Raw genomic sequence first — 56,635 nt, 5'->3', positions numbered from 1 at the left:
TGCCGTCGATGGTCGGGGTGTGCTCGGTGCCAGACAAACCACCGGACTTCTTCAGCGGGCCGTTGTGAATGCCCTGGATGCCGATCTTCGACAGGGTATGCCACAGGGTTTCGTCCCCCAGCGCCTCCAGCACGGTGCCGCCTTCGCGGGTGACAATCGACGCGGGGTAGGCAGTGAACCACACCGACGACAAGGCCGAAGCGTCACGCGGCCGGGTCTGTGCATAAGGCTGCTGCCACAGGCGGCCTTGCCCCGAATAGAGCTTGGCTCGCTGCCGCGCTGCGTGGAGCATGGAATGTTGCACCAGCCAGTTCACATGATCGTTGTTCGCCGCGGTCATAAGCTCGGTACCTGTCGTGGTGAAAAGGGTCGGTGTAAGCATATGAGGGGCGTGGGCGGCATTCGTTGCATCGACTTGACTTCATCCAAATGTGGGAGGGTGCTTGCCCCCGATGGCGGTGGATCAGATAAAAATAGCCTGACTGACACACTGCTATCGGGGGCAAGCCCCCTCCCACATTAGATTTTCATCTGGCCCGCCGCCTTGCGTCGCTTGCCGGTACTGCCTCGGGGTGAACCCGGTTGAAGATTTGAACTGCCGGGTAAACGCGCTGTGATCGGTGTAGCCGCATTGCAGCGCCACCTCGGTAATCGGCAGCTCGGTATGCAACAACCGCCGGGCGTGTTCCAGCCGGACTTTCTGGATCATTTGCCGGGGGGTGAGGTGAAACACGCGCTTGCAGTAGCGCTCCAGTTGCGCCACGGAAATCCCGGCGATGCGGGTCAATTCCCCCAGGGTGACGCGGCGGTTGAAGTGGCTGCGGATGTGTTCGTCCACCGCCGCCAGGCGCTGATAGGCCGGGTGGGTTTCGCTGGCAGACTGCAAGTCCACCGAAATTCCGGCCAGGCCAATGATCGCGCCGAGTTGGTTGTACAGCGGCCACTTGTGGGTCAGGCACCAGCCGGGTTCGCGGGTGCCGTAGAGGTGCAATTCGAGTTGATCTTCCAACACCAGGCCCTGCCTCAGCACACGACGGTCCTGTTCGGTATAGCCGGGGCCCAATTGTGCGGGAAACACTTCGGCGCTGGTCTTGCCCAGCAGCGGTTGCAGGTGCTTGAGGCCGCAGCGTTGCACCAGGGTGCGGTTGGCGAGCACGTAGCGAGCGTCGATGTCCTTGATGAAAATCGCGGCGTTGGGCAGTACATCAAGCATCGGCAGCAACTGCTCTACTCCGCTTAATAGCTGCTCGATGCTGTGGGGTCGGCTGCCTTGGAAAAGGCTCGCGAACGCGCTTTGCAACATGACTTTCTCAGCCCCTTTATTCGTCGACAGCCAGCAGATTGAGGCATGGGGCGAGCGCTGTCGAGCGCGGCAAATTGTGCTGAATTCGTCATCCATCCCTGCGCAAAACATCAATCGTCAGCCTGACTGATGGGTTCAGGATAGCGCCACTGCATGCCTACCCAATAACTCACAAGAAGGCGCCGCTATGTCAGGCCAAGGCAAGTTCAAGAAACAGCTGTCATTGATGGACCTCACCTTTATCGGGTTGGGAGCCATCTTCGGATCGGGTTGGTTGTTCGCCGCCAGTCACGTGTCTGCCATCGCAGGCCCGGCGGGGATTTTTTCCTGGCTGCTGGGCGGTTTCGCCGTGCTGTTGCTGGGCATTGTCTACTGCGAACTGGGCGCCGCCCTGCCCCGCGCTGGCGGCGTGGTGCGCTACCCGGTGTATTCCCATGGCCCGCTGCTGGGCTACCTGATGGGCTTTATCACGCTGATCGCGTTTTCCAGCCTGGTGGCGATTGAAGTGGTCGCCTCGCGTCAATATGCGGCAGCCTGGTTTCCAGAGCTGACCAAGGCCGGCTCCAGCGACCCCACCACCCTGGGCTGGCTGGTGCAATTTGCCTTGCTGTGCCTGTTCTTTGTGCTCAATTACCGCAGCGTGAAGACCTTTGCCATCGCCAATAATCTGGTGAGCGTATTCAAGTTCATCGTGCCGTTGCTGGTGATCGGCGTGCTGTTTACCTTCTTCAAGCCGGAGAACTTCCAGGTGCATGGCTTTGCACCGTTCGGCTTGTCGGGCATCGAGATGGCCGTGTCGGCAGGCGGGGTGATCTTTGCCTACCTGGGCCTGACGCCGATCATTTCGGTGGCCAGCGAAGTGAAAAACCCACAGCGCACCATCCCCATCGCCCTGATCCTCTCGGTACTGTTGTCTACGGCCATCTATGTGCTGCTACAAACGGCGTTCCTCGGCGGCGTGCCTACCGAAATGCTCGCCAATGGCTGGGCCGGCATCAGCAAGGAACTGGCCCTGCCCTATCGCGATATCGCCCTGGCACTGGGCGTGGGCTGGCTGGCCTACCTGGTGGTGGCCGATGCAGTGATCTCCCCCAGCGGCTGCGGCAACATCTACATGAACGCCACCCCGCGCGTGGTGTATGGATGGGCGCAGACCGGCACCTTTTTCAAGATCTTCACGCGCATCGATGAGAAGTCCGGCATCCCGCGCCCGGCGCTGTGGCTGACCTTTGGCCTGTCGGTGTTCTGGACCTTGCCGTTCCCGTCCTGGGAAGCGCTGATCAACGTAGTGTCCGCCGCCCTGATCCTCAGTTATGCCGTGGCCCCGGTGACAGTCGCCGCCCTGCGCCGCAATGCACCCGACATGGCGCGCCCGTTTCGGGTCAAGGGCATGGCGGTGCTGGGCCCGCTGTCATTCATCATCGCTGCGTTGATCGTGTACTGGTCGGGCTGGAACACCGTGTCCTGGCTGCTGGGCCTGCAAATTCTGATGTTTGCGGTGTACCTGCTGTGCGCGCGCTGGGTGCCGACCGCGCACCTGAACCTCAAGCAACAAGTACGCTCCTCGGCCTGGCTGATCGGCTTCTACGCCGTGACCATCCTGCTCTCCAAACTCGGCAGCTTTGGCGGTATCGGGGTGATCAGCCACCCGTTTGACACCCTGGTGGTGGCGGCCTGCGCCCTGGGCATTTACTACTGGGGCGCCGCCACCGGCGTACCCGCCCACTGGGTACGCCTGGAGCAGGAAGAGGACGAAAGCGAAGCCGTCAGCGACGCGCACTACAGCGCCCCACTATCCCCGACTACCCACTGATGGAGCGCCTTATGAAACGGCTGCATGTGATTGACTCACACACCGGCGGTGAACCTACACGCCTGGTCATGAGCGGCTTTCCCGAACTGGTCGGTGCCTCGATCGCCGAGCAACTGGAGCACCTGCGCACCCACCACGATCAATGGCGCCGCGCCTGCCTGCTGGAGCCACGGGGCAACGATGTACTGGTAGGCGCGCTGTACTGTGCGCCAGTCACGCCGGGGGCGACCTGCGGGGTGATCTTCTTCAACAACGCCGGCTACCTCGGCATGTGCGGCCACGGCACCATCGGCCTGGTTGCCTCGCTGCACCACCTGGGGCTGATCCAAGCGGGCGTGCACAGCCTTGACACGCCGGTCGGCCCGGTCGCGGCCACCTTGCACGAAGACGGCAGCGTGACCCTGCGCAATGTGCCCGCTTACCGCTACCGCAAGCAGGTGCCGGTTGAAGTCCCTGGGCATGGCGTGGTGCTGGGCGACATCGCCTGGGGCGGCAACTGGTTCTTCCTGGTGTCGGACCACGGCCATGAGTTGCAGATGGATAACGTGGAGGCCCTGACCGACTACACCTGGGCCATGCTCAAAGCCCTCGAAGCCCAAGGCATCCGTGGCGCAGACGGTGCGCTGATCGACCATATCGAACTGTTCGCCGACGACGCCCACGCCGACAGCCGCAACTTCGTAATGTGCCCCGGCAAAGCCTATGACCGCTCCCCCTGCGGCACCGGCACCAGCGCCAAGCTCGCCTGCCTGGCCGCCGACGCAAAACTGGCCGCCGGAGAACCCTGGGTACAAGCCAGCATCACCGGCAGCCAGTTCCTGGGCCGCTATGAGTGGGACGGCGAACGCGTACGCCCATTCATCACCGGCCGCGCCTACATGACCGCCGACAGCACGTTGCTGATCGACGAACAAGACCCGTTTGCCTGGGGCATCTGAGCCCATTATTCATTCAACTGAAACCGGAGTTAGCACCATGAGCGACAACATCTTCACCGGCTGCATGCCCGCCCTGATGACCCCTTGCACCGCCGAGCGCCAACCGGACTTCGACGCACTGGTGGCCAAGGGCCGCGAGCTGATCGACATCGGCATGAGTGCCGTGGTGTATTGCGGTTCCATGGGCGACTGGCCGCTGCTCACCGAGACCCAGCGCCAGGAAGGCGTGGCGCGCCTGGTGGCTGCGGGTGTGCCGACCATCGTCGGTACGGGGGCGGTGAACAGCCGTGAAGCCGTATCCCACGCAGCCCATGCCGCCAAAGTCGGCGCCCATGGTTTGATGGTGATTCCCCGCGTGCTGTCCCGAGGGGCTTCGGTCACTGCGCAAAAGGCCCACTTTGCAGCAATCCTCAACGCCGCCCCCAACCTGCCGGCGGTGATCTACAACAGCCCCTACTATGGTTTCGCCACCCGCGCCGACCTGTTCTTCGAACTGCGCCGCGAACACCCGAACCTGATCGGCTTCAAGGAGTTCGGCGGCGCAGCCGACCTGCGCTACGCCGCCGAAAACATCACCTCCCAGGATGATGATGTGACCCTGATGGTCGGCGTCGACACCCAGGTGGTACACGGCTTCGTCAACTGCAACGCCACCGGCGCTATCACCGGCATCGGCAATGCACTGCCGCGCGAGGTGCTGCAACTGGTGGCGCTGAGCAAAAAAGCCGCCAAGGGCGATGCCAAGGCGCGTCGCCAGGCCCGCGAGCTGGAAGCTGCGCTGGCGGTGTTGTCATCGTTCGACGAGGGTTGCGATCTGGTGCTGTATTACAAGCATTTGATGGTGCTCAACGGCGACCAGGGTTACGCCCTGCATTTCAACGAAACCGACGAGCTCAGCGCTGCCCAGCGCCGGTATGCCGAGCAGCAGTACGCGCTGTTCCGCCAGTGGTATGCCAACTGGTCGGCCGAACAGAACGTCGTTTGATTTTCTGTAGGAGCGAGCTTGCTGTGGCGAGGGAGCTTGCTCCCGCTGACTGCGCAGCAGTCTCCGGCTTTTATTGGGGGCGCTTCGCACCCCAGCGCAAGCAAGCTTGCTCGCCACATAAGCTCGCTCCTACAACACCTCTTTTGTTTTCCAGGATGTCCCCATGACTCTGACAGGCAAGATGCTGATCGGTCAGCAATCCGTTTGCGGCCATCGCGATGCGATCCGAGCGATCAACCCCGCCACCAACACCCCACTGGAACCCGCCTATGCCGGCGGCGATGAGCAACACGTCGAACAGGCCTGCGCACTGGCTTGGCTCGCGTTCGACGCTTACCGCGAAACCACCTTGGCAGATCGCGCCGCGTTGCTTGAAACCATCGCCAGCCACATCGAAGCCTTGGGCGATGAGTTGATCGAGCGCGCCTGCGCCGAAACCGGGTTGCCTCGCGCACGCATTGAAGGTGAACGCGGCCGTACCTGCGGGCAACTGCGCGCTTTTGCCCGCACCGTGCGCCTGGGCGAATGGCTCGACGTGCGCGTCGATACCGCACAGCCCCAGCGCCAACCCCTGCCCCGTGCCGACCTGCGCCAGCGCCATATCGCCCTGGGTCCGGTAGCCGTGTTCGGTGCCAGCAACTTCCCTCTAGCCTTCTCCGTGGCGGGCGGCGATACCGCATCGGCCCTTGCCGCCGGTTGCCCGGTGATCGTCAAGGCGCATAACGCGCACCCCGGCACCAGCGAGCTGGTGGGGCGCGCCATCGCCCAGGCGGTTAAAGAGTGTGGCTTGTCGGAGGGTGTGTTTTCACTGCTCTACGGCGCGGGTAACGAGGTGGGTATCGCATTGGTGCGCGACCCGCGCATCAAGGCCGTAGGCTTCACGGGGTCGCGCAGTGGCGGTATCGCCCTGTGCCAAGCGGCGCAGGCACGCCCGGAGCCAATCCCGGTGTACGCGGAAATGAGCTCGATCAACCCGGTGTACCTGTTTCCTGCTGCGCTTGAAGCTCGGAGCGAAGCCTTGGCCGAAGGATTCGTCGCGTCGCTGACCCAAGGCGCCGGCCAGTTCTGTACCAACCCTGGCCTGATGATTGCCCTGCAAGGCGCCGCTCTGGACCGTTTTATTCAGTCTGCCAGTGAGCGGCTCTCGCGTTGCCCGTCCCAGACCATGCTCACACCGGGCATCTTCAGCGCTTACGAAACCGGCCTGAAGACCCTGGCCCAGCACGCTCACATCGCCGCCAAGGGCTTGCCAGCGACCGGGCCGAACCAGGGCCAGGCCCATCTGTTCGTGACCCAGGCCGAGGCGTTCCTGAACAATCAACACCTGCAAGCCGAAGTATTCGGCGCCGCCTCGCTGGTGGTGCAGTGCCGTGATGTCGAGCAAATGCGCCGGGTGTCCGAGCACCTGGAAGGTCAACTCACCGCAACCCTGCACATGGATGACCACGACCTGCCACAGGCGCGGGCATTGCTGCCGGTGCTGGAGCGCAAGGCTGGGCGCCTGCTGGTGAACGGCTGGCCGACCGGCGTAGACGTGTGCGACGCCATGGTGCATGGCGGGCCCTTTCCGGCGACTTCGGATGCGCGCAGTACCTCGGTGGGCACGGCGGCGATCCTGCGATTCCTCCGCCCGGTGTGTTACCAGGACGTCCCGGACGCCTTGCTGCCCACCGCGCTGCAGCACGACAACCCGCTGCGGTTGCGGCGCCTGCTCGACGGCCAGCGAGAAGCATAACCATGGCCGATCCCAAGCAAGCAGACATCGTAGTAGTCGGCGCCGGCATTATCGGCGTCGCCTGCGCCTTGCAGCTGGCACGCCAAGGCCGCCATGTCGTCGTGCTCGACCCGCAGGCACCCGGCATGGGTGCCTCCTACGGCAACGCCGGCCACCTGGCGACGGAACAGGTGTTTCCCATCGCCGACCTGTCGATCCTCAAGCGCTTGCCCGCCATGCTCCTGGACCCCATGGGCCCGCTGCGCCTGGACTGGACCTATCTGCCCCGCGCCCTGCCCTGGTTTATCCGCCTGTTGCTCAACCTGCGGCCAGCGCGTTACCAGCGCACCGTGGCAGGCCTTCGCGCGCTGAACGAAGGCAGCCTGGGCGCGTGGCAACGCTTGCTGCAATCGATGGGTCAAACGCAATTGCTGCGTGAAGACGGTTCGCTATTGGTGTTTGAGCGCGCCGAATCCCGCGCAGCGCTGGATGCAGTGCAGCAACGCATGCGGCAGCAAGGCGTCGCCGTGGACTTCTGGAGCGGCGATGCGGTGCGCAAGGCTGCGCCGCAACTGAGCGACGCCATACAAGGCGGTTTGTTCTTTCCCGCTACCGGACATTTTCTGGACCCGTACACGGTGGTTGGCGAACTGGTGAACGCGGCCAAGGCTGAGGGGGTGCAATTTCTTCAGCAGCGCGTTCTGGACGGACGCCTGGAGGGTAGTGGCGTTTCCCTGATGACCGACCAAGGCGTACTGACAGCGCAGCAAGTGCTGATTGCCTGCGGCGCCCACTCGGCCAAACTCACCGCAGCTCTCACCGGCAAACAAGTGCCGCTGGACACCGAACGCGGTTACCACCTGATGCTGCCCCACGAACAACAGCGCCTGCCCTTCGCGGTCACTTCACTGGAGCGCAAATTCATCATGACGCCCATGACCGGTGGCCTGCGCCTGGCCGGCACGGTCGAATTCGCCGGCCTCGACCGCCCGGCCAATATGCAACGGGCCTGGCAGTTGCACCGGTTGAGCAAAGGGTTGTTCCGACACGAACTGAGCGACAGCGAAGCCACGCCCTGGATGGGGTTTCGCCCTTCCCTGCCCGACTCGCTGCCGATCATTGACCGGGTGTGCGACGGCAAAGTGCTGCTTGCATTTGGTCACCAGCACCTGGGGCTGACACAAGCGGCGGTGACGGCCGAGCGGGTTGGGCAGCTTGCTGCGGGTGAGCAGGTGCCAGAACTACAGCCTTATCGGCTGGATCGTTTCTGAACCTTACTGTGGTAGGCGCGAAGTGCTGAATAACGCATCAGCCGTTTCTTGGATTTCATCGCGCATCCATAGCTTGTTCAACCAATCGGCGGGGATAGCCTGGACGCCGTAATACGCCCCCGCCAGTTGCCCAACGATTGCGGCAGTAGTGTCTGCGTCATCCCCAAGGTTGGCGGCGGCCAGTATCGCTTCAGCAAAGTTGGAGGTCTGATCGAAACACCAGAATGCGGCCTCCAGCGAAGCCACCGCATAACCTGAGCCAACGATTTGAGCAGAGGTTTTATCGCGATAGTCGCCAGAGGCGATAGCCTTGACCTTAGGAGCCGACAGCGCGGTGTGGGAAAAACTCAGCACCTGTTTCTTTGGCACGCCGCTCAGGGCATTGCTGATAGCCTCGGCCAGCAGCAGGCAGCACTCGATAGCCTCATGCGCGGCATGCGTAGTTCGCGAGCTTTGCTCGGCAAACAGGTGGATGTCCGCCCTATCTGGAAAGTAAAACAACACGACAGGTGCGAGACGCATCATTGAACCATTGCCGGCCGAATACGGATGCGTTGAGCCCGCAAAAGCGTTGCCACTTTGCTGAAATTGCTCCAGCGCTTCGCGAACCGTCATGCCGATATCAAAGCACTCTCCGGTAGAACTCAAGTAACCCCACTTCCACCAATTCAGATAACGTCCCATCTGGTCCATCGCGTCAAAACCGCCTTTGCGCAACAGGCTTTCGGCCAGACACAGTGCCATGGACGTATCGTCAGTCCATTGGCCAGGCTTGAGGCTAAACGGTCCGCCGCCTAGCATATCCGTCACGGGAGAAAAGCTGCCGCGGGGCATGAATTCAACCGTCGTCCCTACAGCATCGCCACACGCCAGCCCAAGTAGGCTGCCGCGATAACGATCCAAAAGCGTGATATCCATTGCCACTCCTCGTGAAAATCTTGCTACACCCGCCAGGCTACTTGACCAACCGCTTCTCCTTGGAGGGGCGATAGCCGAAATACGCGCTGTAGCATTTGCTGAAATGGCTCGGCGAGACAAACCCGCACGCCACCAGCACATCCACTTGGGATAACTCGGTGTGCTGCAACAGGCGTCGCGCCTCAGTGACGCGCAGTTCCATGTAGTAGCGCTGCGGCGTGGTGCCCAGCTGTTCTTTGAACAGGCGCTCCAGCTGACGGCGGGAACGGCCGGCGTAGACGGCGAGTTGATCGAGTTCCAGGGGTTCTTCGAGGTTGGCGTCCATCAACTTCACCACCTCGCGCAGCGGCGCGCTGACACAGATGTTTTCGGTGGGTTTGATGCGGCGGTAGCGCGACTCTTCGAACGCCAGGATATCTTCGATGCCTTCGACCAAGGCTTTGCCATGCAGGCTCTTGATCCAGTCCAAGGCCATATGGAAAGCCCCCGAGGGGCTGGACGCGGTGAGGCGGTCACGGTCGATCACGTAGGGCTCGCTGGTGACCTGCGCCGCCTTGGACACTTCGGCCAGCGCCGGGCGATGTTCGGGGTGGATGGCACAGCGGTAACCCTGCAGCAGCCCCGCACGCCCGAGGAACCACGAGCCGTTCCACAAACCGGCGAGGCGCACGCCCGCTTCACCCGCACTGCGCAGCCATTGGATAAATGGCTCGCTCGCCTTGAGTTCGGTGCGAAAACCACCGCAGATCACCAACAGGTCCAAGTCCTGCAAGCTCGCCAGCGTCAGGTTCGCATCCGGGCGAATGACCAGGCCCAGGTCGCTGATCACTTCGCCCTCACCCCAGCCGAAGGTGCGCGTAGCGAACAGATCGGGGCGCAACAGGTTGGCGGTCACCAGCGTGTCGAGGGTCTGGGTGAAGGCCGGCAAGGAGAAGTGTTCGAGCAGCAAAAAACCGACACGGGTGACCGACGTCGATTGCTGGGGATTATCACTGAGGTAGCGCAGGTTCTTGCCTTGCATGCCACCGCTGAACTGGCGTCTTTCCATCGAGGGTCGGCCCACGCTTATTGTTGTGCAGTGGGCGCTATCTTAGGGGCAAATGCAGTGCCTGTCTCAGGTGACGCTCGAGGCTGGCAGCGGCCATTGCACTGATCTTGATAAAAACTGTTCGCTTCAAAAGCCACGGCCCAGGCGCTGCGCGGTGATCTGATACGGTTTTTTCTTTTCGATCTGCGCCTGTATTGAAAACCGCTTGAGGCGGACAATAGCCCCATCCCGACACTCCTGTCGTCCCCTTCCCCTCGGAGGCCTTATGACCAAGATGGCAATTTTCCTGTTCGGCTTTTTGGTATTGACCATTGGCATCGGCATGTTGGCGACCATCTCGCCGGTCTAATCCCGCATCGTGGCGAGGGAGCTTGCTCCCGTGACGGCCTGCCAACCGACGGTGATCTACCTGACGCCCCGAGACCTAAATGTGGGAGCTGGCTTGCCTGCGAAGACGGCCTGACGGTCAACTCAGTTGGACCGTGTACATATCCATTCCTGCGGTAGCGCCCACTTAGGGTTCCGCTTTTACAGCGGCTCACTTTTGATTCCGGCCAGCGTGGTTTGACGGGGCGCCTAAGATCAAAAGCAGATCAAGAGCGACTCGCTTCGCATCGTGGTTACCGTCGGCTGCTACGGGTGCTTTGCAAAGCTGTGTAGATACCTATGGTCATCGCAGGCAAGCCAGCTCCCACATTGGATCGCGGCGCGTCAGTTATATCTGTGTCGGCTGCCAGGCCGTCGCGGGAGCAAGCTCCCTCGCCACAGATTTAGCGTCGTGCCGAAGTTATGTAGATACCTATGCTGCGATGACGGCCTGACAATCAACGCGTTACCTACGCCACCTCAGCCCACAAACAGCATCGGATACAGCGACAGCACCAACAGCCCGGCCATGGACCAGTTGAACATCCGCAACCAGCGCGGCTCACGCAGCAAGTTGCGCAAGCCGCTGCCACACCCCACCCATACACACACGCTCGGCAGGTTGACCACCGCAAAAACCAGGGCGATCACCAGCACATTGGTGACATAACCCTCGGCAGGCGTATAGGTAGTGATCGCCCCCAGCGCCATGATCCACGCCTTGGGGTTGACCCACTGGAAGGCCGCCGCACCGAGGAAGGTCATCGGCTTGCCATGTTCATCCGGGTTATCAGACATGCCGCCCGCATTGGCAATCTTCCACGCCAGATACAACAAATACACGGCGCCGACATACCGCAACAGCGTATAGGCCCACGGGAACAGCTTGAACACCTCGCCCAAGCCAAGCCCCACACAGATCACCAACAGCATGAAGCCGATGCTTATCCCCAGTGCATGGGGCATCGAACGGCGAAAGCCGAAATTCACGCCTGAGGCCAGCAACATGGTGTTGTTGGGCCCAGGGGTGATCGAAGAGACAAAAGCGAACAGCACGAAGGCTGATAACAGGCTGGTAGACATGAACATGGCGCGGCATCCAAGCGGTGGTGATGTGCCTGCGACAGTAGTGGGTTATGGCGCGCTGCGCCCCGTACAGCTAGGGATGGATCGAGGCATACACTTGCAAAGCCTTCATCGAGAAGTAGCGCTTACCGAGGCGCATCGGGAACCGGTGTGGGAACCTGCCATGCCGGTTTTTTGCCTTCCTGACTGTCGAAAATACGCCGAGCCTTGCGAAAGTCCTCCACGTTTTCCACCACCCAGGTCCAGATAGGCGACATGCGAATCAAAAGCTCCCTGCCCAGCGGCGTCAGCTCGTACTCGACGCGGGGAGGAATTTCACCGAACTCGCGCCGAACCAACAAACCATCGCGCTCCATGGCACGAAGCGTCTTGGTCAACATGCGCTGAGTCACACCCGTCATCTGTCGTTTTATCTCGGCATGACGCATTGCACCGTACACACCCAGGGCATGCAGGATGCCCAATGCCCAGCGGCTACCGGCATGAGCAAGGACTTCACGCCTGACGCCATCGTCCTCCTCTCTGAGCGACTGGCAGATAACTTCTGCCTGGCTGAGCGTTTCCTGATCGGTCATTTCTACCCCTGGTATCACACGTGTGCCTTCTTATGAGCGCTGCCGAATCGTGCCAGCATGGGCTCATCTTATCGCCAACAGGTCTGCGGAGAAATCATGCCTGAAATGCCCCCACTTCCCCCTCAATCGATCCTCGTTCTAGGTGCCGGCGAACTCGGCCTGCCGGTTTTGCGCAACCTGGCGCGGGAGGCCAAACGCGCGCCCGGTTCCACCATCAGCGTATTACTCAGGGAATCGACCATCAACACTCAAGCGCCCGAGAAAAAGGCAGACATCGATGAGCTGCGCAGCCTGGGCATCCAGATGGTCGCCGCAGATCTGGTGAACGACTCAATCGATCAACTTGCCAAGGTCTTCGCACGCTTCGATACCGTGATCGGCTGCGCGGGCATGATCGCGGGCCGAGAAACCCCGATGAAGCTGGCAACCGCCGCACTCAAATCCGGTGTGAAGCGCTACTTCCCCTGGCAGTTTGGCGTGGATTTCGAAGTGATTGGCCGGGGCAGCCCCCAGGATCTGTTCGATGCCCAACTGGATGTGCGTGAGTTGCTGCGCGCCCAGGACAACACTGAATGGGTCATCATCTCGACAGGCATGTTCACCAGCTTCCTGTTCGAGCCGGTGTTCGAGGTCGTCGACTTCGACAACAACACAGTGAACGCCCTGGGCAGCCTCGAGAACAGCGTGACGCTCACGACACCGGACGACATCGGTACGCTGACAGCGCAAATCGTGTTCTTCGAACCGCGCATGCGCAATCAGATTGTCTATCTCGCCGGCGACACCGTCACGTATGGGCAGGTTGCGAGCATGCTGGAACGCGTTCTGGATCGCCCGTTCAAACGCAACGTGTGGACGGTTGACTATCTCATGCAGGCACTGGAAAAAGACCCCACGCACCACATCAAGAAGTACCGTGCTGTATTCGCACAAGGCAAAGGTGTGGCCTGGCCTAAGGCGGCCACGTTCAACGAGCAACAATCGATTCCTGTCACCACTGCTGAGCAGTGGGCTCGGGAAAACCTTGCAGTCCATTGAAAACGGATGCTGAAGCCAGCCGTAAAGGCTGGCACGGGTGAAGGGACAGTCAGCGGCTCTGAGCTTCACGCTGCTGGCCAGAAACATGTTGTTTTTTTACATGCTTACGCGACTTTAGCTCGTATTGATGGTGAATAAACCAGGCGATCAACAATAACCCAGTGACGCCAAAAACCAAGACCAACAGCTCTAGTGCAGTACCTTCATGTGAAAACATTTTTCGTTCCTCGTCCTGAAGCCGTATGGCCTAAAAAACAGCCACACCGAAATTGTTTGTAATAATTCAAACATTTTCAGGGTAGTCGGCAAATCCGCACGTGACAACCCCTGATCGGCCCAGGACCCTTGATCTAGACATGTCACTCGTCGAAAAAACGCATAAATCACAGGCAATAAAAAACCCCGTAGACGCTGATCTACGGGGTTTGTGTTCGCTTACTTGCTGCCAGAAGCGTCCTGCTCGACCACCATATCCAACACGTAGACCGTCGAAGGCGCATCCGCTGGCGGATTCTTCCATTCGTACTGCTTGACCCGCAGCACAGTGCGCACGCCGTCATGATGCACAAAGCCTTCGATAGGCTGGTACAGCGGATGCCAGGTGTCTTGGGTCGCCAGTTGCAGGCCCGCGTCGTCATAGCGACGCTCGCGCACTTGCAGGCACTGATAATCTGGAATCAAAGGATGGCTGCACTTGACCGTCTTGGCCGCCACTTCCAGAAACTTGACCTCACCCTCGCTACCGTAGCGGGTCTGCGGGGTGGCCTCGCCTTGCAGCTTGAGCACCGAGCCATCCGCTGTCGTCAGTTGCAGCATCGGCGCCACGTTATCGCCGGTGATCACAGCGCGCAGATCACCCTTGAACAGCCGCCCTACCTGGGCATCAAGGTCCATCAGGCTCTTGTCACAGGCCATCAGCGTAGAGGCCAGTGGCTGAACCTTCAGAACCCCGTCCTGATAGTGAAAGCCGCCGAACTGACGATTGCAGCCACCGCTGATGCTCAGGTTCTTGTCACCGAAGGCAACGCGCAACTTGCGCTCGATGCCTTTGTTCATCGCCACAAGAGGCTTGCCCGGCGCGTCCGTTGCCGAGACCAGGTTCCAGTCGTAAGCGGATAAGGTTGGCTGGGCTACAGCGGCTGAGGTAGTTGGCATCGAAGGTGATTCTTCATGGCTTTTGGAAGGGGCGGCACAGCCTTGGATGAGTGCAGCACACACGGCTACAAGAAGAATTTTTTGTTTCATGGGTCACTCTGTCAGCTTTGATGAGTGCGGGCGTCCTGCGCTGGCAGGATAAGCGCGCGGCTAAACCGGCATGAGGAGGTCGCTTGAGGCTCTACTGAGCGTAGACCCAATGCGCGCTTGGCGGACCTCTTCCTTGGCCGATAGCAATCGGACATCATTTGCTTCGATCAGTTTCACGGAATCAGGGCGGTGGCGGTATTGCTGCATTTTAGGCAATAAAAAACCCCGTAGACGTTAATCTACGGGGTTTTCAAGAGTGGAGGCCGAGGTCGGAATCGAACCGGCGTAGGCGGATTTGCAATCCGCTGCATAACCATTTTGCTACTCGGCCTCAAACGATCAATGCCCTGGTTGCTGACATTCACCGCATACAAACTTGAGTGGGCTACGTGAAGCCTGCCTCTACTCTAACTCATTGAATACATTGAAGTTTTTAATGCTTCGTTGCGTTCGATGGGCGCCATTATGTACTCATTTGCCTAGGCCTGCAACCCCTTGATTTCAAAAAATATTCTGCCTTGGCATCAAGGGGTTGCGCCTCTGCCCTACTCCTTCACCCTGTGGATTTGGTAGTGCGGGTCGGCCTTGATCTGGGCCTCGGTGAAGGGCAATGGGCGCAGTTTTTTCTCGGAGAAGGCTTGGGTCTGGTCCTTTGAATAGGCGGACGCCGGGTTGCTGGACTCGGAGAATGCCAGGACGCCGACTGCGTTGGGGCCTTTGTCGTCGAAGCTGACGATTTGCAGGTAGCTGGTGCCGCTGACGACTTCGCGTTTGCCGTCGGCGCGGGGCACGGTTTGCATGGCGTTGTAGATACCGAGTTCTTGCGGGCCGCCGTGGATGGGGGTTTGGCCGGAGACTTGGATATCGCCCCAGCGGGTCTGCCCCAGTTTGCTGACCTCAGCGCTGGAGGCCAGCATGGCTGCGCGCAGGGCCTTGGCGACCGGGGCGCGGTCGATGGCGAGGCCGCTAGGGGTGGTCAGAGGATGGGCCGGGTCGAAGGCCACGCGCCAAGCGTCAGGGATTTGCTGCAGGTGCTGCACCAGGTTGATGAAGTGCACCAGGCCGACGCCGCTGTCGAGGTTGGCGCGCTGGTCCCAGTTTTTCAGGCTGGTGCACAGCGGCTCTAGCGTAGCGGCGTCAGTGCCCAGGTGTTTGGCGCAGAACGTCAGCAGGTCGGGCATGACTTGGCCCGCCAGGTACACCTCGTTGTCCATGACCATGTCTTGCAGATCAGTGACGGTGATCGGCTGCTGCTCGAGGGTTTGCAGGCGCTGAAGCGCGAAGCGCGCACGCGGGCCGAGGCCGATGTTGTCCTGGCTGATCACCGGCGAAAAGCCACTTAACGGCGCCTTGGGGTTGGCCATCCAGGCGGAATCGTTGGAGTGTTGCACGTAGTCGGTGCGTTGCAACTGGGGCAACTGGCCGGCCGGGAAGATACCCGGCTGGGCCGCGCGCGGGTCGATGTCCCACGCGCAGGCGCTGTGGGCGCCGTCGAGCATGATCATTTGCAGGCCGGCCCGTGGGTCGCTGCATTTTGCCAGCTTGGCGGCGCTGACGTTGGGCACTACCGACAGGTTCATGTACAGGCTTTGGCCCTGGTCATCGGCGGCCAGGGTGTTGACCCAGGGGATGCCTTGCAGGGTATGCACTGAGGTTTGCAGCTCCTTGAGGCTGCCGGCGCGGTTCATGGCGTACCACTGTTGCAGCACCCGGTCGTTGCCCAGGTTGGCGTCGCGCAGGCTGAAGGCGTAGTGGTTGTCCCAGTCGAGCTTGCCCGGCCATTGCACCACGGGGCCGAACTGCGAACTGTAGACGGTGTGGGTCACGGCCTTGAGGCTGCCGTCAGCTTGCTTGACCTGTACCGTTACGGCGGTTTTATCCAGGGGGATGGACTTGCCGTCCAGCAGGTAACGGGTGGCGTCCTTGGGGTCGAGGGTCAGGCGGTACAGGGTGAAGTGTTTGGACGTGTCCACGGTGTGGGTCCACGCCACATGCTGGTTGAAACCGATGTTCACCACGGGCAGCCCTGGCAGTGCGGCGCCCATCACATCCAACTGGCCCGGGATGGTCAGGTGCATCTCGTAAAAACGCATGCCGCCCACCCACGGGAAATGCGGGTTGGCCAGCAGCATGCCACGGCCATTGAATGAGCGATCACGGCCCACGGCAACGGCATTGCTGCCTCGATCCAGCGTGAAGCGTTGCTGGTTGGCAGCGGCCATGGCGAAGGCTTTGGCACCGGGCTGCACACTCGCGGTGGCCTGCGGCGGTGCTGCCCCGACCAAGGCTTCGGCAAATTGGCCGATGCCCCCTTCCACCAATAGCCTGCGGGTCAACTTCACCAGGTCTTGCACTACCAAGGGCCGTACCCACGCGGCCTGGCACTGTGCGGGTGCGCCCTTATCCTTGAGATAACGGTTGTAGCCGGCCACGTACCCTTCGATGCGCTGTTGCATTTCGGGCGTCTGGGCTTTCCAGAATGCCGCAACGGCCTCGGGTGTATTCAGCCAGTTGAAGAACACATCGCTGGCAAGGTTGTTGCGCTCTTCCAGGGTCGCCTGGTCCGGCCCGAAAAGCCTGGCCCGCTCGCCATTGACCGTGACTATTTCATTGGCCAGCAGGCACAGGTTGTCCTGGGCATAGGCGTAACCCACACCTACCCCCAGGCCCCGCTCATCAGAGGCGCGAATATGCGGCACGCCATAACTGGTACGCCGTATATCCGCCGACGTTTGCGTCACTTGCTCGCGTGCCGATACGGCCAGGCTCCAGGCGAGTAACAGCCCTGCCGTGCCCACTCTGGACAACCCCTTGGAAATAATCACGCCGACTCCACAGTCAAATTGAACAGCCTCACGAGGGATGGTTACCCCAACGTAAGAACGCACATCGCCCGGCAAAATTTAACCGCACAAGGTTGCCTATCGACGGCGCAGGGGATGTGACAAACCTGATACCGACAAATTTTCTACATCCATCGTTTCATGATTTGCGTCACTCGTTCGTCTTATTACCCAAGAGCACCATCTTTTTCCTGATCAGGCTCTGAAAAGGAGTTTTTGCATGTATAACCCGCAAGTGCCCACGGATGGACATTCAAAGGCCGCAGATACCCACTATGGCAACGACGCACGGGCGTTCGGCAACGCGCCCGAACAGCAGGGCAATCAGCGCATCCGCCATTTGCTCAAGTGTTTCGGTTTGCGCACCAGCCTGATCCGGCTGAAGGTCATCGACGCCCTCCTCACTGCCGCCGACAATCAGCGCACCCTCGGGGTACGCGGCGTGCACAGCCATTTGCTGGAGCTGGGCATACCGTTGTCGTTTCTCAGCGTGCGCGAGGTACTCAAGCGTCTATGCAGCGAGGGCGTGATCACCCTCAACGCTGACAAGAGCTACAGCCTCCATGAAGAGGCTGCCAAAGTACTCGAAGGTCGTGCCTGACTGACGCCCGTCAGAAGTTAGGCTTGACCTTGCGGCGCATGATGCCGTTGATCACGACGACGACCACGGCAATCGCGATGGCCAGGTACTGGAAGGTTTTTTCACTGATCACGCCTGTGTTCTGCAGATAAGACAGGCCGAACATCGCGCCCAGTACAGCCAGGGCAATCAGAAGCGAGTATTTCAAGCGTTGCTTTTGGGTCATGACGAGTTCCTGAACCTGAAGAATGTATCCACTGTGTATCGCCGTGCATGCCAAGCACATACCCAGTCACGGGGATGGCGCGGTTTCGGCAGGGTCTTATGTTACAGGCGATGAAAAGTTTTGGCTTGCCCTCCGCCTGACAGGCCTTGCGAATACCCCTTGGAGTACTGTGAAATGCTGCGACGACTCATCCTGCTGGTTCCACTGATGATCATGCTGAGCCTGGGCGGTTGTTTCTTCTTCCCGCGCGGCGGGGGCTGGCATGATCACCGCTATGAGGGTGGTGGCGGTTACCAGCGCCGCTGATCTGCATCCGGATAACGCTTCGTGCACAACGCGTGCAGCACGCTTGGGGGCTTCACGCGTTACTGCATCGACATTACCTACTCGTCAGGCGGGTTCGGAGCCTCGACGCCGGTTGCAACAACCTAGCCGCCATGCACCCACAGCCGATGCAACCAACGCGCAAACGCATCCAGCGCGAACCCCAGCACCCCGATCACCACTACCATCGCCATCAACTCCGAATACGCGAGCCGATCACGGGTGTCGAGGATGTAATACCCCAGCCCCGCACTGACCCCGAGCATTTCGCAGGGCACCAGCACGATCCACAGGATGCCGATGGCCAGGCGCACGCCGGTCAGCACATGCCCTACCACGCCAGGAATGACCACCCGGCGCAAGGTTTCCCAACGCGTGGCGCTCAAGCTCTTGCTCAACTGTAACCAGCGCGGGTCGAGCTGACGCACGCCCGCTGCGGTGTTGAGCATGATCGGCCAGACAGCGGCAAAGGCCAGCAGGAAATAGATTGGCTGGTCGCCCACGCCCATCAGCATCACCACGATCGGCATCCAGGACAGCGGCGAAATCATCCGCAGAAACTGGAACGCTGGCGTGGTCGCCGCCTCCAGGTTACGCGAACTGCCCACCAGCAGCCCGAGGGGTACGCCTACCAACAACGCGATAAACAGCCCGACGAAAATACGCTTCAGGCTCACGGCGATATGCAGGTACAACTCACCCCGCCCGAGCAATTCCCACAAGCTGCTGGCGGTGGCCGCCAGGGAAAAGCGCGCCGACAGGCCATCGGCCTCGCCGAACACTTTCACGCCCAACCACCACAGCACCAACAAACCCGCCAAGCCACTCAGCCCCAGCCACCAGCCGGGGATTCTGCTGTTGTTCAAACGCCGATCTCCTCGTGCCGCTCATAACCATCCGGCAAACCGAAGGTCTGCATGCCACCCACGGCTTCGATCGCGTTGCGCACGAAGCGGTCGTCCACCAGGTCCTTGGCCACGAAGGCTGGGTCCAGGTCCGTGAGAAACTTTTTGTCGCCTTCGATCAGGGTGTCCTTCAAGCGCCGCACCAGTTCTTCGGTGTAGCTGGGGAACGGGTACGGTTGGAAGTCGATGCGATGCTCGTCCCAGTTGGCGTGCTGGATCGCGCCGTCGGCCACGTAGGAGGCGCGGTCGCTGGCCGCCGGCGCCAGGACTTTGCTCAACACCGGTTCGGCATGGGGCGTGTAACGGTTCGGGCCATCCTTGGACAGCAGCTTCACCGCCTCTTCACGGTTGTTGCGGGTCCACACCTGGGCCTTGACGATGGCGTTCACCACCTTCTGCGACCACTCCGGACGGTTGGCCAGGTCGTGCTCGTGCATGAACACCACGCAGCACGCGTGGTTGCGCCACACGTCACCTGTGAAGCGCTGCACGCGACCGACCTTGAGGTTTTCTGCCAGGGCATTGAACGGTTCGGCGACGATGTAGCCGTCGATGCGTTTGCTGGCCAGGGCCGGAGGCATGTCCGAGGGCGGCAACACGATCAGGTTGACCTCATTGGCGGCAATCGAACTGCCGGTGGCACGAGTGACCGGCGTGAGGCCGTTATCGCGGAACAGTTGCTGCACCACCACGTTATGAATCGAGTACCAGAACGGAATCGCCACCGACTTGCCACCCAGTTGCTTCACGTCGGTAATACCTGGGGATACGGTCAAGCCCGAACCGCCCACATGGTTCCACGCCACGACTTTGGCCGGCACTTTACTGCCGTAGCGCGCCCATACGGTCATTGGCGACAGCAGGTGTATCACGTTGACCTGGCCGGAGATAAACGCCTCGATCACCTGGGCCCAACTGCGCAACAACACTGGCCGCTCGGCCTTGATGCCTTCGGCTTCGAACAGGCCGTTGTTGTGGGCCACCAGCAGTGGCGTGGCGTCAGTGATAGGTAGATAGCCAATACGCACCGGCGCGTCGGGCTCGTTGGCGGCACGCGCCTGCAGGCTGCTCAGCAGAGGCAAGGCGCCGGCGGCACTGAGCACGGCGGAGAGTTTGAGAAAGTCACGGCGCGAGTGGGCCAGGTCATCCAGACACATAAGTAAACTCCTGTTGTTCAAGGGGGTTGGGTTGAGGGCGGCTCGCCTGCCGTAAGGTTTTCAAAATTTCGATACGCAGCGCGCCGATGGCCTCGACCTGTTCTTCCCGAGGGTGCGGCAAATCGATAGCCCACTCGCCCAACGTCCGCGCCGGGCGGTTACCCAGTAGCAGGATGCGGTCCGACAGCAGCAGCGCTTCGTCGATGTCATGGGTGATCAATACCGCCGCCGAGCCCTGCTCACGATTGACTTTGAGCAACAGGTGCTGCATGTCGGCGCGGGTCACTTCGTCCAGGGCGCCGAAGGGTTCGTCGAGCAGCAACACTTGTGGCTGACGCGCCAGGCAGCGAGCCAATGCCGTGCGCTGGGCCATGCCACCGGACAATTGCGCCGGGAACTGCTGGCGCGCAGGTTCCAGCCCTACCGCTGCAATGGCGTGGTCGACACGCCGGCGGCGCTCTTCACCACTCAAGTGCGGTTGGCGGGCGAAATCCAGACCAAAGGCGACGTTCTTTTCCAGGGTCAACCAAGGCAGCAGGCTCGGGTCTTGAAAGGCCACCACCACGCGCGGATGCGGGCCGCTCAATGGCTCGCCCAATACCTGCACACGGCCAGATTGAGGTACCTGCAAGCCAGCCAGCACCCGCAGCAGGCTGGATTTGCCCACGCCGCTGGGGCCCAGGATCGACACCACTTCACCCGGTTGCAAGTGCAAGTCGAAGCCTTGCAACACCGGCCCGCTGCCGTACCCCAGGCAAATGCCCTGGGCCGTCAATACCGCCTGGCTCATAGACTGGCCTGGCGGTGCAGCTCGGTACGCAGTTGCACCAGGCTAGGCGTCACAATCGGCACAAAGGCCGACTCGCGCCAGCGCCGCGCAAAACCGCTGCCGTGGGCGGTAAGGTAGGCCTTTCCGCCACTGGCTTGCAGTTCAAGCTGTACAGCGCTGGCGGCGGTTTCGGCCAAGGCGATACGCAGTTTGAACAGCGGTATGGGCTCGGCGGTAAAGCGCCCGGCCAACAGCCCCTTTTCAAGCTCGTTGACCAGATGATCCAGCGTTGCGCGCAGGGCTTCCAGCTCGTCGCGCAACACGGTACGACTGGCGCCCAAATGGTGGGCTACTTCAGCCAGGCAACGCCGTGCCAAACCAATCGACATACCGCACTGCAAGCCCAGAAACGCCGGGCGTACCGCCGGTAAAAACTTGCGCGCATCTTCGTGCAACAACCACTCGCGACTCAGCTCCACGCCTTCCAGGCCAAGCGCTGCGGTGTTGCTCGATTGCAGCCCGAGCAGCTCCAGGTCACGGGAGCGCTGCAACCCGGCCACCGAATCCGGAATGGCCAGGATAAATGGCGCGCCGCCCCCGGCATGCTCGATGGCCGCCGCAGCGACAAAGCCATTCTTGCGCAAGTTGGTCACCCAGTGCAGGCGACCGTTGAGGATCCAACCGTGGTCGTTGGGCTCGGCGCTGATCTGCAACGTCTCGATACCCGACAGGAACTTCATCGCATTCGACAACCCTGTGGCGCCGGCCAACTTGCCGCTGAGCAGGTCTGGCATCAGCTGCTCGCGCAAGCGCTGATTGGGGCTCTGCAGCAGGTACTCGATAAACGAGCGCTGGCCCCAGCACACAAACGCCGCAGCCAGGGAATGGCTGGCCACATTGGCGATGGCCTCGACCGCACCCGCCACATCGCCGCCCAGGCCGCCCAGGTGGGTGGGCACGCCGATTCTCAGAATATTGGCTTCTGCCAGCCGTGGCAGCACTTCCTGTGGATCGCAACTGCCCACGTCCAGGGCCTGCGCTTGAACATCGAGCCAACGGCTCAAGATTGGGTCAAGCATTCATGTCTCTCCTTTTACAGCAGGTGGGCCAACGCCGAATCAGTTGGCCGGTTTTTCCCAACGGTATTGCGCCAGCTCCGGGTTCAGCGGGGTGCGGGCAAACACGTTGGCGAAGTTGCACAGGGTTGCCAGGCTGACACCCAGGATGACTTCCAGCGCGTGGCCGTCGGTGTAGCCAGCGGCGCGGAACGCCTCAAAGCCCGCGTCACTCACATCCCCACGGGTGGCGATCACTTCACGGGTAAACGCGGCAAGTGTCTCATAGCGCGCGTCAGGCAACTCACCCCGGCGGCGCAAGGCCTCGATCACCTCCTCGGGCAACTTGGCTTTGTTGCGGGCAACCGCCGTGTGGCCAGCGACGCAGAAATCACAACCGTGGGTAGTAGCGGCAATCAGTTGCACCACTTCACGGTCGGCCAGGCTCAGCTCGGCCTTGGCATTCAAGCCGGAGACGGTGATGTAGGTTTCCAGCGCAGCCGGTGCGTTGGCCAGTACGCCCAGTAGGTTAGGGATAAAACCCGAGCCTTTCAGCGCGTTTTCCAGAAAGGGCTTGGCGGCTTCCGGTGCGGTTTCAGGCGTGAGCAACGGTACACGGGACATGAAGTGGACTCCTGTTGGGTTTGAATGCCCCAGTCTGTTGGTTCTAAAAAAAGCGCTCAATAGGCTAAAGTAGCGATTACTTGCTCTTGAGTCTTTCCATTAGATGAATTCGTCCGATGTACTTGTCGATTGGTTATTAGATAGCCTCGAACTCAACACCAGCCTGTTTCACGTCGGCCGTTATTGCGGTGACTGGCACGCGAGCACCCATGGCCTGGCGCAGGCGAGCTTCCACTTGATTGTGCAAGGCGAATGCTGGCTGCATATCGACGGTGATCCAACGCCCCAACACCTGAACAATGGTGACGCGGTGTTCCTGCTGCGTGACTTTGCCTTCAGGCTTTCCGGCCAAGCCACGGCGGCCGGCGCCCAGCAGTGCCCACGCCGCTCGATGCTGCCTCTCGATAGCACGGCCACGGACGGCGTAGGATTAGTCTGCGGTTTCTTTCACTTCCAATCCGGATTGTCGACGCTGATTGTCGACACCCTGCCCAGCTGGATCATCCTGCGCGCCGGCGACCCGTCGCTGATGGCTGCACGCAACCTGTTCGAATTGATCCTGCAAGAATGCGCACGCACCCCAGCGCCCTCTTCCGCGCTGCTGGAGCGCCTGTGCCACCTGCTGTTCCTGTATGTGCTGCGCCAGCAAGTGCTCGACAACACCGAGCTTGGCGGCCTTGCGGCGCTTGGCCGGGCACCGGCGTTCGCACATTTGCTGGAGCAATTGATAGCCCGCCCCGCCGAGCCCTGGAGCCTGGAAAGCATGGCGGCCTGTACCGGGTTGTCGCGCTCGGCGTTTTTCAAGCGCTTCAGCGAACTGTGTGGGCAGTCGCCCGGGCAAGTGCTGCTGATGATCCGCATGCGCCACGCCTGTGGGTTGCTCAAGGCGGACCAGACCGTGGCCGAGGTTTCGCTGGCGGCCGGGTATCAATCGGTGGCGGCGTTTACCCGAGCCTTCCATAAAGTCACCGGGCAACAGCCTGGTGCCTATCGAAGGGCGCAAGCCTAGCCTTGTAAGCCGGTGCCGGGCCGAGCGCACAACTGCACCAGCCAATCGACGAACACCCTCACCCGCTGCGACAACTGCCGATGAGGCGGGTACAACGCAGTCAGCGCCATCTTCGGCACTGCCACATCAGGGAGCACCTGCACCAGCGCGCCCTCGGCCAGTTGGCGCAGGGCGTGATAACGAGGTGCCTGGATCAGCCCGTAGCCGGCTTCGCACGCAGCGAAGTAACCGGCAGAGCTGTTCACGGCAACCACTTTCGGCAGGTTGATCGGATGCAACTCGCTGCCCAGCAGAAATTCCAGGCCAAATCGTTTACCGCTGGCGCTGGACACGTACTCGACCATTTGGTGTCCAGCCAACTGCTCCAGGCAACTGGGCGTGCCCATGAGCTCAAGGTACGCGGGGCTGGCCAGAGTCAGTTGTTCCATCATCGCCAAGGGGCGCGCCACCAGCGATTCATCCAGGGCCGGACCACCGCGCAACACGCAATCGACGCCTTCGCGAATCAGATCCACTGGCCGGTCATTGAGGCCGATCTCCAACTCGATCTGTGGGTACAGCGCGGTGAACGTTGGCAAGGCCGGAATCACAATCAAGCTCCCAATGCCTGAGGGCATATCGATGCTCAATGTGCCCCAGGGGTTCTGGCGCCGCGTGGAGAACACCGCCTCGGTTTCCTCAAGATCAGTCAGCAATTGCACGCAACGTTGGTAGTACGCCGCGCCATCCAGGGTCGGGCTGACGTGGCGCGTGGTGCGCTGCAGCAGTTGCACGCCGAGATGGGCCTCCAGTTGCTTGATCAGGATCGTCACGGAGGCGCGTGGCAATTGCAGGCTGTCGGCGGCCTTGGCAAACCCGCCCAATTCAACAATCCGAGTGAACACGCGCATGGCGTTAAAACGATCCAATAAAATGCTCCCGTGGGGAATTGTTTAGATATTACGAACAGTGATAGCACTTTTAGCGGGTTTATCTGCATTTTTTCAAGGGTAACAATGGGCCCCTCATCACAAGGAGCTTCCCTATGCACACTCGACAACTCGGTAAAAACGGCCCGCATGTGTCCGCCATCGGCCTTGGCTGCATGGGCATGACCGATTTCTACACGCCCGGCACCGATACCACCGAAGCCACCGCAACATTGCACCGCGCCCTGGAGTTGGGCGTCAACTTTCTCGATACCGCGGACATGTACGGCCCGCACACCAATGAGCAACTGATCGGCAAGGCTATTGCCGGCAAGCGCGACCAAGTGTTCCTGGCCAGTAAATTCGGGATTGTGCGCGACCCTGCCAACCCCGTAGTGCGCGGGGTGAATGGCCGGCCCGAGTATATCCGCAACGCCATCGACGGCACCTTGCAACGCCTGGGGGTGGATACGCTGGACCTGTACTACCAGCACCGTATCGACCCCGACGTGGCCATCGAAGAAACGGTCGGCGCCATGGCCGACCTGGTGAAACAGGGCAAAGTGCGCTATCTGGGCCTGAGCGAGGCGTCCGCCGCTACTCTGGAACGGGCGCATAAGGTCCATCCCATCAGCGCCCTGCAAAGTGAATATTCGCTGTGGAGCCGCGACCAGCAAGACAATGGTTGCCTCGCCGCCTGCCAGCGCCTGGGCATCGCGTTTGTGCCGTACAGCCCGTTGGGCCGAGGTTTTCTCACCGGCGCCTTGAAGAGCCCGGATGATTTCGGCGCCGATGATTACCGACGCTTCAGCCCGCGCTTTCAGGGTGAGAACTTTGCGAAAAACCTGTTGCTGGTAGAACAGGTCAAGAGCCTGGCGGCAGACAAAGGTGTCACGGCCGGGCAACTGGCGCTGGCCTGGGTATTGGCCCAAGGCGATTACATCATCCCGATTCCCGGCACCAAGCGGCGCACCTATCTGCAAGAGAATGTGGAGGCGCTGTCGATTTCTCTCAGCGCTGACGAACTGGCTGCGCTGGATGCGATCTTCCCTGCCAATGCAACCGCAGGCCTGCGTTACCCCAAGGAAGTGCTGGCCATGCTGGATATCTAGCGTCTGCTGGAAACCCTTGTGGGGGCCGTTCTCAGCGGGATTGATCAACGGTCTGCCGACTCTCGTGCAAAGCATGGGAGTCAGACTATTCTCACAGCTCCTAGTGTAAAACCCGCCACACAGGAGGTGTGTCATGCACGCGACTGAGCATTCGGTCCGCTTGGAGCAGATCAGTCAGGAACGGTTCATCCAGGCGCCGATCGAGGCGGTTTATGACTATGTGACCCAGCCCGACCGCTGGCACGAGTGGCACCCCACCTCCCTCAGCGCCGACACCGGCACCACCGGCTCATTACCGGTCGGCACGCGTTTTACCGAAATCATCGACCTGCTGGGCATACGCGTCCCCATGAGTTACCGCGTACAAATCGCCCGCCGCCCCAGCGAGTTCAAGACCGTGTTCACCTCCCTGGCGGTTGACGGTTGCATCCATTACTGCTTGCGCGCTCATCAGGGCGGCACCCTGTTCAAACGGGTGCTGACTTACGAGACTGAACTGCAACTGGCGTCTTTGCATGAGCGCATGGTCGCGTTGTCGTCAATTGCGTTGGACCGGCTCAAGCAGCGGCTGGACAATCCGGGGTTCGTATAATTTAGAAACATTACCACGACGTCACATTGCAAACATGCCGGCAAAAGCAGGGAGAATGCCCGGCTTATTGCCGCGCCTTCAGTGAGACCCACGATGAAAACCCCATTGCGACTGGCCCTGCTCAGTGCCCTGTTTACCACCACCCTGGCCCAGGCCGCCGAACTGATCCCCATCGATGTACACCGCGACGCCAACTGCGGCTGCTGCAAGAAGTGGATCAGCCACTTGGAGAGCAACGGTTTCAAGGTCAACGACCACGTTGAAGCCGACATGAGCGCGGTGAAACAACGCTTGGGCGTGGCGCCACGCCTTGGCTCCTGCCACACCGCGGTGATCGACGGCAAGTTCGTCGAAGGCCACGTACCCGCCGAGCAGGTCCTGGCTCTGCGCAAGCGCAACGACCTGCTGGGCCTTGCCGCACCGGGCATGCCATTGGGCTCGCCAGGCATGGAAGTAGACGGACGCAGCGAGGCGTATCAAATCATTGGCCTGACCCGCGACGGCGAAGACGTGGTGGTAGCGGACTACCCGGCTCACTGACCGGTGTTGATGGGGTACCTGGGGCTGTTCGGCGCGGCATTTGGCGCCGCGACGTTATTGCCCCTGCAGTCGGAAGCTGTGCTGGTCGGCCTGCTGCTCAGCGGGCATTACAACCTTTGGCTGCTGCTGGTCATCGCCACCCTGGGTAATGTGCTGGGCTCGCTGGTCAATTGGCTGCTGGGGCGCTCGGTCGAGCGCTTCAAAGAGCGACGCTGGTTCCCGGTGAGCGCCAGTCAGTTGAACAAGGCTCGCAGCCATTACGCGCGCTGGGGGCACTGGACGTTGTTGCTCAGTTGGGTGCCGATCATTGGTGATCCGCTGACATTGGTGGCTGGGGTGATGCGTGAGCCGTTGTGGCGTTTTCTACTGCTGGTAACCCTGGCGAAAAGCCTGCGGTATGGCGTAATCGCAGCGCTGACGTTGCAGTGGGCGTTAATCCCCCGTTAATCGCGGGCAAAGAGCATCCGGGCATCTGTCTCGGAGCCAAAACCCATGCCTTTTATCCGTACATTATGCGTAGCCGGTTTGTTTTCGGTCAGCGCGGCGCCCGTGTTAGCTGACACCTACGGCCCTGAGTTGCAGGGCTTTGCATACCCCTACCCTTTGAATCATTTTGCCTTCCAATCCCAGGGCAAATCCCTGCAAATGGGCTACATGGACGTCCCCGCCACCGGCACTCCAAACGGCCGCAGCGTGGTGCTGATGCACGGCAAGAATTTTTGCGGCGCTACCTGGGAGGGTTCGATCAAGGCGCTCAGTGACGCCGGTTACCGCGTCATCGCCCCGGACCAGATTGGTTTTTGCACCTCCAGCAAGCCCGACCACTACCAGTACAGCTTCCAGCAACTGGCGACCAACACCCATCAACTGTTGGAAAAGCTCGGCATTCAAAAGGCCACGGTGATCGGCCATTCCACCGGCGGCATGCTCGCCACACGCTATGCGCTGATGTACCCCCAGCAAACCGAACAGTTGGGGCTTGTGAACCCCATTGGCCTGGAAGACTGGAAAGCCCTCGGCGTGCCCTACCAGAGCGTCGACCAGTGGTACCAGCGCGAGCTGAAACTGAGCGCCGACGGTGTACGCAACTACGAGCGAAACACCTATTACGTTGGGCGCTGGAAACCCGAGTACGAGCGCTGGGTAGACATGCTCGCCGGCCTGAACCAAGGCCCGGGGCATCTTCAGGTTGCCTGGAACTCGGCGCTGATTTACGACATGATCTTCACCCAACCGGTGTACTACGAGTTCAAGGACTTGCAGGTGCCCACCCTGCTGCTGATCGGCACCAGCGACACTACCGCCATCGGCAAAGATGTGGCGCCGGCGGCGGTCAAGGCCAAAATTGGTCATTACGAGGTACTGGGCAAGCAGGTGACCAAGCTGATTCCCCGCGCCACGTTGGTGGAGTTCCCCGGCCTGGGCCATGCGCCCCAGATGGAAGAGCCGGAACAGTTTCATAAAGCCCTGTTGCACGGGTTGAACGCCCTTTAATTGCCACTTTTCGAGGCCCGCGTGCATGTCGATACAAATCGCAGTGATGGATGATTGGCAAAACGTGGCCAGCGACGTGGCAGATTGGTCGGCGCTGGACAGCGTGGGCAAGGTGCATTTTCTCCACGACTACCCCGCCGATACCGCCACCATGATCGAGCGCTTGAAAGGGTTCGAGGTGATTTGCCTCATGCGCGAACGCTCAACCTTTGACAAAGCCCTGCTGCAAGGGCTGCCCCAGCTCAAATTGCTGGTGACCGGCGGCATGCGCAATGCCGCCATCGACCTTCCCGCAGCCAAGGCCCTGGGCATCCAGGTATGCGGCACCGACAGCTATAAACACGCAGCTCCGGAGCTGACCTGGGCCTTGATCATGGCCTCTACACGCAACCTGCTCGCCGAAGCCAACTCGCTGCGCGGGGGCGGATGGCAGGTCGGCCTGGGCGGCGACCTGCACGGCAAGACATTGGGCGTCCTGGGGCTGGGCAGTATTGGCCAGAAAGTCGCAAGGTTCGCCCAGGTCTTTGGTATGCGGGTGATTGCCTGGAGTGAGAACCTCACGCCCGAGCGAGCGGCGGAATCAGGGGTGAGTTGGGTCAGCAAGCGCGAGCTGTTTGAGCAGGCGGACATTCTCACCATTCACCTGGTGCTCAGCGAGCGCAGCCGTGGCCTGGTGGATGCGCAAGCGTTGGGCTGGATGAAGCCCACAGCGCGCCTGGTAAATACCGCACGCGGGCCGATTGTGGACGAGCAGGCACTGCTGCAAGCATTGCGCAGCGGACGCCTGGCCGGGGCGGCGCTGGATGTGTTTGCCGAGGAACCGCTGCCGGCTGACCACCCGTTTCGCCGCTTGCCCAATGTGCTCGCAACGCCACACGTGGGGTATGTGAGCGAGCAGAATTACCGGCAGTTCTATCAGCAGATGATCGAAGATATCCAAGCCTGGGCCGAGGGTGTGCCCCTTCGCGGGCTCGCCTGACGCACCATTAAAGTGCACCCCCCCTGTGGCGAGGGAGCTTGCTCCCGCTGGAGTGCGAAGCGCTCCCAAGATTTTGGGGCCGCTACGCAGCCCAGCGGGAGCAAGCTCCCTCGCCACAGGAGCATATCGTTAAAAGTTTTTTGTCCTACAAAATCTGCATGAAAACCCAGCAGGCGCTGGGATCTGTCCTAGACTCATGACCGATGGGTCCGTTCCAAAACAAAAACCCCGCAAAAAATCTAAACTTTCGAAACCTGCCGCTGGTCAAGTTTTAGGTAAGGGCGAGCACGCGCGCTTCAGGCCGAATGCCCGCTCATCCAATCTTTTTTAGCCGACGTTACAACTGGCATACGCCTTGCCAGCTTGTATAGCGCTTGTGTGCCTGGCCGCAGGATGCGGTCACTCGGAGCTGATGGCAGCGGGCCATTAGCCAACCAACAGATGGGAGTGCATTATGATCAGTGCCGCAGTAGATACTCAGGGAGAGCGTTTTAGTCAGCCGGCAGGAGGGCCAAAGTCTTTGGCCGACCTGCCCAACACTGTGCGGCCGGTCGTGAGTCAGAATCCGAATCGAAAGAAAGTCTTGTTTGTCACTTCCGAGTTCGCGGACCTGGTGAAAACCGGCGGCCTGGGCGACGTCTCCGCGGCCCTGCCCCGCGCCATGGCGCACCTGCATGACGTGCGGGTGCTGATTCCGGGTTACCCGCAAGTGATGGAAAGCGATAACCCGATTCATATCGTCGGTGAACTGGGTGGCCATGCCGCGTTGCCCCCGTGCAAGATCGGGCGCATGGACCTTGCGGACGGCCTGGTCATCTATGTGCTGATCTGCCCCGAACTGTATGAGCGCGAAGGCACGCCCTACGGCGCCAACAACGGCCGCGACTGGCCGGACAACCATATTCGCTTTGCCCGCCTAGGCTTGGCTGCCGCGGACATTGCCGCCAACCTTGCACAAATCCACTGGTGCCCAGACCTGGTGCACGCCCACGACTGGCCTGCGGGTCTGGCCCCCGCGTATATGCACTGGCGTGGGTCACGTACGCCAACCCTGTTCACCATTCATAACCTGGCCTACCAGGGCGTGGTCAGCCTGGCCTCGACGCCCGAGCTGGGCATTCCGCCCCACGCCCTGCAACAGGAAGGCATGGAGTTCTACGGCAAGATGTCGTTTCTCAAGGCGGGCATGGCGTATTCCAGCCATATCACCACCGTGAGCGCCACCTACGCCCAGGAGATCACCACCCCGGAATTCGGTTGCGGCCTGGATGGCTTCCTCGCCAGCAAGACCCAGCAAGGTCTGCTCAGCGGTATTCCCAACGGCATCGACGAAAGCTGGGAGACGTCCACCGACACGCATCTGATCCACAACTTCAATATCGGCGACTGGGAAGGCAAGGCTATCAACGCCGCCCACGTGCGCGAGCTGTTTGAGCTGCAGCCATCCAGTGGTCCGCTGTTTGCTGTGGTCTCGCGCCTGGTCTACCAGAAAGGCCTGGACCTCACCGAAGCCGTCGCCGGTTTCATCGTCGAAAACGGCGGCCAGATTGCGATCATCGGCCGTGGCGAGCCGGAAGAAGAGCAGGCCATGCGCGAATTGGCACTGCGCTTCCCGGGCCAGGTGGGCGTACGCATTGGCTTCAACGAGACCGATGCGCGCCGCATGTTCGCCGGCAGCGATTTCCTGCTGATGCCGTCACGCTATGAGCCCTGCGGCCTGAGCCAGATGTATGCGCAACGCTTCGGCTCGTTGCCGGTGGCGCGTAACACCGGCGGCCTGGCGGACACCATTGAGGATGGCGTCACCGGGTTCCTGTTCAATGAATCCACGGTGCAAAGCTACGAAGAGGCGCTGCGCCGCGCCTTCAAGGTGTTCGCCTTCCCCGGTCTGCTCAATGCCATGCGCAGCCGTGCCATGACCCAGCCGTTCAACTGGTGCCAGGCCGTGGAACCCTACGCCGAACTCTACGAACAACTGGTGGCCAAGGCCCTGGGGAAATCGAACAAGTAGCGACTGGAACAACTAAGGGAGGTCTTCATAGATGCCGTCAAGGACTCTGGAAACCTGGCCCCACGGCGCAATCATGCTGGACGCGCACCGCACGCGCTTTGCGTTATGGGCGCCAGACGCATTTTATGTCAGCGTTGAATTGGAACAGGGTAAAACCATCGTCATGCTGCCCCAGGCCGGTGGTTGGTTTGAAGTCGAAATCGCGTGCCCTGCCGGCACGCTTTACCGTTTTAACATCGATGGCGAAAACACAGTGCCCGACCCCGCCTCCAGGGCCCAGGCGCTGGACGTGCATGGGTGGAGCCGAGTAGTCGACCCCCTCGCCTATGAATGGCGCCACAGCCAGTGGCAGGGTCGCCCGTGGCACACGGCGGTGATTTACGAGCTCCATGTCGGCGCCATGGGCGGCTACGCTGCCGTCGAGAAACACCTGGCACGCCTGGCCGAACTAGGCGTCACCGCGATTGAATTGATGCCTTTGGCGCAATTTCCCGGCGAACGCAATTGGGGCTATGACGGCGTGCTGCCCTATGCGCCCCACGCTACCTACGGCACTCCCGAGCAACTCAAGCAGCTGATCGACAGTGCCCACGGCCACGGTTTGGCCGTGATCCTCGATGTGGTCTACAACCACTTCGGCCCCGACGGCAATTACCTGGGCCAGTACGCCCAGGGGTTCTTCCAGGAGGACGTGCACACACCCTGGGGCGCCGGCATTGATTTCGAGCGCCGTGAAGTGCGGGATTTCTTCCTCGATAACGCCTTGATGTGGCTGCTCGAATACCGCTTCGACGGCCTGCGCCTGGATGCCGTGCACGCCATCGACAACCCTGGGTTTCTGCAGGAACTGGCACAACGGGTACGCCAGCAGGTGGACGGCGGGCGCCACGTGTGGCTGATGCTGGAAAACGAACTGAACCAGGCCAGCCTGTTGCAGCACGACTTCGACGCCCAATGGAATGACGACTTTCATAACGTGCTGCACGTGCTGCTCACCGGTGAAACCGACGCCTACTACAGCGACTTTGCCGAGCAGCCTACCGCCAAGCTGGCGCGCTGCCTGGCCGAGGGGTTCATCTACCAGGGCGAGACGACACGCCATGGCCATGCGCGCGGCGAACCCAGTGCGGATCTGCCCCCCAGCGCCTTCGTCGCGTTCCTGCAGAACCACGACCAGGTCGGCAACCGCGCCCTCGGCGAACGCCTGCACCGGCTGTGTTCGCCCCAGGCACTGAGCGCCGCGACCGCCCTACTGTTGCTGTGCCCCATGATCCCGATGTTGTTCATGGGCGACGAGGTGAATGCCGCCGAGCCGTTCCTGTTTTTCACCGACCATCATGGCGAACTGGCCGAGGCGGTGCGTGAAGGCCGGCGCAATGAATTTGCCGACTTCGCGGCGTTTCACGACCCCGAGCAACGCCAGCGCATCCCCGACCCCAACGCGCTGCAAACCTTTTTGCAATCGATGCCCTCCTTCGTCGAGAACGACCACACCCAGCTCTACCGTCACCTGCTGAGCCTGCGTCACGTGCACGTGGTGCCACACTTGCCCGGCACCGTCGCCCTGGGCGCGCACGTGCTGGGTGACCATGCCGTCACCGCGCGCTGGCGCCTGGGCAACGGCCGTGTGCTGCAGATCGACCTGAACCTGAGTGAACAGCCCCTGGATCATCCGGCACCCCACCCGATTATTTTCCAAACGCCTGCCCCGCAAGGTGCGCACTTACTGCCCTTGAGCGCACGCGTTTGCTTATCCCCTGTTGGAGACATTCTTTGAGCGAAGCGAACCTGGAAATTCTCGCCAGCCGCGCGGGCCTGGCCGTCGATTGGATCGATGCCAACGGTCGCCCGCAACATGTAAAGCCTGATGCCCTGCGCGCCGTCCTCAAAGGGCTGGGGCACCCGGCCGACAGCGATGCCGAGATCGACGCGAGCCTGCTGCAACTTGAGCAGGCGCAGCAGGACCGGCACCTGCCGCCCTTGATGACCACCGACAGCGGTGCGGGCCTGGACCTGGCACGCTATTTCGCCCCGGACACCCCGTGTCGCGTCAGCCTGGAAGGCGGCGAAACCCTGGAGCTGCGCCTGGACGGCGAGGCCGTATTGCCCGGCGTGATTGCCCTCGGCTACCACCAGGTGCATATCGACGGGCAAACCTTCACCCTGGCCGTCGCGCCCAGCCACTGCTACAGCGTGGCCGACGCGGTCGACAGCCAACCCGCTCGCGCCTGGGGCCTGAGCGCCCAACTCTATGCCTTGCGCCGCCTGGGCGATGGCGGTTTTGGCGACACCCTGGCCCTGGAGCACCTGGTGCGTTCCGCCGCCGAGCGCGGCGCCGACGCCGTGGCAATCAGCCCGATGCACGCGATGTTCAGCGCCGACACTGAGCGTTTCAGCCCCTATTCACCCTCCAGCCGCCTGTTTCTCAACAGCCTGTATGCTTCGCCGGCGTGCATACTCGGTGAACGTGAGGTGCGCAACGCCATCGAAGCTGCCGGGTTGGCCGAGGAGCTGCATGCCCTGGAACAGCTCACGCTAATCGACTGGCCGGCCGCCGCCAAAGCCAAGCAACGCCTGCTGCGCTCACTGTATGAAGACTTCCGCCACGGCGCGCATCCCCAGCATGCCGACTTTCAAAGCTTCCGCCAGGCCGGCGGCGAAGCCCTGGAAAACCACTGCCGCTTCGAAGCCATACAGGCCCAGCGTGCCGCCGCGGGTGAGGACCTGGATTGGCGCCAATGGCCCGAAGCCTGGCGTACGCCACAGAGCCCGTCCCTGGCGCAGTTCGCTGAGGACAACCGCCACGAAATCGGCTATTTCGCCTTCACCCAATGGCTGATTGCCCGCAGCCTTGAGCGCGCACAACAGGCCGCCCGTGGCAGCGGCATGGGCATCGGCCTGATCGCCGACCTGGCGGTGGGCGCCGACGGCGGCGGCAGCCAGGCCTGGAGTCGCCAGGATGAACTGCTGGCCGACCTCACCGTCGGCGCGCCACCGGACATTCTCAACCGCGCAGGCCAAGGCTGGGGCATCTCTGCCTTTTCCCCTGAGGGCCTCAAGCGCAATGGCTATCGCGCCTTTATCGAAATGCTGCGGGCCAACTTCGCCCATGCCGGCGGCTTGCGCATCGACCATGTGATGGGCCTGCAACGCCTGTGGGTGATCCCTCTGGGCGCGTCCCCCCGTGAAGGTGCCTACTTGTATTACCCGGTGGACGACCTGCTGCGTTTGCTCGCCCTGGAATCGCACCGCCACCAGGCCATCGTCCTCGGTGAAGACCTGGGCACCGTGCCCGAAGGCCTGCGCGAAAAGCTCAGCGCCCGTTCGATCCTGGGCATGCGTGTGCTGCTGTTCGAACAGAACCATGACGGCCAGTTCAAGCCCATCCTCGATTGGCCCGACAACGCCTTGGCCACCACCAGTACCCACGACTTGCCGACCCTCAATGGCTGGTGGCACAGCCGCGATATCGAATGGAATATCCAGCTGGGCCTGATCGATGCGCCCACCGTAGACCAATGGAGCGAACACCGCCTGCGCGAACGCCAGGCACTGCGCCAAGCCTTGAGCCAGGACCCGCAGAACTTCATCGACGAGATCCGCAACGACACCGACCATATGATCGACGCCAGCGTGCGCTACCTGGGCCATACCCGTGCGCCACTGGTGTTGTTGCCCTTGGAAGATGCATTGGGCATCGAGGAGCAAGCCAACCTGCCGGGCACCCTCGACACCCACCCCAATTGGCGCCGACGCTTGCCCGGCGAAGCCGCCAGCCTGCTCGACAATGACAGCGCGGCGCGTCGCCTCGAACTGCTGGCCGTGGCGCGCAACCAAGCCTATGAGCGTGACCGATGAACGCACTGCCCCTGCGCGCCACCCAGCGCCTGCAATTTCATAAAGATTTTACCCTCGATGACGCGGTGCCACTGGTGCCGTACTTTGCCCAACTGGGCATCAGCCACCTGTATGCTTCACCACTGTTAAGCGCCCGCGCCGGCTCCATGCACGGCTACGATGTGGTCGACCCGACCCGCGTCAACCCGGAACTGGGGGGCGAAGCGGCGTTGCGTCGCCTGGTCGCCGCGCTGCGTGAGCACGACATGGGTTTGATCCTCGATATCGTCTCCAACCATATGGCCGTGGGCGGCGCGGATAACCCTTGGTGGCTGGACCTGCTGGAATGGGGCCGCCTGAGCCCCTATAGCGAGTTCTTCGACATCCAGTGGCACTCCCCCGACCCCCTGCTCAAGGGCCAGTTGCTGATGCCCTTCCTCGGCAGCGATTACGGCGAAGCCTTGCAGAACGGCACGCTGGCGCTCAAGTTCGATGCCGCCCAGGGGAGTTTCTACGTCGAGCATTACGAACACCGTTTTCCGATTTGCCCCAGGGACTACGGCTTGATTCTGGGTAGTGACGAGTTACTCAAATCGGTGGCCGAACGTTTCGCCGCCCTCGCCTATCAGCACGACGCCTACGCCGAGGCCACCGAGCTCAAACAAGCCCTGGCCGAACGCGCCAGCGAGCTGCGACCCGCTATTGAACAACGCCTGATCGCATTCGACAGTCGCCAGCCCGAGGGTTTCGAGCGCCTGCATCACCTGCTCGAACAACAGACCTATCGCCTGGCCAGTTGGCGCACAGCCGCAGACGACATCAACTGGCGGCGTTTTTTCGACGTCAATGAGCTCGGCGGCCTTCGGGTCGAACGCGCGGCGGTGTTCGAAGCCACCCATGGCAAGATTTTCGAGCTGATCAGCGCGGGGCTGGTCGACGGGCTGCGCATCGACCATATCGATGGCCTGGCCGACCCGCGTGGCTATTGCCGCAAATTGCGCCGCCGCGTAGACGCGCTGTCACCCCAGCGCCACTTGCCCATCTTTGTCGAAAAGATCCTTGGCGAAGGTGAAACCCTGCGTGAAGACTGGCAGGTAGATGGCACCACCGGCTACGAGTTCATGAACCAGTTGTCATTGCTGCAACACCAGCCCGAAGGTTTTGCACCGCTGGCCGAGATGTGGACGCGTCACAGCGAGCGGCCCTCAGCCTTCGGCGAAGAAGCGCGGCTGGCGCGCCAGCAGATCCTCAATGGTTCGTTGGGCGGCGACTTCGAAAGCGTAGCCCAGGCGCTACTACAAGTGGCCCGCGATGACGTGATGACCCGCGACCTGACCCTGGGTGCCATCCGCCGGGCCTTGCAGGAACTGATCGTGCATTTCCCGGTGTACCGCACCTATATCAGCGCCAAGGGCCGCAGTGCGGCCGACGACAAGGTGTTCCAGCACGCCATGGAGGGTGCACGCAGTACCCTCAACGAAGGCGACTGGCCGGTGCTCGACCACCTGGAGCAATGGTTGGGTGGCCAGCCCTGGCGCAATCGCCCGGTAGGCCGCGCGCGCAAGATGCTCAAGCATGCCTGCGTGCGCTTCCAGCAACTGACCTCGCCCGCCGCCGCCAAGGCTGTGGAAGACACCGCGTTCTACCGTTCGGCGGTGTTGTTGTCGCGCAACGATGTGGGCTTCAGCACCGAGCAATTCAGTGCGCCGTTGGCAGATTTCCATGCGGCCAATCAACAGCGCCTGAAGACCTTTCCCGGCAACCTGCTGGCCACCGCCACCCACGACCACAAACGCGGGGAAGACACCCGTGCGCGCCTGGCGGTGCTCAGCGAGTGCGCACCCTGGTATGCCGAACAGGTCGAGCAATGGCGCCGTCTGGCAGAACCCCTGCGCGAGAGCGCCGACAGCCCCTCGGCTGGCGATGAGTTGATTCTCTATCAGGTGCTGCTCGGCAGTTGGCCGCTGGAACCCAACCCCGATCTGGAGGCGTACCAGCAACGCCTGTGGCAGTGGCAGCAAAAAGCCCTGCGCGAGGCCAAGTTGCAGAGCAGTTGGAGCGCGCCCAACGAGGCTTACGAACAGGCGGCGGAAGCGTTCCTCAAGCGCCTGCTGCTCAGTGAGGCCGGTGCGCCGCTGCGCAGTGCGTTGGACAGCGCTGCGCAGGCCATCGCCCCCGCCGGCGCCCTGAATGGGCTGGCGCAAACCTTGCTTCATCTGACCGTGCCTGGTGTGCCGGATATTTACCAGGGCGATGAGTTCTGGGACTTCAGCCTGGTCGATCCGGACAACCGGCGCCCGGTGGACTTCGCTGCGCGGCAACGTGCCTTGCAGGCACCACCGGACATCGGCGAACTGTTGTTCAACTGGCGCGACGGGCGTATCAAACAGGCAGTGATCGCCCAGGTACTGGGCCTGCGTAAAGCCTGCCCCGAGCTGCTGCGCCATGGCAGCTATACGCCTTTGGAAGTGACGGGCCAGTACGCTGAGCGCGTGGTTGCGTTCTACCGTGAACATCAAGGCAAGCAGTTACTGGTGGTGGTGCCGCGTTGGTCTTATCCGTTGCTTGAAAACGGGATGTTTCCCCAGATCAATGCGCAGGTTTGGGGCGATACGCGGGTGAAATTACCGTTCGCCGCCCCTGCACAAAACTGGAAGGGACTTTTTCAAACGGGCGTAGTCACACCCAACAAGGAGCTGTTGATCAGCGCTGCCCTGGGGGATCTCCCGGTCAATGTCTTTATCAATCCTGATAATCAAGAAAGCTGAAAATTTTCTGTGAGGAGTTTGTGATGAGTAAAGAAGACAAACGCATTCGCGAACTGGCGCATCAGATCTGGGAGTCTGAAGGCAAGCCCGATGGCGCCCACGATCGCCACTGGGAGATGGCGCGCAAGCTGGCGGAAGCCGAGGCGCTGACGCCGAGCAAGCCTAAACCGGCCGCCAAGCCGAAAACCGCGCCCAAGGCTGCGGCAAAGCCCAAACCTGCTGCGCCTGCCGCCGCCAAACCTGCGGCGAAGAAACCCGCCGCCCCGAAGAAGCCCAAACCGCCCGCCCCATGATTTCTCGGGCCTGCAGCACGCATTGCGCGCTGCAGGCCCTTTTCCGTCCAAGCCATGCGCTGAAGCACCGTCAGTACGGCGGCGTTCGGCCCGAAAAAAGACCTTTTGCAGGAGCAACTCGATGAGCAAACCCGACAACACCACAGCGACGCCGGTTCATGAGCCGTCGCGGATCCGTGAAGGTTTGCCCTTCCCCCTCGGCGCCACCTGGGATGGCCTGGGTGTTAATTTTGCGCTGTTTTCCGCCAACGCCACCAAGGTGGAGCTGTGCCTGTTTGACGATACCGGCGAGGTCGAACTGGAGCGCATCGAACTGCCCGAATACACCGACGAGATCTTCCACGGCTACCTGCCCGATGCTCACCCCGGGCTGATTTACGGCTACCGCGTATACGGTGCCTATGACCCGGCCAACGGTCATCGTTTCAACCACAACAAGCTGCTGATCGACCCCTACGCCAAGCAACTGGTGGGCGAACTCAAATGGTCCGAAGCGCTGTTTGGCTACACCATCGGCCACCCGGACGACGACCTCAGTTTCGATGAACGCGACAGTGCGCCCTTCGTGCCCAAGTGCAAGGTCATCGACCCGGCGCACACCTGGGGCAACGACCAACCGGTACGGGTGCCGTGGGACCGCACGATCATCTACGAAACCCACCTGCGCGGCATCAGCATGCGTCATCCTTCGGTCGGCGAGTCGGTGCGGGGCACCTGCGCCGGTCTGATGGAAGATGACGTGCTCAAGCATATTCGCCAACTGGGCATTTCCTCGGTCGAGCTGCTGCCCGTGCACGCCTTCGTCAACGACCAGCATCTGCTGGAAAAGGGCATGACCAACTACTGGGGCTACAACAGCATCGCGTTCTTCGCCCCTGACCCGCGCTACCTGGCCAGCGGCAAGATCGCCGAATTCAAGGAGATGGTCGCGCACCTGCATGAGCAGAAGCTGGAAGTGATTCTGGACGTGGTCTACAACCACACCGCCGAAGGCAACGAGCGCGGCCCGACCCTGTCCATGCGTGGCATCGACAACGCCTCCTACTACCGGCTGATGCCCGACGACAAGCGTTTCTACATCAACGATTCCGGCACCGGCAACACCCTGGATCTGAGCCACCCGTGCGTGCTGCAAATGGTCACCGACTCCCTGCGCTACTGGGCCACCGAGATGCATGTGGACGGCTTCCGCTTCGACCTGGCGACCATCCTCGGGCGCTACCGCGACGGGTTCGATGAGCGCCACAGTTTCCTCGTGGCGTGCCGCCAGGACCCGGTGCTGCGCCAGTTGAAACTCATCGCCGAACCCTGGGACTGCGGCCCCGGTGGCTACCAGGTGGGCAACTTCCCACCAGGCTGGGTGGAATGGAACGACCGCTTCCGCGACACCGTGCGTGCTTTCTGGAAAGGCGACGACGGCCAACTCGCAGACTTCGCCGGGCGCATGACCGCCTCGGGCGAGATGTTCAATCACCGCGGGCGCAGACCGTACAGCTCGGTGAACTTCATCACCGCCCACGACGGCTTCACCCTGCACGACCTGGTGTCGTACAACGACAAACATAACGAGGCCAATGACGAGAACAACCAGGACGGCAGCAATAACAACCTGTCCTGGAACCACGGCGTCGAAGGCCCTACCGACGACCCGGAGATCAACGCGCTGCGCCTGCGCCAGATGCGCAACTTCTTCGCCACTTTGCTGCTGGCCCAGGGCACGCCAATGATCGTCGCCGGGGACGAGTTCGCTCGCACTCAGCACGGCAACAACAACGCCTATTGCCAGGACAGCGAGATCGGCTGGGTCAACTGGGACCTGGACGATGACGGCAAGGCCCTGCTCAAGTTCGTCAAGCGCCTGATCAAGCTGCGCCTGGCGTACCCGATCCTGCGGCGTGGGCGCTTCCTGGTGGGCGACTACAACGAAGACATCGGCGTGAAGGACGTCACCTGGCTGGCGCCGGATGGCAACGAAATGACTACCGAGCAATGGGAAGACAGCCAGGGCCGCTGCCTGGGCATGTTGATGGATGGCCGCGCCCAGGAAACCGGGATTCGTCGTGCCGGGGCCGACGCCACGTTGCTGCTGGTGGTCAACGCCCATCACGACCTGGTCAATTTCCGCCTGCCGCCGGTGCCGGAGGGCGAGTTCTGGACATGCCTGCTCGACACCAACGACCCGGCTGTGCGTGGCCAGGAACGCTTTGATTTCGAGCATGAGTACGCGGTCACCGCTCGCTCGCTGCTGCTGTTTGAACTGCAGCACGAAGGCGAGGTGTGAAATGGCGTTGCACGGTTTCCTTCAGGGCTACCGGGGCTATGCCGACACGCAAGCCCTGGGTAATGCCCTGAGGGCCCTTCAAGAAGAAGGCCTTGATCAACTGCCGTTGCCGGGCAGCGGCCAGACCCTGTCCCGCTTGAGCCAATTGGCCCAGGTGGCCGGGCATGACTTGCGCCTGTGCAAGTTGTTCGAAGGCCATACCGATGCCCTGGCGATCATTGCCGAACTCGACAGCCCCTTGCCGCCGCTGGGCAGCACCTGGGGCATGTGGGCGGCCGAGCCGCCGACTGCCAAGGTGCGTGTGCGTCGCGACGGCCAGCGGCTGCTCGTCGAGGGGCGCAAGGCCTGGTGTTCCGGTGCGGCGGTGGTCAGCCATGGTTTGCTGACAGCCTGGGACGAAGAGGACCGCCAGCAGTTGGTGGCCGTGGCGATGGATCAACCGGGCATCACGGTGACGGATGAGGGTTGGAAGGCGGTGGGCATGGCGGCGACCGGTAGCGTCGACATCCTGTTCAGCGCCGCCAGGGGAATTGCCGTGGGCGGCCCAGGCGACTATCTGTCCCGTCCGGGCTTCTGGCACGGTGGGATCGGCATTGCCGCGTGCTGGTACGGCGCGGCGCAACGCCTGGGTGAAGTGCTGCGCGCCCAATGTGCCAAGCGTGCGGAGCCCCATGCACTGGCCCACCTCGGCGCGGTCGACAGCGCCTTGAACAGCGCCGCCTGCGTGTTACGCGCCAGCGCCGCGCAGATCGACCGCCAGCCTCGCGCCGATGCGCGACAACTGGCGCAACAGACGCGCGCCTGTATCGAGGACACCGTCGAGCAAGTGATCCAGCATGTGGGCCGTGCGGTCGGCGCCGGGCCGTATTGCAAGGACCCGCACTTTGCCCAGTTGATGGCCGATTTACCGGTATATGTGCGGCAAAGTCATGCCGAACGCGACTTGGCCGCCCTCGGTGAACAGGTCGCCGGCGAGCCCACAGGGAGATGGGCGCTATGAGGCCCAATCCGATTGTTGGCCAGGGCACGCCGTTGAGTCACTGGCAAAACAGCGCACGATTGGCCGAATTGCAGCACATCAGTGTGGCGCAGTTGGTGCCGCCTGGGCATCGAGCGGTGATCGTCGCCCCGCATCCGGATGACGAGGTGCTGGGCAGTGGTGGACTGCTGCAAGGGCTGGCTGCGCTGGATCGCCCTATCCAGTTGATCTCCGTCACCGATGGCAGCGCCAGCCACCCTGGCTCCCGGCGCTGGCCAGTGGAGCGTCTGAGTGTGGTGCGTCCGCAGGAATCGGCCCAGGCTTTGCACCGCCTTGGCTTGCCGCTGCACAGTTTGAAATGGCTGCGCGGCGGGTTTGCCGACAGCCATGTGGCCGAGCGCGAAGCCCAGCTCTGCGAATTTATCCAGCGCCACCTCAAGCCTAACGATGTGGTGTTCGCCACGTGGTGCGAGGATGGGCATTGCGACCATGAAGCTGTGGGCCGCGCCAGCGCCAAGGCAGCCAAGGCCGTCGGTGCAGTGCTGTGTGAACTACCGGTGTGGACCTGGCACTGGGCCACCGCCGAAGACCACAAGGTGCCCTGGCATCGGGCGCGCAAGATTCCGCTGACCGCCGAGCAAGTAGCACGCAAACGCCATGCGATCCACGCCTTCGCCAGCCAGTTGGAGGGCGACCCGCAAATCGGTTTGCCTGCGGTGCTGGCGCCCTATGTGGTGGAGCGCTTGCTGCAACCTTTTGAGATGGTGTTCGTATGAGTGTGGCAACCCCCTACTTCGACCAGTTGTTTGCGGGTAATGACGACCCTTGGGCTTTTCGTCAGCGCTGGTACGAACAACGCAAGCGCGCCCTGACCTTGGCCATGCTGACGCGGCCGCGCTATGCGTCGATATTCGAGCCGGGTTGTGCCAACGGTGAACTGAGTGCCGAGCTGGCCCCGCGTTGTGAACGCCTGCTGTGTTGCGACACTGCAACTGCGGCGGTACGGTTGGCACAAGCGCGACTGGAGTGTTTTCCTCATGCCCGGGTGGAGCAGCGTCGCCTGCCGGAACAATGGCCCGGCGGGCAATTCGAGCTGATCGTATTGAGTGAGCTTTGTTATTACCTCGATGCAGGTGATTTTAATCGTCTGATCGATTGCGCACTCGCCGCCTTGACCGCTGACGGGCAAATCCTGGCCTGTCATTGGCGAGTGCCCATTGACGGTTGCCCACAAACCGCCGAACAGGTGCACGCCGTGCTGCAACAGCGGCTGGGTGTAGCACCGTTGGTGCAGTACCAGGACCCGGATTTCCTGCTCGACCTGTGGAGCCTGGATGGCACCTCGGTCGCTCGCCATGAGGGTTTACGATGATCGGTATTCTGATCCCGGCACATAACGAAGAAGCCCTGTTGGATGATTGCCTGAGGGCTGCGCGGATCGCCGCCAACCACCCGGGCTTGCTGGGTGAAGCGGTACAGATTCTGGTAGTACTCGACAGTTGCAGCGATGCCAGCGCGGCGATTGCCCAGGCCCACCAGGTGCATTGCCTGCACGTGCAGGCGCGCAATGTCGGCCACGCCCGCGGCGTGGGTGCACGGTACTTGCTGGAGCAAGGCGCGCGGTGGATTTCCTGCACCGACGCCGACAGCCGTGTCGCCCCTGACTGGCTGGTGGCCCAACTGGCCCAAGGCTGCGACGCGGTGTGTGGAACAGTCACCGTGGACACCTGGAGCGAAGGCTTCGACCCTGCCGCGCAGATTCGCTATCAGCAGGCCTACCACGCCCGCGATGGGCATCGGCATATCCACGGTGCCAACCTGGGCGTGAGTGCCCGCGCCTACGTAGAGGCCGGTGGGTTTGAACCGCTGGAATGCCACGAGGATGTACAACTGGTACGTGAATTGGAGCGTTGCGGCGCCTCCATTGCCTGGAGCCATGCACCGCAGGTGGTGACCAGTGCGCGGTTGGATTGCCGGGCTGAGGGTGGGTTTGGTGATTACTTGAAGAGCTTGATGCGGGCTGGGTGAAAACAAAATCGCAGGCAAGCCAGCTCCCACAGGGATCCGTGCCAGGCGCAGATATTGTGGGCAACATAGACCCCTGTGGGAGCTGGCTTGCCTGCGATGACGTCAGCCCAGCAAACATCGCATCAAAGTTGTGCAGATACCCATGCCTGTCTATGCTCCTAACGCCTTGCATGGCATTCCTTGATTGGCATGCCGCGCACTCACCCAGCGGAGCCTGCGGTGAAGACAAGAGCGTCGTCCCGTCAACGGGGTACGACCCGGTATCAACCGACAAGGATGTGACACCCCATGAAGCCTGCCTCCTTAAGCGAAGGCCGTCGCGGCCCCGTGCAAATCTGGAACAGTGCGCCGCAGTTGGCGCAAACCCCCATCATCTCCCTGAACACCTTGGTACCACCCGGTGCTCGCGTCGTGGTAATCGCACCTCATCCTGGCGATGAAGTGCTGGCGTGCGGCGGTTTGCTGCAACTGCTCAGCACCCGCGAGCATCCGCTGCAATTGATCTCCATCACCGATGGCAGCGCCAGCCATCCCGGCTCTCAGGTATGGCCGGCCAGCCGCTTGAGCGTGGTGCGCCCCCAGGAAAGTGCCGAGGCCCTACGGCGATTGGGTATGCCCTTGCACAGCCTGAAATGGATTCGTGGCGGGTTTTGTGATGACGCACTGGCCGCCCGTGAACAGCCCATGAGCCAATTCATCGCGCGCTACCTGCAACCTGGCGACGTGGTGTTTACCACCTGGCGCAACGACGGCAATGACGACCATGACGCCGTCGGCCGCGCGAGTGCCAAGGCGTGCAGCCTGGTAGGTGCGCAACTGTATGAACTGCCGATCTGGGCCTGGCATTGGCCGGCCCGGGAAAGCGCGATAATGCCCTGGCAACGTGCACGCAAGGTCCGCCTGGACACCTGGACCGTCGCGCGCAAGCTGCACGCCGCCCATGCCTACGCCAGCCAGTTGGTGGGTGACCCACAAATTGGCTTACCGCCGATGCTCGCGCAGATATTGCTGGAGCGCATGCGCGAGCCCTACGAAATCCTGTTCACCTGAACACCACCCTGTAGGAGCGAGCTTTCTCGCGAAAAACCTCAACGATAACGCGGGTTTCCGGAATCAACGCGGCGCCTGTGAGTCTTTCGCGAGCAAGCTCGCTCCTACAGAGTTTGGACTTTTCCCTACAGACTCAATCTGTCAGACTGATGCGAATAATTATCAACAGATTTACTATTCGCCACGGAAGGCACTTGGGGAGCCCTACTTTCATGTCTGTGCAACAACGCGGCGGCAACGTTTTTACACCCAGTCTGATGGCAATCACTATCGCGCTAGCAACCTCCAATGCGGCCATTGCCGCCGACGCCGAAGCACCGGCCACCATCGAGCTGGGCGCTACCCAGGTCTCGGGCCAACAGCTTGGCGCAACCACCGAAGGCAGCGAGTCGTACACCACCGGCTCGATGAAGACCGCGACCAAACTGCCGCTGACCTTGCGCGAAACCCCGCAGGCCGTCACCGTGATCACGCGCCAGCGCATGGATGACCAGGCCATGACCAGCATCAACGACGTGGTCAACGCCACGCCGGGGCTGTTCCTCAATTACTCCAACGGCCCTGGGCGACAAGCCTTCACCGCACGCGGTTTCGATATCGACAACCTCATGTATGACGGTATCCCCAGCGGCTACAACGGTGCGTCGGTAGGCGCCCAGCCGAACCTGGCAATGTTCGACCGCGTCGAAGTGGTGCGCGGCGCTACCGGCCTGGTAACCGGCGCAGGCAACCCTTCGGCCGCCATCAACCTGATCCGCAAGCGGCCACTGGATGAGCAGAAAGTTACCCTCACCGGCGCCGTCGGCAGCTGGGACGATTACCGTGGCGAGCTCGACGCCTCCAGCCCGCTCAATGACAGTGGCACCTGGCGCGGCCGCGTCGTCACCTCTTACCGCGATGCCAACAGTTTTATCGACAAGGCCGAGCAGGATCATGGCCTGTTCTATGCCGTCACCGAAGCCGACCTGAGCGAAGACACCACCCTGACCCTCGGTTACTCGAACCAGAAGGACAAGACCAACTACTTCTGGGGCGCTTCGATGGTCGGCCTGGATGGGCGCCACCTGGGCCTGTCGCGCTCCTATAACCCAGGCACCGATTGGGAGAACAAGGACCAGGAAATCAACACCGTGTTCGCTGAGCTGCGCCAGCGCCTGGCCAACGACTGGAGCCTGCAGGTCAACGCCAACTATGCCGAACAGAACGCCTTGTTCTCCGGCTCCTACCAATCGCGCTGGACCAACGACACCCTCGCCCGCACGGTGTACCAGGCCAGCTACGATGAAAACCAGGCCGGGCTCGACGCCTTTGCCAGCGGCCCGTTCGAGGCGTTCGGCCGTACCCATGAACTGGTGGTGGGCGCCAGCAAGCGCATCTACGACATGACCACCCACAACTACAGCCCCTACGACCTCAACTGGCCGATCAATGCGGGCAAGCCGAACTTCACCCGCACCAACAACGTTCGCGAAGTCACCACCCAGGACGGTTTCTACCTGACCAGCCGCCTGAGCCTGGCCGACCCGCTGAAGCTGATCCTCGGCGCTCGTCTGGACTGGTACGACTACGACAACCGTGATGCCGCCGGCGACTACAAGGTCACCCGCAACCTCACCCGCTACGCCGGCCTGATCTACGATCTGGACGACCAGCATTCGGTTTATGTGAGTTACAGCGACATCTTCACGCCGCAAAAAGACAAGAGCACAGCCGGCACTCCGCTCAAACCCATCGTCGGTAAAAATTATGAGGTGGGCGTCAAAGGCGAATACTTCGGTGGCACATTGAATGCCAGCGTAGCGCTGTTCCGTGTCGACCAGGAAAACCGCGCCGTGGCCGTGGTGGTGCCCAACTGCCCGCAGGCGTCCTGTGCCGAGGCCTCGGGCGAAATCCGCAGCCAGGGTATCGACTTCGAGTTGCAAGGCGCCTTGACCGAAAACTGGCAGGTCGGCGGCGGCTATACCTATGCGCGCACCCACACCATCAAGGACGACGCCAACCCGCAGAAGGTCAACAAGCAGTTCGACACCGACATCCCGGAACATCTGTTCAAAGTGACCACCCGCTACAACTTCCAGGGCCCGCTGGAAAAACTCCGGGTCGGCGGCAATATCTCCTGGCAGAGCCGCATGTACAACGACATCAAGCTAGCGGATGGCAGCAACTACCGGCTTCAGCAAGGCGGCTACGCCGTCACTGACTTGATGGCGGGTTACCGGGTCAATCAACACCTGGACTTGCAGCTCAACGCCAACAACATCTTCGATCGCCACTACTACCAGTCCATCTCCAACGATGTGGACTATGGTGGCGACTCCTATGGCAGCCCCCGCAATATGATGCTGACCGCCAAATACAGTTTCTGAGCCCCATGCCCACCTCGGCTGCCCGCTCGGGCAGCCGCTCTTAAAGTCCCACGCCCGCAGGCCGATAACGCGTGGGTAACCGGCAACAATCCTGAATATCTGCTTGACTCCACAGCGGCGCGCCTGTGTGGCACACCGCGTGCTTGCTTGACCTCGACGCCCCCCTCTCATGGAGTAAGAGTGAATGCCCGTCCGTTTTCAAGAGCACTACCGCAAGGCCGACCGCATCATGCTGGCATTGATCTGGCTGATGTTCCTGTTCTCCCTCGGCCTGGCGTTCTGGCACGACACCCTCATGCAGGCCGTGATCGTCGGTGGGGGCACCGGCGTGGTGCTCACGGCGCTGTATCGCGTCATCGGCGGCACCCGCGTGATGCGCTGTGCACTGGGCGCCGGCTTGATGGTGATGGCGGCGTTGCACATCAACCAGGCACACGGGGTGATCGAATCCCACTTCGGCATTTTCGCGCTGTTGGCGGTGCTGACCTTCTACCGTGACTGGCTGCCGATTTTGGTGGCGGCACTGACCATCGCGGTGCATCACGTGGTGTTCCATGCCTTACAGCACCAGGGTTTTCCTGTATTTGTGATGGAGCATCACGGCGGCTGGACGATGGTGTTCGTCCACGCCTTCTATGTGGTGATGGAGACCGTCGCCCTGCTCTACCTGGCCGTCCATAGCCAGGCCGAAGCGGTGGAGAGCCAGGAAATGCTGGAGAAGATGCTCGCCGTTACCTCGCAGTTCACGGTGGAAACCGCTCAAGGTGAAGGCAAGGCCCACGTGTCCCTCGCCAAGCGGTTCGACCACTTCCTGCAGCAACTCACCCACCTGATCGACGGCGTCGCCCGCGACTCCCATGGCCTGGGCCAGCTCGGCCAGGAACTGGCCAGTGCGAGCGGCACCCTGGAAAAAGGCGCACGGCATCAACTGGCGCAGATCGGCGAAATGACCGGTTCGATGCAGCGCATGGAAGACGCCATGGGCCACATTACGGTGCAGGTCGAACAGGCAGTGGAACATGCAGGCCAGGCCAGCCAGCAGATTGTGCGCGGCCAGGAAAGCGTCGGCCGCGCCCAACATGAAATCAGCCAATTGGCCTCGCGCATCAACGGCACGGAATCGACCGTGGAATCCCTGGCGGTGCAGGCAGAGCAAATCGGCTCGGTGCTGGAAGTGATCAGCAGCATCGCCAACCAGACCAACCTGCTAGCCCTCAACGCCGCCATCGAGGCCGCCCGCGCCGGCGAGCAAGGCCGTGGCTTTGCCGTGGTGGCCGATGAAGTGCGCAGCCTGGCCCAGCGCACCGCCCTCTCCACCCAGGAAATCAAGAGCATCATCGAGGGCCTGCAACACGGCAGCCGCCAAGCCGTCGAAGCCATGCACGCCAGCCGCGAAGGCGTAGAGCGCTGCGTGGCAGACAGCCAAGTGGCCGTGGACATGCTACGGGCTGTGGGCGAGGACATCGCGCACATCGACCAACTCAACGGCCACATCGTCACCACCACCCGCGAGCAGACCTCGGCAAACCTGGAGATCGTCGAGCGCTTGCAGTCGGTGCAAAGCATCGCCCAGAACACCGCCGACGACGTCGAGACGCTCGCCCGCAGCAGCGAACGCCTGCCACCGATCGCGGTGCGGCTGGATGCGTTGGGGCGCAGGTTTCATCCTTGAGACCAACCCGGAACATGGCGAGTCAGAGAGAACAGGTGGGCATACCGCTGGAGTGCATCAAGGCTCCAGATGCGGAGCCATCAAGGCGGCAAACCAATCGATGAACGCGCCAAGGCGACGAGAGCGTTGGCGGCGAGTCGGGTACAGGACTGAAACGCACATGGGGGCCGGCCGATAGGCCGCCATCACCTCCACCAATTCGCCGCTGTCCAATAAATGCTGAACATCGAACAACGGCACCTGAATCAAACCGAGCCCTGCACAGCATCCTGCGATATAGCTTTCGGCATTATTGACCACCACACGGCTGGGCATCATGACAGCCTGCGCGGTGCCATCGACGCAATATTCCCAGGCCGTTTCCTGGCCGCCTGCGCTCGTGCTGTAGCCGATACAGACATGCCGGTTTTGCAGATCGCAAGGCTGTGTGGGCACCCCGAATTCCGCCAAGTAGGCGGGGCTCGCGCAATTGACCAGCAACACCTTGCCCAACGGTTTCACCACCAGGCTGCTGTTCTGCGGGGTGCCAAAACGAATGACACAGTCCACGCCTTCCTGTACCAGATCAATGGCGCGATCGGTGGAGCCCAGGCCGAGTTGGAGCCCAGGGTAGCGGCGGAGAAACTCGGCCAACGCAGGCATCACCAGGCGCCGCGCTATGCGGCTGGGCACGTCCACTTCCAGACGGCCCATGACCTGTTCCTGATGGCTGTTAAACAGTTGGTCGATATCATCGATGTCCAGCAAGACCTGGCGCGCCTTCAGCAGTAACTGGGTGCCATCGGCGGTCAGGGAGACCTTACGGGTTGTCCGGTGCAGCAGTCGAGTGCCAGCATTGGCCTCCAGCTGTTGAATGGCGGCCGACACGCTCGCGCGTGGCAGCCTCATCAGCCGTGCCGCTTGTATGAAACTGCCAAGCTCTGCGACCTGAACGAAGACGCGGTACTGTTCGATTCTATCCATGGGCTCTCAATGCTCGGGGGGCACGGATCGATCGGCGCTCACCACGTCTGCGCCTGCGCGTTGACCGTTTACTTGGTGGTGTAGCCGCCATTAATCAAAATTGTCTGGCCAGTCACCCACCAGCCGCCACTCACCAGGTTACGGATGAACGGGACCACATCCTCGATATCTGTCAGGCCCGTGCGCGAGAACGGCGACAGCGCGGCAGCCGTCTTGTGGTAACTGACCGCATCCTCACCTTCGGCCGGGTAGAAGAACGGCGTGTCCATCGGCCCCGGCCCTACTGCCGTGACCGAAATACCTCGAACGCCCAGCTCCTTCGCCGCCGCTCGCGTAAATTGCTCTACCGGCGCCTTGCTGCCGGCATATGCAGCGTAAAAGGGCGTGAAAGCGCCCAGCAGTGAAGTGACAATAGTGCAGATCTTGCCATTGTCATTGAGGTGCTTGCCGGCTTCCTTGATAAAAAAGAACGCAGTCTTGGAATTGACGGCCATCATCTCGTCGTACTCCGCCTCCGTGATTTCAGCCATTGGCTTTTTCAGCACCTTGCCCACGGTATTGATCGCGATGTCCGGCCTGCCGACTGCCGCGACGGCATCGTTGAAGAGTTTTTCCATCGCTCCCGCCGTGGTCAGGTCTGCTTGCAAGGCCACAGCCTTCGCGCCTAGCGCCTCAATTGCGGTGACGGTTGCGTTCGCGTCAGCCTGGCTGGAATCGCTGTTGTAGTGCACGACCACAGCCTTGGCGCCATGCTTGGCCAGATCGCGGGCGATCAACCCGCCGAGGTTCTTCGCACCACCTGCGATCAGTGCAACCTTGCCATTGATTGAATGATTAGGCATGACAACATTCCTTTAATTGGGAGAAGTACGCCGCCATTCTAGAGTGACCCTCGACAAAGATAAGCACACCTTGGCTGGATGCAGTGTCCAGAGATATTGCCTAATCACAAAGGCCCTATCGGTGAATGAAAAGGATGTGAGGTACGCTACACTCCGGCCTTGCACACCGGCCAAGGAAGCCCCCATGAGTACTCGTGGCAGAGACCGACAGATCGACAATATCGAATTCAACGTAAGCGACATTGCCCGCAGCAAAGCCTTCTACGGCGCTGCATTCGGCTGGACTTTCGTCGATTACGGCCCCACCTACAGCGAGTTCAGCGATGGCCGGCTCACGGGTGGTTTCACCACCGGCGAGCCTGTGCGACCGGGCGGCCCCTTGGTTATCGTGTACGCAGATGACTTGGACAGTGTGCAGCAGCGGCTTCAACTGCTGGGAGCGGTGATAACCCGCCAGACATTTTCGTTTCCTGGTGGCAGCCGGTTCCACTTTACCGATCCGGATGGGTATGAGTTAGCGGTGTGGAGTGCTGCGTGATGTTGAGCGTAAACTCAACAGGGTCTGTGTCACTCAAGCGGAGTACCCAATATGGAATACGACGAAAAACTGATTGAGGAAGCCGTACTTGCCCTGCTGACCACCTTCAGCTTTGATAACGGCAACTCATGGAAAGGCCACGACTTTCAAATAATGAACCGACTCCACGAGCAAGGTTTTATCAGTAATCCGGTGAACAAAAACAAATCCATTTGGTTGACGCAGGAAGGCTTGGAACGGGGCAGGCAAATTGCTGATCGGTTGTTTGGCGCGGCACCTGAAGCGCTCGCGGGGCCATAAGCCCAGCCACGGAGTGTTAAACCGCGCTTCATGCGTTTATCCTCAAGACTCCCCGACCTGCGAACCCGGAGCCGCCATGGACCTCGCCACCCTAGCCCTCTTCCTCCCCGCCTGCTTCGCCCTGAACATGGCCCCCGGCCCCAATAACCTGCTATCCGTGAGCAACGCTACCCGCTATGGCTACCGCAACTCCTGCCTCGCCGGTCTCGGCCGTCTGCTGGCCTTCGCCGGCATGATCGCCCTCGCGTCCGCTGGCTTGGCGGTGGTACTGCAAACCTCGGAGTTGTTGTTCTACGGGATCAAGATTCTCGGCGCGGCGTATCTGTTTTACCTGGCATATCAGCTATGGCGCGCAGACCCGCAGCAGCAGGTGGACACCGCGACGAGCAAGGTAGGCCTGTGGGCCTTGGCGCGGCAGGAGTTTCTGGTGGCGGCGGGCAACCCCAAAGCGATCCTGATCTTCACCGCCTTCCTCCCGCAATTCGTGGTGCCCGGCCAACCCATCACCGCGCAATTTGCCCTGCTGGGTGTGATGTTCCTGGCCTTGGAATGGGTGGCTATCAGCGCCTACGCCTATATGGGCCTGCATATGCGCCGCTGGTTTGCCGAGCCGAAGGGCAAGCGCCTGTTCAATCGCTGCTGCGCGGGTTTGTTGTCAGCGGCCGCGGCGGTGTTGTTGACTGCGCGTAAGGCATGAGTGAGGTGTGAATGCGCGTGTGAAGATGGCCGCCATCGGTATCCACCTACCTTCAGTACGACGCTGCACCTGTGGCGAGGGAGCTTGCTCCCGTGACGACCTGGCAGCCGACGCTGACATAACTGATGCCCCGCGATCCAAAGTGGGAGCTGGCTTGCCTGCGATGACGGCCTGGCAGCCGACAACGATCCCACTGATGCCCAAGTTGCGTAAATACCTAGGCTATCTCAACGGCAAACCATACCTCACCTCCACCAGCGCCACACCGCCCCTCTCAAGATGGCGCTCTGTCCCGGCCTCCTCGACGCACCCCGACCGGCGATAAAATCGAATCGCCCTTTCATTACCGGCCAAGACCCACAGCGTTAAACGCTCATAGCCTTGCGCCAACAGGTCCTGCAAGCCGGCATTCCACAAGCCCCGCCCGACGCCGGTGTGCCAATGCTCAGCGAGTACGTAGATGGCCATGACCTCACCTGCAGTGGCCTGCACGGCGTCTTCGTCACGGCTGGCGCCCACGGCTATCCAGCCAACCACCTGCTGGCCCACCTCGGCGACCCATACCATTGACCCACCCGAGGCAATCGAGCGTACCCAATGGGCTTCGCGCCTAGCCAGCGTTGCTGGCAATCCGCTCAGGAATTGGGCGGGCATCAGGTCACGGTAGGCGTCTTGCCAACTACTGATATGCACCTGGGCAATGGCGTTTGCGTCGGCGGGTAATGCCCTGCGAATCATGGAGATGCTCCTGAAATACGGTTATTTCAGTATGCATGCCCGTCGATGACAGAAAGCCCTGCGCTGAACAGGGCCCAATATCAATGCCAACCCCAATGTAGGAGCGAGCTTGCTCGCGAAGAACTTCAACGATAACGCGGGCTTCCTGAGTGAACGCGGCGCCTGTGGTTTTTTCGCGAGCAAGCTCGCTCCTACAGTTGCAGGGCGATTCCGGCGTCGATGAAGAACGCCGGGGCCCGCGTGAAGGCTCCAGCCAATGTCACCCCTTGGTCAGATCCACCAAAGGCGTCTGCCGCACCTCAGTCTCCCGCCCACCCTGAATCTCGCTGACCTGCTTCAAGGCCTTTTCAACAGCCGCCTTATCCGCCAACAAGCTGTAGCTGATACGGAACTGCTTATGTTCCTTCGCCCCGATCGTAGGCACCAGGTTCAATGGCCGCTGATAACGACGGTTGTACGAAAAACTCGTCCCCGGCTCCAACCCCGTGACATAGCCCTGCCCTTGGGTATCAGTGTTCTTCCACAGCGAAAACACCGGCAGTGTCTGCGTATTGAAGCCAACCGAAACCCCCAGGCTGCCGGCCTTGTTATGCAGCACGGTCAAGGTATCGCCCTTGGCATCGGCATACGGCACCACGTTGTAAACCGTTTCGTCATAGTCCTTGGTCGGTGCGCGATAGGTTTGCCAGTCGGCCAGTTCGCCCTTGGCCTTGTCGTTGAACGGCGACACCTGCTTCACCGGCGCAACGAACCGCGCGCCCTGCTCCAGGAACGGCGTGCTGAAATTACTGTGATACAGCGCCTGGTATTCCTTCGGATAATCGCCATTGTTGGTCAGCGTGTCGTTGAGAGCGAACACCACACTGCCGGGCTCGGTGACCAGTTCGGTCGCAACAGAGAAATCGACCTTCTTGAACGCCTGCTCTTTCAGCTCGCCGCGCAGGGTGATCGCGTACGGCGGTTTTTCATCGATATGCAGGGTGACTTTGCTCGCAGGAATATTGGCCGCCCGCCCGTGCAGGGTCAGCAGCTCGCCGTTGTCGATACCAGGGTGCCCGACCCATTCGTAGCCGCAGCGGGTGACCAGCTCATTGAAACCTTCCAACCATCCCAGACCACCGCGGCCATTGAGCTCGATGAAGGAAGGATTAACCACTTCCTTGACCGGCGAATCCCAGCCCATCCGCACATCGCCAACCGACGCCTGCAACACGTTCATGCCACGGGTCGGCACTACCGAGAGCTTCAACGTGCCGTTGTCGATATCCACGATGCTCACACCCTCCTGCCGACCGCCGTGCAAGGTGCGCAGGGTGACGCTGAAGGGCTTGTCGGTTTGGATGCCGAGTTGCTGGCTGGTGATTTGCCAGTTCTGGGCGGCTTTGTCGGTGTCGAGCAGCACGTAATCCCAGGCCATGGCGTGGGAGGCGGCAGAGAATGCGCTGAGGGCAACGAGGAGTTTTAGCGGGGTCATGGCGGTCGCCTTTATTGGAGTTGTTTGCGCTTTATAAACTCGATGAAACGTTTCAGCAAGCTTAAAAGACGCGACAGTGCGGGGAAAGGCCATGAAAAGGCGATGCGCTGCGGGCAGGCTGGAACGAAAACGCGAGTGGGCGGTGTATGAGCTTTGGTCCATCCGTGCCGGTTACAACCTTGCGTTGACTCATTGGCTGCAAACGGCCAATTGCAGACCATAGATAACCTGCTAGGCTTCGGGATGTGGCCAAAAGCCATATCGCTTTTCCTATTTCTGGCGCGACACATGAGACAGAGCAGGGAGTGATGCACAGGCAAGGAGCACAATCAGACACAGCACCGGAAAGCATTACACCACTTTTGCCGTCTATTTATAGTTAGAAACTCACATCTGAGCACGAAAGGAGCGCTGCGAACAAAATTCAAAAACAAGCCAAAGACGAACCAATCAACTGAAATCCAGCCAAAGGATCTCAAAATGAAATCGACGACCGTCTCAGCTACACCCAAAATCAGACTCACTGGAGACACAGGCACAGCGATTGAAGTGGATATTTCAAATCTAAATGCTACCCCTGATCAAAAGATAGCGCTTGAAAAGCTTCTGTCCTCTGGAGATTTAAACTCACTTGACCAATCTGAGCGAGATCTAATAAAGGATCTAAAGGCCTACGTTGGACTTGGAACAATAACGCCTCAATTCTTGGTTAGATTCGATACAACATGGGTAAAAATCGACGAAATTTAACGTAAGCGTGGTGAAATTGAACTATAAGATATTGTTATCAGGCATCGGGAGCATTCAAGCCTTTTTAAGAGCTGAATCAATTTCAGCCAAGGAAGCATTGAATGTTTCCCTTTTCTCCCTTGATATTCTTGCAGCATACAAACTCGAAGAGATAGTCGCCCCGAAGGAGATACTGTCATGCCTAGCCGATTATAGTGAAGTATTTTTAACAAATACACCGAGCGCAGATTTTATTAAGTCCGTCATAAAAAATTACCCACAAAAGCCCCCATCAATACATAGAGATATAAGTGAATCCAATTGCACTGAAGAGCTATTCAAGTATGAAATAATTTTCAACGAAAACACCACGGATTCATTTGCAATCAAACCGTGTGAAGAGTTGGTGCTCTCACTTTCTTCACGAGATTTATTCAAATCAATATTTTGGGTTCATGCTGCCTTATCCGCGAAACGCGAACTGAGTGAGACGGAAGCTCTCTCGATAAAGCAAGCAGTTAATTACATAAACATAACGGCCGAGTCAATGGCTGATGCAAAATTGAAGTGGTGGCTAAAAATGGCCAATCTAGTGCCGCATAGGGAGCGCATATGAACATTGAAAAAAATGTGGAGGCGGTGCTAAAGCTAATTAACTGGGTAGTAGCCAATCGAGATAATTTTTCCCACAAGTTAGGCAAAAAAACTGATGAGCAGCTTATTCTGCTTAAGCCAATTGGTGAGCTCGCTCTTTGCTGCGACCTAATGATCCGAGGAAATTTGCATTCCGTAGCAGCGAGAGAGTTGCTAGAGTGGGCTTGGCTAGAGCTCGACTCTGGCGACTTCCTCAAGTTGGCGCTAATCAGTCGCCCAGGACTAATGATGATTAGCTCTCTTTACGCAACATTTTATCGAAACAACATAAAAAACGAATCCCTAGGGCGATTGATAAAAAACTTCTCAGAGTCAGAGTTCTCAAAATCCATTCAATACCCTTACTGGCGCCGCCTGGATCTAAATAGGGCATTGTGCGACCTGGAAGTGTTTGAAAGCTTAAACTACTCGCCTGATCTTACGTGGTCATATCATCGCCCAGAGCCATGGATCATCGAAAATGATTCAGCCTATGCGCTAACTCACGAAGTTTTCTACATAACAAACTTTGGCGCATCACCTGACTCTCTAACACCAGCAACCACCAGCTACATAAGAACCTGGCTGCCTGCCTGGAAGAGAATTTTTCTTGGTGACAACAACCTTGATATATTTACCGAGCTGTTAATGGTTTCCCTATGCATAGGAAAGCCTTACAACGAGCTAGTTAGCTTCAAAATAATTGCTGAATCAATAAGCCCATCAGGGTTCTTGCCTGGCCCGGAAAATGGAGGCAAGAGCCTACTTTCCGGTATCAGGGATGAAGGTAGGTCAATTTTTCTTCAAAACTATCACACTACATTAGTTGGCATAATGGCGTTTAGTCTACTTGAGTCAGCATGCCCCACCAGAGAACTTCTAACCACCGGCTCAACGTGGTTGGATAACATGGGCGTTAGTAACCAAGAAGGTTAGCGGGTTCGAACGATCAATCACCCCAATCTAATGGTCCCTTTTGGCCGAAATCCGCCGGTCAGCCCCCTCCTCCCCAAAAATCC

At 60.7% G+C, this 56,635-nt stretch carries 54 protein-coding genes and 1 tRNA gene (1 of these 55 cut by a window edge); 34 read left to right on the top strand and 21 right to left on the bottom strand.

From position 1 onward, the window contains the following. Together treS and GIV26_RS04800 are read right to left on the bottom strand one after the other, a co-directional pair. Positions 1 to 340, bottom strand: partial view of a maltose alpha-D-glucosyltransferase gene (treS, locus tag GIV26_RS04805; protein WP_186527363.1) — the 5' portion only. The gene continues 1,724 nt to the left of window position 1, outside the view; only the first 340 of its 2,064 coding nucleotides appear in the window; it begins with the start codon at positions 338 to 340; the stop codon falls past the left edge of the window. Between the two features lie 153 nt (positions 341 to 493). Further along, the gene (locus tag GIV26_RS04800; protein ID WP_127881571.1) at positions 494 to 1,303 is read right to left on the bottom strand and encodes an AraC family transcriptional regulator; all 810 of its coding nucleotides are present in this window, start codon (positions 1,301 to 1,303) and stop codon (positions 494 to 496) included. Between the two features lie 187 nt (positions 1,304 to 1,490). Here GIV26_RS04800 and GIV26_RS04795 point away from each other — a divergent pair, with 187 nt between their 5' ends. The 5 genes from GIV26_RS04795 (at position 1,491) to GIV26_RS04775 (ending at position 8,024) form a co-directional block, all read left to right on the top strand. After that, a complete protein-coding gene (locus GIV26_RS04795) occupies positions 1,491 to 3,116 on the top strand; it encodes an APC family permease (protein ID WP_060765130.1) in 1,626 nt (541 codons plus the stop codon). Between the two features lie 11 nt (positions 3,117 to 3,127). Beyond that, a complete protein-coding gene (locus GIV26_RS04790; RefSeq protein ID WP_127881573.1) occupies positions 3,128 to 4,054 on the top strand; it encodes a 4-hydroxyproline epimerase in 927 nt (308 codons plus the stop codon). A 37-nt stretch (positions 4,055 to 4,091) separates the two neighbouring features. Then, positions 4,092 to 5,039 (top strand): dihydrodipicolinate synthase family protein, encoded by a 948-nt coding sequence (locus tag GIV26_RS04785; protein ID WP_236279582.1) that lies wholly within the window; start codon positions 4,092 to 4,094, stop codon positions 5,037 to 5,039. Between the two features lie 163 nt (positions 5,040 to 5,202). Further along, positions 5,203 to 6,774 (top strand): aldehyde dehydrogenase (NADP(+)), encoded by a 1,572-nt coding sequence (locus tag GIV26_RS04780; protein ID WP_236279581.1) that lies wholly within the window; start codon positions 5,203 to 5,205, stop codon positions 6,772 to 6,774. A gap of 2 nt (positions 6,775 to 6,776) precedes the next feature. Beyond that, positions 6,777 to 8,024 (top strand): NAD(P)/FAD-dependent oxidoreductase, encoded by a 1,248-nt coding sequence (locus GIV26_RS04775; protein WP_236279580.1) that lies wholly within the window; start codon positions 6,777 to 6,779, stop codon positions 8,022 to 8,024. A 3-nt stretch (positions 8,025 to 8,027) separates the two neighbouring features. Here GIV26_RS04775 and GIV26_RS04770 read toward each other — a convergent pair whose 3' ends face one another. The 4 genes from GIV26_RS04770 to GIV26_RS04755 form a co-directional block, all read right to left on the bottom strand. Beyond that, the gene (locus GIV26_RS04770) at positions 8,028 to 8,942 is read right to left on the bottom strand and encodes an ADP-ribosylglycohydrolase family protein (protein ID WP_054898118.1); all 915 of its coding nucleotides are present in this window, start codon (positions 8,940 to 8,942) and stop codon (positions 8,028 to 8,030) included. Between the two features lie 37 nt (positions 8,943 to 8,979). Continuing rightward, positions 8,980 to 9,963 carry a GlxA family transcriptional regulator gene (locus tag GIV26_RS04765; RefSeq protein WP_052199968.1) on the bottom strand — a complete coding sequence of 328 codons (984 nt, stop codon included), beginning with the start codon at positions 9,961 to 9,963 and terminating at the stop codon, positions 8,980 to 8,982. An 873-nt stretch (positions 9,964 to 10,836) separates the two neighbouring features. Continuing rightward, positions 10,837 to 11,445 (bottom strand): LysE family translocator, encoded by a 609-nt coding sequence (locus GIV26_RS04760; RefSeq protein WP_236279579.1) that lies wholly within the window; start codon positions 11,443 to 11,445, stop codon positions 10,837 to 10,839. Between the two features lie 122 nt (positions 11,446 to 11,567). Beyond that, positions 11,568 to 12,017 (bottom strand): winged helix-turn-helix transcriptional regulator, encoded by a 450-nt coding sequence (locus tag GIV26_RS04755; protein WP_034127533.1) that lies wholly within the window; start codon positions 12,015 to 12,017, stop codon positions 11,568 to 11,570. Between the two features lie 96 nt (positions 12,018 to 12,113). On the opposite strand from GIV26_RS04755, the gene GIV26_RS04750 reads away from it, so the two are divergent. Further along, the gene (locus GIV26_RS04750) at positions 12,114 to 13,055 is read left to right on the top strand and encodes an aromatic alcohol reductase (RefSeq protein WP_198791318.1); all 942 of its coding nucleotides are present in this window, start codon (positions 12,114 to 12,116) and stop codon (positions 13,053 to 13,055) included. A gap of 49 nt (positions 13,056 to 13,104) precedes the next feature. On the opposite strand, the gene GIV26_RS04745 is transcribed toward GIV26_RS04750, so the two are convergent. The 4 genes from GIV26_RS04745 to pvdQ form a co-directional block, all read right to left on the bottom strand. Next, entirely contained in the window at positions 13,105 to 13,272 is a 168-nt protein-coding gene (locus GIV26_RS04745) for a hypothetical protein (protein WP_164692249.1), read from the bottom strand. A gap of 218 nt (positions 13,273 to 13,490) precedes the next feature. Further along, positions 13,491 to 14,210 carry an META and DUF4377 domain-containing protein gene (locus GIV26_RS04740; RefSeq protein WP_232103945.1) on the bottom strand — a complete coding sequence of 240 codons (720 nt, stop codon included), beginning with the start codon at positions 14,208 to 14,210 and terminating at the stop codon, positions 13,491 to 13,493. 347 nt (positions 14,211 to 14,557) lie between these two features. Beyond that, a tRNA-Cys gene (locus tag GIV26_RS04735) sits at positions 14,558 to 14,631 on the bottom strand. Positions 14,632 to 14,845: 214 nt separating this feature from the next. Further along, entirely contained in the window at positions 14,846 to 17,125 is a 2,280-nt protein-coding gene (gene pvdQ, locus GIV26_RS04730) for a bifunctional acylase PvdQ (RefSeq protein ID WP_236279578.1), read from the bottom strand. Positions 17,126 to 17,363: 238 nt separating this feature from the next. Here pvdQ and GIV26_RS04725 point away from each other — a divergent pair, with 238 nt between their 5' ends. Next, positions 17,364 to 17,744, top strand: a complete 381-nt coding sequence (locus GIV26_RS04725; protein ID WP_034127544.1) for a hypothetical protein — start codon at positions 17,364 to 17,366, stop codon at positions 17,742 to 17,744. A gap of 10 nt (positions 17,745 to 17,754) precedes the next feature. Here GIV26_RS04725 and GIV26_RS04720 read toward each other — a convergent pair whose 3' ends face one another. Next, positions 17,755 to 17,949 carry a hypothetical protein gene (locus GIV26_RS04720; RefSeq protein ID WP_014718591.1) on the bottom strand — a complete coding sequence of 65 codons (195 nt, stop codon included), beginning with the start codon at positions 17,947 to 17,949 and terminating at the stop codon, positions 17,755 to 17,757. 174 nt (positions 17,950 to 18,123) lie between these two features. On the opposite strand from GIV26_RS04720, the gene GIV26_RS27120 reads away from it, so the two are divergent. Beyond that, positions 18,124 to 18,255, top strand: a complete 132-nt coding sequence (locus GIV26_RS27120) for a hypothetical protein (RefSeq protein ID WP_254914091.1) — start codon at positions 18,124 to 18,126, stop codon at positions 18,253 to 18,255. A 122-nt stretch (positions 18,256 to 18,377) separates the two neighbouring features. Here the strand turns inward: GIV26_RS27120 and GIV26_RS04715 are convergent, their stop codons facing one another. Genes GIV26_RS04715 through GIV26_RS04695 form a run of 5 tightly spaced genes read right to left on the bottom strand, consistent with a single transcriptional unit; the run spans position 18,378 to position 22,783 of the window. Then, complete coding sequence (locus GIV26_RS04715) at positions 18,378 to 19,139, bottom strand: ABC transporter permease (protein ID WP_236279577.1); 762 nt, start codon at positions 19,137 to 19,139, stop codon at positions 18,378 to 18,380. Beyond that, the gene (locus GIV26_RS04710) at positions 19,136 to 20,335 is read right to left on the bottom strand and encodes an ABC transporter substrate-binding protein (RefSeq protein WP_034127545.1); all 1,200 of its coding nucleotides are present in this window, start codon (positions 20,333 to 20,335) and stop codon (positions 19,136 to 19,138) included. The genes GIV26_RS04715 and GIV26_RS04710 overlap by 4 nt, the downstream gene beginning before the upstream one ends. Continuing rightward, positions 20,322 to 21,125, bottom strand: coding sequence for an ABC transporter ATP-binding protein (locus GIV26_RS04705; RefSeq protein WP_034127546.1), 804 nt, complete (start codon positions 21,123 to 21,125; stop codon positions 20,322 to 20,324). Before GIV26_RS04705 ends, GIV26_RS04710 begins: the two co-directional genes overlap by 14 nt. Beyond that, a complete protein-coding gene (locus GIV26_RS04700) occupies positions 21,122 to 22,183 on the bottom strand; it encodes an acyl-CoA dehydrogenase family protein (protein ID WP_236279576.1) in 1,062 nt (353 codons plus the stop codon). The genes GIV26_RS04705 and GIV26_RS04700 overlap by 4 nt, the downstream gene beginning before the upstream one ends. 39 nt (positions 22,184 to 22,222) lie before the next feature. Next, complete coding sequence (locus GIV26_RS04695) at positions 22,223 to 22,783, bottom strand: carboxymuconolactone decarboxylase family protein (protein ID WP_054897387.1); 561 nt, start codon at positions 22,781 to 22,783, stop codon at positions 22,223 to 22,225. A 103-nt stretch (positions 22,784 to 22,886) separates the two neighbouring features. Here GIV26_RS04695 and GIV26_RS04690 point away from each other — a divergent pair, with 103 nt between their 5' ends. Continuing rightward, complete coding sequence (locus tag GIV26_RS04690; RefSeq protein ID WP_057975801.1) at positions 22,887 to 23,792, top strand: AraC family transcriptional regulator; 906 nt, start codon at positions 22,887 to 22,889, stop codon at positions 23,790 to 23,792. Here the strand turns inward: GIV26_RS04690 and GIV26_RS04685 are convergent. Beyond that, positions 23,789 to 24,700 carry a LysR family transcriptional regulator gene (locus GIV26_RS04685; protein ID WP_236279575.1) on the bottom strand — a complete coding sequence of 304 codons (912 nt, stop codon included), beginning with the start codon at positions 24,698 to 24,700 and terminating at the stop codon, positions 23,789 to 23,791. The genes GIV26_RS04690 and GIV26_RS04685 overlap by 4 nt on opposite strands. A gap of 116 nt (positions 24,701 to 24,816) precedes the next feature. Here GIV26_RS04685 and GIV26_RS04680 point away from each other — a divergent pair, with 116 nt between their 5' ends. The 19 genes from GIV26_RS04680 (at position 24,817) to GIV26_RS27210 (ending at position 48,702) form a co-directional block, all read left to right on the top strand. Continuing rightward, positions 24,817 to 25,812 carry an aldo/keto reductase gene (locus GIV26_RS04680; protein WP_054919182.1) on the top strand — a complete coding sequence of 332 codons (996 nt, stop codon included), beginning with the start codon at positions 24,817 to 24,819 and terminating at the stop codon, positions 25,810 to 25,812. Between the two features lie 133 nt (positions 25,813 to 25,945). Next, on the top strand, positions 25,946 to 26,404 hold the full coding sequence (locus tag GIV26_RS04675; RefSeq protein WP_034127551.1) for an SRPBCC family protein: 459 nt from the start codon (positions 25,946 to 25,948) through the stop codon (positions 26,402 to 26,404). A gap of 93 nt (positions 26,405 to 26,497) precedes the next feature. Then, complete coding sequence (locus tag GIV26_RS04670; protein WP_034127552.1) at positions 26,498 to 26,944, top strand: DUF411 domain-containing protein; 447 nt, start codon at positions 26,498 to 26,500, stop codon at positions 26,942 to 26,944. A gap of 3 nt (positions 26,945 to 26,947) precedes the next feature. Then, entirely contained in the window at positions 26,948 to 27,391 is a 444-nt protein-coding gene (locus tag GIV26_RS04665; protein WP_236279574.1) for a YqaA family protein, read from the top strand. A 45-nt stretch (positions 27,392 to 27,436) separates the two neighbouring features. Further along, positions 27,437 to 28,438 (top strand): alpha/beta fold hydrolase, encoded by a 1,002-nt coding sequence (locus tag GIV26_RS04660; RefSeq protein ID WP_236279573.1) that lies wholly within the window; start codon positions 27,437 to 27,439, stop codon positions 28,436 to 28,438. Positions 28,439 to 28,463: 25 nt separating this feature from the next. Then, positions 28,464 to 29,417, top strand: coding sequence for a D-2-hydroxyacid dehydrogenase family protein (locus tag GIV26_RS04655; protein ID WP_236279572.1), 954 nt, complete (start codon positions 28,464 to 28,466; stop codon positions 29,415 to 29,417). 454 nt (positions 29,418 to 29,871) lie between these two features. Beyond that, positions 29,872 to 31,428 (top strand): glycogen synthase GlgA, encoded by a 1,557-nt coding sequence (gene glgA, locus GIV26_RS04650; protein WP_072446413.1) that lies wholly within the window; start codon positions 29,872 to 29,874, stop codon positions 31,426 to 31,428. A 31-nt stretch (positions 31,429 to 31,459) separates the two neighbouring features. Further along, positions 31,460 to 33,205, top strand: coding sequence for a malto-oligosyltrehalose trehalohydrolase (treZ, locus tag GIV26_RS04645; RefSeq protein ID WP_236279571.1), 1,746 nt, complete (start codon positions 31,460 to 31,462; stop codon positions 33,203 to 33,205). Continuing rightward, positions 33,202 to 35,286 carry a 4-alpha-glucanotransferase gene (malQ, locus tag GIV26_RS04640; protein ID WP_236279570.1) on the top strand — a complete coding sequence of 695 codons (2,085 nt, stop codon included), beginning with the start codon at positions 33,202 to 33,204 and terminating at the stop codon, positions 35,284 to 35,286. The genes treZ and malQ overlap by 4 nt, the downstream gene beginning before the upstream one ends. Next, positions 35,283 to 38,033, top strand: a complete 2,751-nt coding sequence (locus GIV26_RS04635) for a malto-oligosyltrehalose synthase (RefSeq protein ID WP_236279569.1) — start codon at positions 35,283 to 35,285, stop codon at positions 38,031 to 38,033. Before malQ ends, GIV26_RS04635 begins: the two co-directional genes overlap by 4 nt. A 23-nt stretch (positions 38,034 to 38,056) precedes the next feature. Beyond that, a complete protein-coding gene (locus tag GIV26_RS04630) occupies positions 38,057 to 38,326 on the top strand; it encodes a DUF2934 domain-containing protein (protein WP_003191595.1) in 270 nt (89 codons plus the stop codon). A gap of 121 nt (positions 38,327 to 38,447) precedes the next feature. Next, positions 38,448 to 40,607, top strand: a complete 2,160-nt coding sequence (gene glgX / locus GIV26_RS04625) for a glycogen debranching protein GlgX (RefSeq protein ID WP_054897376.1) — start codon at positions 38,448 to 38,450, stop codon at positions 40,605 to 40,607. A 1-nt stretch (position 40,608) separates the two neighbouring features. Further along, positions 40,609 to 41,607 carry an acyl-CoA dehydrogenase family protein gene (locus GIV26_RS04620; RefSeq protein WP_236279568.1) on the top strand — a complete coding sequence of 333 codons (999 nt, stop codon included), beginning with the start codon at positions 40,609 to 40,611 and terminating at the stop codon, positions 41,605 to 41,607. Then, positions 41,604 to 42,362 (top strand): PIG-L deacetylase family protein, encoded by a 759-nt coding sequence (locus GIV26_RS04615; RefSeq protein WP_054897374.1) that lies wholly within the window; start codon positions 41,604 to 41,606, stop codon positions 42,360 to 42,362. The genes GIV26_RS04620 and GIV26_RS04615 overlap by 4 nt, the downstream gene beginning before the upstream one ends. Continuing rightward, on the top strand, positions 42,359 to 42,958 hold the full coding sequence (locus GIV26_RS04610; RefSeq protein WP_054919219.1) for an SAM-dependent methyltransferase: 600 nt from the start codon (positions 42,359 to 42,361) through the stop codon (positions 42,956 to 42,958). The genes GIV26_RS04615 and GIV26_RS04610 overlap by 4 nt, the downstream gene beginning before the upstream one ends. Further along, the gene (locus GIV26_RS04605; protein ID WP_236279567.1) at positions 42,955 to 43,614 is read left to right on the top strand and encodes a glycosyltransferase; all 660 of its coding nucleotides are present in this window, start codon (positions 42,955 to 42,957) and stop codon (positions 43,612 to 43,614) included. The genes GIV26_RS04610 and GIV26_RS04605 overlap by 4 nt, the downstream gene beginning before the upstream one ends. Before the next feature lie 288 nt (positions 43,615 to 43,902). Beyond that, positions 43,903 to 44,664 (top strand): PIG-L deacetylase family protein, encoded by a 762-nt coding sequence (locus GIV26_RS04600; protein ID WP_236279566.1) that lies wholly within the window; start codon positions 43,903 to 43,905, stop codon positions 44,662 to 44,664. 212 nt (positions 44,665 to 44,876) lie between these two features. Then, positions 44,877 to 47,030, top strand: a complete 2,154-nt coding sequence (locus GIV26_RS04595) for a TonB-dependent siderophore receptor (protein ID WP_089041785.1) — start codon at positions 44,877 to 44,879, stop codon at positions 47,028 to 47,030. Positions 47,031 to 47,214: 184 nt separating this feature from the next. After that, positions 47,215 to 48,702 (top strand): methyl-accepting chemotaxis protein, encoded by a 1,488-nt coding sequence (locus GIV26_RS27210; protein WP_096142907.1) that lies wholly within the window; start codon positions 47,215 to 47,217, stop codon positions 48,700 to 48,702. 57 nt (positions 48,703 to 48,759) lie between these two features. On the opposite strand, the gene GIV26_RS04585 is transcribed toward GIV26_RS27210, so the two are convergent. Both GIV26_RS04585 and GIV26_RS04580 read right to left on the bottom strand, forming a co-directional pair. Further along, the gene (locus GIV26_RS04585; protein ID WP_054919234.1) at positions 48,760 to 49,665 is read right to left on the bottom strand and encodes a LysR family transcriptional regulator; all 906 of its coding nucleotides are present in this window, start codon (positions 49,663 to 49,665) and stop codon (positions 48,760 to 48,762) included. Between the two features lie 68 nt (positions 49,666 to 49,733). After that, complete coding sequence (locus tag GIV26_RS04580; RefSeq protein ID WP_236279565.1) at positions 49,734 to 50,507, bottom strand: SDR family oxidoreductase; 774 nt, start codon at positions 50,505 to 50,507, stop codon at positions 49,734 to 49,736. Between the two features lie 184 nt (positions 50,508 to 50,691). Here GIV26_RS04580 and GIV26_RS04575 point away from each other — a divergent pair, with 184 nt between their 5' ends. From GIV26_RS04575 to GIV26_RS04565, 3 genes are all read left to right on the top strand, one after another. Next, entirely contained in the window at positions 50,692 to 51,045 is a 354-nt protein-coding gene (locus GIV26_RS04575; RefSeq protein ID WP_236279564.1) for a VOC family protein, read from the top strand. Between the two features lie 51 nt (positions 51,046 to 51,096). Beyond that, the gene (locus GIV26_RS04570; protein WP_003191615.1) at positions 51,097 to 51,345 is read left to right on the top strand and encodes a DUF6429 family protein; all 249 of its coding nucleotides are present in this window, start codon (positions 51,097 to 51,099) and stop codon (positions 51,343 to 51,345) included. Positions 51,346 to 51,421: 76 nt separating this feature from the next. Then, positions 51,422 to 52,042 carry a LysE family translocator gene (locus GIV26_RS04565; RefSeq protein WP_236279563.1) on the top strand — a complete coding sequence of 207 codons (621 nt, stop codon included), beginning with the start codon at positions 51,422 to 51,424 and terminating at the stop codon, positions 52,040 to 52,042. 222 nt (positions 52,043 to 52,264) lie between these two features. Here GIV26_RS04565 and GIV26_RS04560 read toward each other — a convergent pair whose 3' ends face one another. Together GIV26_RS04560 and GIV26_RS04555 are read right to left on the bottom strand one after the other, a co-directional pair. Further along, positions 52,265 to 52,780 (bottom strand): GNAT family N-acetyltransferase, encoded by a 516-nt coding sequence (locus GIV26_RS04560; protein WP_236279562.1) that lies wholly within the window; start codon positions 52,778 to 52,780, stop codon positions 52,265 to 52,267. Between the two features lie 259 nt (positions 52,781 to 53,039). Beyond that, on the bottom strand, positions 53,040 to 54,254 hold the full coding sequence (locus GIV26_RS04555) for an aldose 1-epimerase family protein (RefSeq protein WP_236279561.1): 1,215 nt from the start codon (positions 54,252 to 54,254) through the stop codon (positions 53,040 to 53,042). A 480-nt stretch (positions 54,255 to 54,734) separates the two neighbouring features. Here GIV26_RS04555 and GIV26_RS04550 point away from each other — a divergent pair, with 480 nt between their 5' ends. Genes GIV26_RS04550 through GIV26_RS04540 form a run of 3 tightly spaced genes read left to right on the top strand, consistent with a single transcriptional unit; the run spans position 54,735 to position 56,552 of the window. After that, positions 54,735 to 55,004 carry a hypothetical protein gene (locus GIV26_RS04550; RefSeq protein ID WP_072446388.1) on the top strand — a complete coding sequence of 90 codons (270 nt, stop codon included), beginning with the start codon at positions 54,735 to 54,737 and terminating at the stop codon, positions 55,002 to 55,004. A 10-nt stretch (positions 55,005 to 55,014) separates the two neighbouring features. After that, entirely contained in the window at positions 55,015 to 55,599 is a 585-nt protein-coding gene (locus GIV26_RS04545) for a hypothetical protein (protein WP_236279560.1), read from the top strand. Continuing rightward, positions 55,596 to 56,552, top strand: a complete 957-nt coding sequence (locus GIV26_RS04540) for a DUF6895 family protein (protein WP_236279559.1) — start codon at positions 55,596 to 55,598, stop codon at positions 56,550 to 56,552. Before GIV26_RS04545 ends, GIV26_RS04540 begins: the two co-directional genes overlap by 4 nt. The last annotated feature ends 83 nt before the right edge of the window (positions 56,553 to 56,635 follow it).

This window comes from Pseudomonas sp. PA-1-3F (assembly GCF_021609665.1).
GTDB classification, from domain to species: Bacteria; Pseudomonadota; Gammaproteobacteria; order Pseudomonadales; family Pseudomonadaceae; genus Aquipseudomonas; species Aquipseudomonas paracarnis.
The sequence above is the reverse complement of the archived record's forward strand: the minus strand, read 5'-3'. Positions and strand labels throughout refer to the sequence as shown.

Coding starts and splice junctions, on each gene's coding strand:
- GIV26_RS04800 (WP_127881571.1), bottom strand. CDS start 1,303: ATGTTGCAAAGCGCGTTCGCGAGCCTTTTCCAAGGCAGCCGACCCCAC.
- GIV26_RS04565 (WP_236279563.1), top strand. CDS start 51,422: ATGGACCTCGCCACCCTAGCCCTCTTCCTCCCCGCCTGCTTCGCCCTG.
- GIV26_RS04795 (WP_060765130.1), top strand. CDS start 1,491: ATGTCAGGCCAAGGCAAGTTCAAGAAACAGCTGTCATTGATGGACCTC.
- GIV26_RS04615 (WP_054897374.1), top strand. CDS start 41,604: ATGAGGCCCAATCCGATTGTTGGCCAGGGCACGCCGTTGAGTCACTGG.
- GIV26_RS04595 (WP_089041785.1), top strand. CDS start 44,877: ATGTCTGTGCAACAACGCGGCGGCAACGTTTTTACACCCAGTCTGATG.
- GIV26_RS04540 (WP_236279559.1), top strand. CDS start 55,596: ATGAACATTGAAAAAAATGTGGAGGCGGTGCTAAAGCTAATTAACTGG.
- GIV26_RS04765 (WP_052199968.1), bottom strand. CDS start 9,963: ATGCAAGGCAAGAACCTGCGCTACCTCAGTGATAATCCCCAGCAATCG.
- glgX (WP_054897376.1), top strand. CDS start 38,448: ATGAGCAAACCCGACAACACCACAGCGACGCCGGTTCATGAGCCGTCG.
- GIV26_RS04585 (WP_054919234.1), bottom strand. CDS start 49,665: ATGGATAGAATCGAACAGTACCGCGTCTTCGTTCAGGTCGCAGAGCTT.
- GIV26_RS04695 (WP_054897387.1), bottom strand. CDS start 22,783: ATGTCCCGTGTACCGTTGCTCACGCCTGAAACCGCACCGGAAGCCGCC.
- GIV26_RS04705 (WP_034127546.1), bottom strand. CDS start 21,125: ATGAGCCAGGCGGTATTGACGGCCCAGGGCATTTGCCTGGGGTACGGC.
- GIV26_RS04635 (WP_236279569.1), top strand. CDS start 35,283: ATGAACGCACTGCCCCTGCGCGCCACCCAGCGCCTGCAATTTCATAAA.
- GIV26_RS27120 (WP_254914091.1), top strand. CDS start 18,124: ATGCTGCGACGACTCATCCTGCTGGTTCCACTGATGATCATGCTGAGC.
- glgA (WP_072446413.1), top strand. CDS start 29,872: ATGATCAGTGCCGCAGTAGATACTCAGGGAGAGCGTTTTAGTCAGCCG.
- GIV26_RS04580 (WP_236279565.1), bottom strand. CDS start 50,507: ATGCCTAATCATTCAATCAATGGCAAGGTTGCACTGATCGCAGGTGGT.
- GIV26_RS04660 (WP_236279573.1), top strand. CDS start 27,437: ATGCCTTTTATCCGTACATTATGCGTAGCCGGTTTGTTTTCGGTCAGC.
- GIV26_RS04670 (WP_034127552.1), top strand. CDS start 26,498: ATGAAAACCCCATTGCGACTGGCCCTGCTCAGTGCCCTGTTTACCACC.
- GIV26_RS04740 (WP_232103945.1), bottom strand. CDS start 14,210: ATGCCAACTACCTCAGCCGCTGTAGCCCAGCCAACCTTATCCGCTTAC.
- GIV26_RS04745 (WP_164692249.1), bottom strand. CDS start 13,272: ATGTTTTCACATGAAGGTACTGCACTAGAGCTGTTGGTCTTGGTTTTT.
- GIV26_RS27210 (WP_096142907.1), top strand. CDS start 47,215: ATGCCCGTCCGTTTTCAAGAGCACTACCGCAAGGCCGACCGCATCATG.
- GIV26_RS04600 (WP_236279566.1), top strand. CDS start 43,903: ATGAAGCCTGCCTCCTTAAGCGAAGGCCGTCGCGGCCCCGTGCAAATC.
- GIV26_RS04690 (WP_057975801.1), top strand. CDS start 22,887: ATGAATTCGTCCGATGTACTTGTCGATTGGTTATTAGATAGCCTCGAA.
- GIV26_RS04780 (WP_236279581.1), top strand. CDS start 5,203: ATGACTCTGACAGGCAAGATGCTGATCGGTCAGCAATCCGTTTGCGGC.
- GIV26_RS04725 (WP_034127544.1), top strand. CDS start 17,364: ATGTATAACCCGCAAGTGCCCACGGATGGACATTCAAAGGCCGCAGAT.
- GIV26_RS04575 (WP_236279564.1), top strand. CDS start 50,692: ATGAGTACTCGTGGCAGAGACCGACAGATCGACAATATCGAATTCAAC.
- GIV26_RS04560 (WP_236279562.1), bottom strand. CDS start 52,780: ATGATTCGCAGGGCATTACCCGCCGACGCAAACGCCATTGCCCAGGTG.
- GIV26_RS04675 (WP_034127551.1), top strand. CDS start 25,946: ATGCACGCGACTGAGCATTCGGTCCGCTTGGAGCAGATCAGTCAGGAA.
- GIV26_RS04770 (WP_054898118.1), bottom strand. CDS start 8,942: ATGGATATCACGCTTTTGGATCGTTATCGCGGCAGCCTACTTGGGCTG.
- GIV26_RS04555 (WP_236279561.1), bottom strand. CDS start 54,254: ATGACCCCGCTAAAACTCCTCGTTGCCCTCAGCGCATTCTCTGCCGCC.
- GIV26_RS04785 (WP_236279582.1), top strand. CDS start 4,092: ATGAGCGACAACATCTTCACCGGCTGCATGCCCGCCCTGATGACCCCT.
- GIV26_RS04790 (WP_127881573.1), top strand. CDS start 3,128: ATGAAACGGCTGCATGTGATTGACTCACACACCGGCGGTGAACCTACA.
- GIV26_RS04610 (WP_054919219.1), top strand. CDS start 42,359: ATGAGTGTGGCAACCCCCTACTTCGACCAGTTGTTTGCGGGTAATGAC.
- GIV26_RS04630 (WP_003191595.1), top strand. CDS start 38,057: ATGAGTAAAGAAGACAAACGCATTCGCGAACTGGCGCATCAGATCTGG.
- GIV26_RS04680 (WP_054919182.1), top strand. CDS start 24,817: ATGCACACTCGACAACTCGGTAAAAACGGCCCGCATGTGTCCGCCATC.
- GIV26_RS04710 (WP_034127545.1), bottom strand. CDS start 20,335: ATGTGTCTGGATGACCTGGCCCACTCGCGCCGTGACTTTCTCAAACTC.
- GIV26_RS04620 (WP_236279568.1), top strand. CDS start 40,609: ATGGCGTTGCACGGTTTCCTTCAGGGCTACCGGGGCTATGCCGACACG.
- GIV26_RS04760 (WP_236279579.1), bottom strand. CDS start 11,445: ATGTTCATGTCTACCAGCCTGTTATCAGCCTTCGTGCTGTTCGCTTTT.
- GIV26_RS04655 (WP_236279572.1), top strand. CDS start 28,464: ATGTCGATACAAATCGCAGTGATGGATGATTGGCAAAACGTGGCCAGC.
- GIV26_RS04700 (WP_236279576.1), bottom strand. CDS start 22,183: ATGCTTGACCCAATCTTGAGCCGTTGGCTCGATGTTCAAGCGCAGGCC.
- GIV26_RS04605 (WP_236279567.1), top strand. CDS start 42,955: ATGATCGGTATTCTGATCCCGGCACATAACGAAGAAGCCCTGTTGGAT.
- treZ (WP_236279571.1), top strand. CDS start 31,460: ATGCCGTCAAGGACTCTGGAAACCTGGCCCCACGGCGCAATCATGCTG.
- GIV26_RS04775 (WP_236279580.1), top strand. CDS start 6,777: ATGGCCGATCCCAAGCAAGCAGACATCGTAGTAGTCGGCGCCGGCATT.
- GIV26_RS04570 (WP_003191615.1), top strand. CDS start 51,097: ATGGAATACGACGAAAAACTGATTGAGGAAGCCGTACTTGCCCTGCTG.
- GIV26_RS04750 (WP_198791318.1), top strand. CDS start 12,114: ATGCCTGAAATGCCCCCACTTCCCCCTCAATCGATCCTCGTTCTAGGT.
- GIV26_RS04550 (WP_072446388.1), top strand. CDS start 54,735: ATGAAATCGACGACCGTCTCAGCTACACCCAAAATCAGACTCACTGGA.
- GIV26_RS04720 (WP_014718591.1), bottom strand. CDS start 17,949: ATGACCCAAAAGCAACGCTTGAAATACTCGCTTCTGATTGCCCTGGCT.
- GIV26_RS04755 (WP_034127533.1), bottom strand. CDS start 12,017: ATGACCGATCAGGAAACGCTCAGCCAGGCAGAAGTTATCTGCCAGTCG.